The 57,671-nt window shown below is 55.6% G+C and carries 53 protein-coding genes, 1 pseudogene and 1 other annotated feature (2 of these 55 only partly in view); of the genes and pseudogenes, 40 read left to right on the plus strand and 14 right to left on the minus strand.

The annotated features are described in order from the left end of the window. The 3 genes in view from serB to nadR are tightly spaced (at most 35 nt apart) and all read left to right on the plus strand, a layout consistent with a single transcriptional unit that may run on beyond the window. A protein-coding gene (gene serB / locus BJP35_RS07865; RefSeq protein WP_020885272.1) for a phosphoserine phosphatase crosses the window boundary here: on the plus strand, positions 1-931 show its 3' portion. It extends 38 nt beyond the left edge of the window; only the last 931 of its 969 coding nucleotides appear in the window; its start codon lies off the left edge, out of view; its stop codon occupies positions 929-931. Between the two features lie 11 nt (positions 932-942). Continuing rightward, a complete protein-coding gene (radA, locus tag BJP35_RS07870; protein WP_014168542.1) occupies positions 943-2,328 on the plus strand; it encodes a DNA repair protein RadA in 1,386 nt (461 codons plus the stop codon). Positions 2,329-2,363: 35 nt separating this feature from the next. Next, complete coding sequence (nadR, locus tag BJP35_RS07875; RefSeq protein WP_014168543.1) at positions 2,364-3,596, plus strand: multifunctional transcriptional regulator/nicotinamide-nucleotide adenylyltransferase/ribosylnicotinamide kinase NadR; 1,233 nt, start codon at positions 2,364-2,366, stop codon at positions 3,594-3,596. Between the two features lie 58 nt (positions 3,597-3,654). On the opposite strand, the gene BJP35_RS07880 is transcribed toward nadR, so the two are convergent. Further along, positions 3,655-4,656 (minus strand): zinc-binding alcohol dehydrogenase family protein, encoded by a 1,002-nt coding sequence (locus BJP35_RS07880; RefSeq protein WP_020885270.1) that lies wholly within the window; start codon positions 4,654-4,656, stop codon positions 3,655-3,657. 108 nt (positions 4,657-4,764) lie between these two features. On the opposite strand from BJP35_RS07880, the gene BJP35_RS07885 reads away from it, so the two are divergent. Continuing rightward, entirely contained in the window at positions 4,765-5,664 is a 900-nt protein-coding gene (locus BJP35_RS07885) for a LysR family transcriptional regulator (RefSeq protein ID WP_025205491.1), read from the plus strand. A gap of 63 nt (positions 5,665-5,727) precedes the next feature. On the opposite strand, the gene ettA is transcribed toward BJP35_RS07885, so the two are convergent. Further along, on the minus strand, positions 5,728-7,395 hold the full coding sequence (gene ettA / locus BJP35_RS07890; RefSeq protein WP_014168546.1) for an energy-dependent translational throttle protein EttA: 1,668 nt from the start codon (positions 7,393-7,395) through the stop codon (positions 5,728-5,730). A gap of 227 nt (positions 7,396-7,622) precedes the next feature. Between ettA and sltY the strand changes: the two genes are divergently transcribed. Together sltY and trpR are read left to right on the plus strand one after the other, a co-directional pair. Then, on the plus strand, positions 7,623-9,560 hold the full coding sequence (gene sltY, locus BJP35_RS07900) for a murein transglycosylase (protein ID WP_047743367.1): 1,938 nt from the start codon (positions 7,623-7,625) through the stop codon (positions 9,558-9,560). A 54-nt stretch (positions 9,561-9,614) separates the two neighbouring features. Further along, a complete protein-coding gene (gene trpR / locus BJP35_RS07905; protein WP_020885267.1) occupies positions 9,615-9,944 on the plus strand; it encodes a trp operon repressor in 330 nt (109 codons plus the stop codon). Here the strand turns inward: trpR and yjjX are convergent. Further along, positions 9,935-10,450 carry an inosine/xanthosine triphosphatase gene (gene yjjX / locus BJP35_RS07910; RefSeq protein WP_014168549.1) on the minus strand — a complete coding sequence of 172 codons (516 nt, stop codon included), beginning with the start codon at positions 10,448-10,450 and terminating at the stop codon, positions 9,935-9,937. The genes trpR and yjjX overlap by 10 nt on opposite strands. 50 nt (positions 10,451-10,500) lie before the next feature. Between yjjX and gpmB the strand changes: the two genes are divergently transcribed. Continuing rightward, on the plus strand, positions 10,501-11,148 hold the full coding sequence (gene gpmB, locus BJP35_RS07915) for a 2,3-diphosphoglycerate-dependent phosphoglycerate mutase GpmB (protein ID WP_014168550.1): 648 nt from the start codon (positions 10,501-10,503) through the stop codon (positions 11,146-11,148). On the opposite strand, the gene robA is transcribed toward gpmB, so the two are convergent. Then, positions 11,145-12,014: an MDR efflux pump AcrAB transcriptional activator RobA gene (robA, locus tag BJP35_RS07920; protein ID WP_014168551.1), complete on the minus strand. Its 870-nt coding sequence runs from the start codon at positions 12,012-12,014 to the stop codon at positions 11,145-11,147. The two genes, gpmB and robA, sit on opposite strands and share 4 nt — an antisense overlap. Before the next feature lie 211 nt (positions 12,015-12,225). Here robA and creA point away from each other — a divergent pair, with 211 nt between their 5' ends. The 4 genes from creA to creD are packed head-to-tail and all read left to right on the plus strand — an operon-like array spanning position 12,226 to position 16,233. Next, entirely contained in the window at positions 12,226-12,696 is a 471-nt protein-coding gene (gene creA, locus BJP35_RS07925; protein WP_014168552.1) for a protein CreA, read from the plus strand. 14 nt (positions 12,697-12,710) lie between these two features. Continuing rightward, the gene (creB, locus tag BJP35_RS07930; protein WP_086463021.1) at positions 12,711-13,400 is read left to right on the plus strand and encodes a two-component system response regulator CreB; all 690 of its coding nucleotides are present in this window, start codon (positions 12,711-12,713) and stop codon (positions 13,398-13,400) included. Next, the gene (gene creC, locus BJP35_RS07935; RefSeq protein WP_047356957.1) at positions 13,400-14,824 is read left to right on the plus strand and encodes a two-component system sensor histidine kinase CreC; all 1,425 of its coding nucleotides are present in this window, start codon (positions 13,400-13,402) and stop codon (positions 14,822-14,824) included. Before creB ends, creC begins: the two co-directional genes overlap by 1 nt. A 56-nt stretch (positions 14,825-14,880) precedes the next feature. After that, a complete protein-coding gene (gene creD, locus BJP35_RS07940) occupies positions 14,881-16,233 on the plus strand; it encodes a cell envelope integrity protein CreD (protein ID WP_047743369.1) in 1,353 nt (450 codons plus the stop codon). Between the two features lie 43 nt (positions 16,234-16,276). On the opposite strand, the gene arcA is transcribed toward creD, so the two are convergent. Beyond that, a complete protein-coding gene (gene arcA, locus BJP35_RS07945) occupies positions 16,277-16,993 on the minus strand; it encodes a two-component system response regulator ArcA (protein ID WP_003856501.1) in 717 nt (238 codons plus the stop codon). A 95-nt stretch (positions 16,994-17,088) separates the two neighbouring features. On the opposite strand from arcA, the gene yjjY reads away from it, so the two are divergent. From yjjY to BJP35_RS07980, 7 genes are all read left to right on the plus strand, one after another. Further along, positions 17,089-17,229: a protein YjjY gene (gene yjjY / locus BJP35_RS07950; protein WP_001541509.1), complete on the plus strand. Its 141-nt coding sequence runs from the start codon at positions 17,089-17,091 to the stop codon at positions 17,227-17,229. Between the two features lie 399 nt (positions 17,230-17,628). After that, positions 17,629-18,315: a tRNA/rRNA methyltransferase gene (locus BJP35_RS07955; RefSeq protein WP_047356959.1), complete on the plus strand. Its 687-nt coding sequence runs from the start codon at positions 17,629-17,631 to the stop codon at positions 18,313-18,315. 211 nt (positions 18,316-18,526) lie between these two features. After that, a complete protein-coding gene (gene thrL, locus BJP35_RS07960) occupies positions 18,527-18,595 on the plus strand; it encodes a thr operon leader peptide (protein WP_015572623.1) in 69 nt (22 codons plus the stop codon). Next, positions 18,534-18,651 (plus strand) — a sequence feature (Thr leader region). Its footprint overlaps the gene before it by 62 nt. A gap of 24 nt (positions 18,652-18,675) precedes the next feature. Further along, a complete protein-coding gene (gene thrA / locus BJP35_RS07965; RefSeq protein ID WP_086463022.1) occupies positions 18,676-21,138 on the plus strand; it encodes a bifunctional aspartate kinase/homoserine dehydrogenase I in 2,463 nt (820 codons plus the stop codon). Position 21,139: 1 nt separating this feature from the next. Then, entirely contained in the window at positions 21,140-22,069 is a 930-nt protein-coding gene (gene thrB, locus BJP35_RS07970) for a homoserine kinase (RefSeq protein WP_086463023.1), read from the plus strand. 3 nt (positions 22,070-22,072) lie between these two features. Then, a complete protein-coding gene (gene thrC, locus BJP35_RS07975; protein WP_025205477.1) occupies positions 22,073-23,359 on the plus strand; it encodes a threonine synthase in 1,287 nt (428 codons plus the stop codon). A gap of 211 nt (positions 23,360-23,570) precedes the next feature. Further along, the gene (locus tag BJP35_RS07980; protein WP_020882537.1) at positions 23,571-23,870 is read left to right on the plus strand and encodes a DUF2502 domain-containing protein; all 300 of its coding nucleotides are present in this window, start codon (positions 23,571-23,573) and stop codon (positions 23,868-23,870) included. 31 nt (positions 23,871-23,901) lie between these two features. Here the strand turns inward: BJP35_RS07980 and yaaA are convergent, their stop codons facing one another. Both yaaA and BJP35_RS07990 read right to left on the minus strand, forming a co-directional pair. Next, the gene (yaaA, locus tag BJP35_RS07985) at positions 23,902-24,675 is read right to left on the minus strand and encodes a peroxide stress protein YaaA (protein WP_063156949.1); all 774 of its coding nucleotides are present in this window, start codon (positions 24,673-24,675) and stop codon (positions 23,902-23,904) included. Positions 24,676-24,741: 66 nt separating this feature from the next. Further along, the gene (locus tag BJP35_RS07990; RefSeq protein WP_032681687.1) at positions 24,742-26,172 is read right to left on the minus strand and encodes a sodium:alanine symporter family protein; all 1,431 of its coding nucleotides are present in this window, start codon (positions 26,170-26,172) and stop codon (positions 24,742-24,744) included. A 262-nt stretch (positions 26,173-26,434) separates the two neighbouring features. Between BJP35_RS07990 and tal the strand changes: the two genes are divergently transcribed. From tal to BJP35_RS08005, 3 genes are all read left to right on the plus strand, one after another. Continuing rightward, entirely contained in the window at positions 26,435-27,388 is a 954-nt protein-coding gene (gene tal / locus BJP35_RS07995; RefSeq protein ID WP_014168563.1) for a transaldolase, read from the plus strand. Positions 27,389-27,499: 111 nt separating this feature from the next. Further along, positions 27,500-28,087 (plus strand): molybdopterin adenylyltransferase, encoded by a 588-nt coding sequence (gene mog, locus BJP35_RS08000; protein ID WP_020882540.1) that lies wholly within the window; start codon positions 27,500-27,502, stop codon positions 28,085-28,087. A 122-nt stretch (positions 28,088-28,209) separates the two neighbouring features. After that, complete coding sequence (locus BJP35_RS08005; RefSeq protein ID WP_086463024.1) at positions 28,210-29,532, plus strand: MFS transporter; 1,323 nt, start codon at positions 28,210-28,212, stop codon at positions 29,530-29,532. Here the strand turns inward: BJP35_RS08005 and satP are convergent. Further along, positions 29,509-30,075 carry an acetate uptake transporter gene (gene satP, locus BJP35_RS08010; RefSeq protein ID WP_020882542.1) on the minus strand — a complete coding sequence of 189 codons (567 nt, stop codon included), beginning with the start codon at positions 30,073-30,075 and terminating at the stop codon, positions 29,509-29,511. The genes BJP35_RS08005 and satP overlap by 24 nt on opposite strands. Positions 30,076-30,372: 297 nt before the next feature. On the opposite strand from satP, the gene dnaK reads away from it, so the two are divergent. The 4 genes from dnaK to nhaR all read left to right on the plus strand — a co-directional run bounded on the left by dnaK (position 30,373) and on the right by nhaR (position 35,834). Beyond that, positions 30,373-32,286 carry a molecular chaperone DnaK gene (gene dnaK / locus BJP35_RS08015; protein WP_014168568.1) on the plus strand — a complete coding sequence of 638 codons (1,914 nt, stop codon included), beginning with the start codon at positions 30,373-30,375 and terminating at the stop codon, positions 32,284-32,286. An 87-nt stretch (positions 32,287-32,373) separates the two neighbouring features. Next, positions 32,374-33,519: a molecular chaperone DnaJ gene (dnaJ, locus tag BJP35_RS08020; protein WP_008502040.1), complete on the plus strand. Its 1,146-nt coding sequence runs from the start codon at positions 32,374-32,376 to the stop codon at positions 33,517-33,519. 182 nt (positions 33,520-33,701) lie between these two features. Then, positions 33,702-34,877: a Na+/H+ antiporter NhaA gene (gene nhaA / locus BJP35_RS08025; RefSeq protein WP_014168571.1), complete on the plus strand. Its 1,176-nt coding sequence runs from the start codon at positions 33,702-33,704 to the stop codon at positions 34,875-34,877. Positions 34,878-34,934: 57 nt separating this feature from the next. Next, positions 34,935-35,834, plus strand: a complete 900-nt coding sequence (gene nhaR / locus BJP35_RS08030; RefSeq protein WP_014168572.1) for a transcriptional activator NhaR — start codon at positions 34,935-34,937, stop codon at positions 35,832-35,834. Positions 35,835-35,893: 59 nt separating this feature from the next. Here the strand turns inward: nhaR and rpsT are convergent, their stop codons facing one another. Further along, a complete protein-coding gene (gene rpsT, locus BJP35_RS08035; protein WP_008502037.1) occupies positions 35,894-36,157 on the minus strand; it encodes a 30S ribosomal protein S20 in 264 nt (87 codons plus the stop codon). A 102-nt stretch (positions 36,158-36,259) separates the two neighbouring features. Here rpsT and BJP35_RS24585 point away from each other — a divergent pair. From BJP35_RS24585 to BJP35_RS08070, 8 genes and pseudogenes are all read left to right on the plus strand, one after another. Further along, positions 36,260-36,478 (plus strand): annotated as a pseudogene (locus tag BJP35_RS24585) (DUF2575 domain-containing protein). A 7-nt stretch (positions 36,479-36,485) separates the two neighbouring features. Then, positions 36,486-37,424: a bifunctional riboflavin kinase/FAD synthetase gene (gene ribF, locus BJP35_RS08040; RefSeq protein ID WP_014168574.1), complete on the plus strand. Its 939-nt coding sequence runs from the start codon at positions 36,486-36,488 to the stop codon at positions 37,422-37,424. A gap of 34 nt (positions 37,425-37,458) precedes the next feature. After that, complete coding sequence (gene ileS / locus BJP35_RS08045; RefSeq protein ID WP_063925664.1) at positions 37,459-40,275, plus strand: isoleucine--tRNA ligase; 2,817 nt, start codon at positions 37,459-37,461, stop codon at positions 40,273-40,275. Continuing rightward, positions 40,275-40,775 carry a signal peptidase II gene (gene lspA, locus BJP35_RS08050; RefSeq protein ID WP_020882545.1) on the plus strand — a complete coding sequence of 167 codons (501 nt, stop codon included), beginning with the start codon at positions 40,275-40,277 and terminating at the stop codon, positions 40,773-40,775. Before ileS ends, lspA begins: the two co-directional genes overlap by 1 nt. A 92-nt stretch (positions 40,776-40,867) precedes the next feature. After that, on the plus strand, positions 40,868-41,317 hold the full coding sequence (fkpB, locus tag BJP35_RS08055) for an FKBP-type peptidyl-prolyl cis-trans isomerase (protein WP_020882546.1): 450 nt from the start codon (positions 40,868-40,870) through the stop codon (positions 41,315-41,317). 1 nt (position 41,318) lies between these two features. After that, positions 41,319-42,269: a 4-hydroxy-3-methylbut-2-enyl diphosphate reductase gene (gene ispH, locus BJP35_RS08060; protein ID WP_020882547.1), complete on the plus strand. Its 951-nt coding sequence runs from the start codon at positions 41,319-41,321 to the stop codon at positions 42,267-42,269. Positions 42,270-42,427: 158 nt separating this feature from the next. Then, on the plus strand, positions 42,428-42,982 hold the full coding sequence (locus BJP35_RS08065; RefSeq protein WP_063925663.1) for a glucose-6-phosphate isomerase family protein: 555 nt from the start codon (positions 42,428-42,430) through the stop codon (positions 42,980-42,982). After that, positions 42,975-43,745 carry a glucose-6-phosphate isomerase family protein gene (locus tag BJP35_RS08070; RefSeq protein WP_063925662.1) on the plus strand — a complete coding sequence of 257 codons (771 nt, stop codon included), beginning with the start codon at positions 42,975-42,977 and terminating at the stop codon, positions 43,743-43,745. The genes BJP35_RS08065 and BJP35_RS08070 overlap by 8 nt, the downstream gene beginning before the upstream one ends. A gap of 26 nt (positions 43,746-43,771) precedes the next feature. On the opposite strand, the gene BJP35_RS08075 is transcribed toward BJP35_RS08070, so the two are convergent. Genes BJP35_RS08075 through BJP35_RS08095 form a run of 5 tightly spaced genes read right to left on the minus strand, consistent with a single transcriptional unit; the run spans position 43,772 to position 48,075 of the window. After that, positions 43,772-44,590: a PTS system mannose/fructose/sorbose family transporter subunit IID gene (locus tag BJP35_RS08075; protein WP_086463025.1), complete on the minus strand. Its 819-nt coding sequence runs from the start codon at positions 44,588-44,590 to the stop codon at positions 43,772-43,774. Beyond that, positions 44,590-45,387, minus strand: coding sequence for a PTS sugar transporter subunit IIC (locus tag BJP35_RS08080; RefSeq protein WP_086463026.1), 798 nt, complete (start codon positions 45,385-45,387; stop codon positions 44,590-44,592). The genes BJP35_RS08075 and BJP35_RS08080 overlap by 1 nt, the downstream gene beginning before the upstream one ends. Before the next feature lie 10 nt (positions 45,388-45,397). After that, positions 45,398-45,892 (minus strand): PTS sugar transporter subunit IIB, encoded by a 495-nt coding sequence (locus BJP35_RS08085; RefSeq protein ID WP_025205458.1) that lies wholly within the window; start codon positions 45,890-45,892, stop codon positions 45,398-45,400. A 9-nt stretch (positions 45,893-45,901) separates the two neighbouring features. Then, positions 45,902-46,330 (minus strand): PTS sugar transporter subunit IIA, encoded by a 429-nt coding sequence (locus BJP35_RS08090; protein ID WP_025205457.1) that lies wholly within the window; start codon positions 46,328-46,330, stop codon positions 45,902-45,904. A 2-nt stretch (positions 46,331-46,332) separates the two neighbouring features. Beyond that, on the minus strand, positions 46,333-48,075 hold the full coding sequence (locus BJP35_RS08095) for a class I mannose-6-phosphate isomerase (protein ID WP_063925660.1): 1,743 nt from the start codon (positions 48,073-48,075) through the stop codon (positions 46,333-46,335). A 188-nt stretch (positions 48,076-48,263) separates the two neighbouring features. Here BJP35_RS08095 and BJP35_RS08100 point away from each other — a divergent pair, with 188 nt between their 5' ends. The 7 genes from BJP35_RS08100 to kefC form a co-directional block, all read left to right on the plus strand. Next, positions 48,264-49,271: a LacI family DNA-binding transcriptional regulator gene (locus BJP35_RS08100; protein WP_020882554.1), complete on the plus strand. Its 1,008-nt coding sequence runs from the start codon at positions 48,264-48,266 to the stop codon at positions 49,269-49,271. Between the two features lie 133 nt (positions 49,272-49,404). Next, entirely contained in the window at positions 49,405-50,226 is an 822-nt protein-coding gene (gene dapB / locus BJP35_RS08105; protein WP_047955034.1) for a 4-hydroxy-tetrahydrodipicolinate reductase, read from the plus strand. Between the two features lie 454 nt (positions 50,227-50,680). Then, positions 50,681-51,829: a glutamine-hydrolyzing carbamoyl-phosphate synthase small subunit gene (carA, locus tag BJP35_RS08110; protein WP_020882556.1), complete on the plus strand. Its 1,149-nt coding sequence runs from the start codon at positions 50,681-50,683 to the stop codon at positions 51,827-51,829. A gap of 18 nt (positions 51,830-51,847) precedes the next feature. Next, positions 51,848-55,072: a carbamoyl-phosphate synthase large subunit gene (gene carB / locus BJP35_RS08115; RefSeq protein ID WP_014168589.1), complete on the plus strand. Its 3,225-nt coding sequence runs from the start codon at positions 51,848-51,850 to the stop codon at positions 55,070-55,072. Between the two features lie 138 nt (positions 55,073-55,210). Continuing rightward, entirely contained in the window at positions 55,211-55,444 is a 234-nt protein-coding gene (locus BJP35_RS08120) for a YgdI/YgdR family lipoprotein (RefSeq protein ID WP_010427047.1), read from the plus strand. Positions 55,445-55,549: 105 nt separating this feature from the next. Next, positions 55,550-56,080, plus strand: a complete 531-nt coding sequence (gene kefF / locus BJP35_RS08125; protein ID WP_020882557.1) for a glutathione-regulated potassium-efflux system oxidoreductase KefF — start codon at positions 55,550-55,552, stop codon at positions 56,078-56,080. Next, positions 56,073-57,671, plus strand: the 5' portion of a protein-coding gene (kefC, locus tag BJP35_RS08130; protein ID WP_025205450.1) for a glutathione-regulated potassium-efflux system protein KefC. Its footprint extends 267 nt past the window's final position; the window shows 1,599 of its 1,866 coding nt (coding positions 1-1,599); the start codon lies at positions 56,073-56,075; its stop codon lies beyond the right edge, outside the window. Before kefF ends, kefC begins: the two co-directional genes overlap by 8 nt.

Consider the following 57,671-nt stretch of genomic DNA (forward strand, 5'->3'; position numbering starts at 1 on the left):
CTCTTTATGGCCAGGATTGCCGCTCTCTTTAAGTGGTGATGAGGTGATGCCTCTGGATTACCACGCTGGCCGTAGCGGCTGGCTGCTGTACGGACGCGGCCTGGACAAACAACGCCTGACCCAATATCAAACCAAACTGGGTGCAGCGATGGTCATCGTGGCGGCCTGGTGCGTAGAGGATTATCAGGTCATCCGCCTGGCAGGTTCCCTGACGCAGCGCGCGACCCGCCTGGCGCATGATGCTGGCCTGGACGTGGCGCCTCTCGGCAAAATTCCACACCTGAAAACGCCGGGTCTGCTGGTGATGGACATGGATTCCACCGCCATCCAGATCGAGTGCATCGACGAGATCGCCAGGCTTGCCGGCAGCGGCGAGCTGGTGGCCGATGTGACCGAACGCGCGATGCGCGGCGAGCTGGATTTCACCGCCAGTCTGAGACAGCGCGTGGCGACCCTGAAAGGGGCGGACGCGAACATCCTGCGCCAGGTGCGTGATGAGCTGCCGTTAATGCCGGGGCTGACGCAGCTGGTGCTGAAGTTAGAAACGCTGGGCTGGAAAGTGGCTATCGCCTCGGGCGGGTTCACCTTCTTCGCCGACTACCTTCGCGACACGTTGCGCCTGACCACCGTGGTGGCGAATGAGCTGGAAATCATGGACGGCAAGCTGACCGGCCAGGTGATCGGCGATATCGTGGATGCCCAGTACAAAGCCAATACCCTGACCCGTCTGGCGGAAAAATATGAAATTCCTGTCGTCCAGACCGTTGCCATCGGTGATGGCGCGAACGACCTGCCGATGATCAAAGCGGCAGGCCTTGGCATTGCCTACCATGCCAAGCCTAAAGTGAATGAAAAGACGGAAGTCACCATCCGTCATGCTGACCTGATGGGGGTGTTCTGCATTCTCTCCGGCAGCGTGAATCAGAAATAACGAGGTAAACCGTGGCGAAAGCTCCAAAACGCGCATTTGTCTGTAATGAATGTGGTGCGGATTATCCGCGCTGGCAGGGGCAATGTAGCGCCTGTCATGCCTGGAACACCATCACCGAAGTGCGTGGTGTGGCGGCTTCGCCGAGCGTGGCCCGCAATGAACGCCTGAGCGGTTATGCCGGCAACGCCGGTGTCGCGAAAGTGCAAAAGCTCTCGGATATCAGCCTCGAAGAGCTGCCGCGTTTCTCGACCGGCTTCAAAGAGTTTGACCGTGTGCTCGGCGGGGGAGTGGTGCCGGGCAGTGCGATCCTGATCGGCGGTAACCCGGGAGCGGGTAAATCAACACTGCTGTTGCAAACGCTCTGCAAGCTCGCCGAACAGATGAAAACCCTGTACGTCACCGGTGAAGAGTCCCTGCAGCAGGTGGCGATGCGTGCGCACCGTCTTGGCCTGCCAACCGGCAACCTCAACATGCTTTCGGAAACCAGCATTGAGCAAATCTGCATGATTGCCGAAGAAGAGCAGCCGAAGCTGATGGTTATCGACTCCATTCAGGTGATGCACATGGCGGATATCCAGTCTTCACCGGGGAGCGTGGCGCAGGTGCGTGAAACCGCCGCCTATCTCACGCGCTTTGCCAAAACGCGCGGTGTGGCGATTGTGATGGTCGGCCACGTCACGAAAGATGGCTCGCTGGCAGGGCCGAAAGTGCTGGAGCACTGTATCGACTGCTCCGTCATGCTCGACGGCGATGCCGATTCCCGTTTCCGTACGTTGCGCAGCCACAAAAACCGTTTTGGTGCGGTGAACGAGTTGGGCGTGTTTGCCATGACCGAGCAGGGGCTGCGTGAAGTCAGCAACCCGTCTGCCATCTTCCTCAGCCGGGGCGATGAAGTGACCTCCGGTAGCTCGGTGATGGTGCTCTGGGAAGGGACGCGTCCGCTGCTCGTGGAAATTCAGGCGCTGGTGGATCACTCAATGATGGGTAACCCACGGCGTGTGGCCGTTGGCCTGGAACAAAACCGCCTGGCGATCCTGTTGGCCGTACTGCACCGCCACGGCGGCCTGCAGATGGCGGATCAGGACGTGTTCGTCAACGTGGTCGGCGGGGTCAAAGTCACTGAGACCAGTGCGGATCTGGCGCTGCTGCTGGCAATGGTCTCCAGCCTGCGTGACAGACCGCTGCCGCAGGACCTGGTGGTGTTTGGTGAAGTGGGTCTGGCCGGGGAGATACGCCCGGTGCCAAGCGGCCAGGAGCGCATCTCCGAGGCGGCGAAGCACGGCTTTCGCCGCGCCATTGTGCCCGCCGCCAACGTGCCGAAAAAAATCCCGGAAGGGATGCAGGTCTTTGGCGTGAAGAAACTCGCAGATGCGTTAAATGTCTTTGACGACTTATAATTACGTATTCGATTTTGCAGGAGGCACCGTAATTTATGTCATCATTTGACTACATCAAGACCGCAATCCGCCAGAAAGGCTGCACGCTGCAGCAGGTGGCGGATGCCAGCGGCATGACCAAAGGCTACCTGAGCCAACTGCTGAACGCCAAAATCAAAAGCCCCAGCGCACAAAAGCTGGAAGCGTTGCACCGCTTTCTGGGGCTTGAATTCCCGCGTATGCAAAAGAACGTCGGCGTGGTATTTGGCAAGTTTTACCCGCTGCATACCGGGCACATCTATCTGATCCAGCGTGCCTGTAGCCAGGTGGACGAGCTGCATATCATCATGGGTTACGATGAAACCCGCGACCGTCAGCTGTTCGAGGACAGCGCCATGTCGCAGCAGCCAACCGTGCCGGATCGCCTGCGCTGGCTGCTGCAGACCTTTAAGTACCAGAAAAACATTCGTATTCATGCTTTTAATGAAGAGGGCATGGAGCCGTATCCGCACGGCTGGGATGTGTGGAGCAATGGCGTCAAAGCGTTCATGGACGAAAAGGGGATCACCCCGAACTGGATCTACACCTCTGAAGAGTCCGATGCGCCGCAGTTCCGCGAGCATCTGGGCATTGAAACCGTGCTGATCGATCCAAAGCGTACCTTTATGAACATCAGCGGGGCGCTGATCCGCGAAAACCCGTTCCGCTACTGGGATTACATCCCAACCGAGGTAAAACCGTTCTTTGTGCGCACCGTTGCGATTCTGGGCGGCGAGTCGAGCGGGAAATCGACGCTGGTCAACAAGCTGGCCAACATCTTTAACACCACCAGTGCGTGGGAGTACGGGCGTGATTACGTCTTCTCTCATCTGGGTGGTGACGAGATGGCGTTGCAGTACTCCGACTACGATAAAATCGCGCTGGGTCATGCGCAGTACATTGATTTCGCGGTGAAATACGCCAATAAAGTGGCCTTCATTGATACCGATTTCGTCACCACCCAGGCGTTTTGCAAAAAATACGAGGGACGCGAGCATCCGTTTGTGCAGGCGCTGATAGACGAATACCGCTTTGACCTGGTGATTTTGCTCGAAAACAACACCCCGTGGGTTGCCGACGGGATCCGCAGCCTCGGCAGTTCCGTCGACAGAAAAGAGTTCCAGAGCATGCTCATCGACATGCTGCACGAAAATAACGTGGAGTTTGTGCATGTGGAGGAGTCAGATTACGACAGCCGTTTCCTGCGCTGCGTAGAGCTGGTGAAAGAGATGATGGGGGAGCAGGGGTAATTCCCTCATCCTAACCCTCTCCTGAGGGAGAGGGCCGGTGTGAGGGGGAACACCCCCCTCAATACTCAACCACCACTTTGCCACGCATATGCCCGTCCAGCACTTTACGGTGCGCTTCGGTGATGCTTTCGACGCTCAGCCCGTGCAGCGTTTCGCTCAGTGAGCTTTCCACCACGCCGTTATCCACCAGCTTCGCAACCTCGTTTAAGATCTCGCCCTGACGCGCCATGTCGGCGGTCTGGTACATGCTGCGGGTGTACATAAACTCCCAGTGCAGCGCGGCGGATTTGGATTTCAGCTTATCCTGGTTCAGCGGATGTGCGTTCTCAACGATGGAGCAGATATGCCCCTGCGGTGCGATCAGTTCACTGACGGCATCCCAGTGGCCGTCGGTATCATTGAGAATGAAAATGTAATCCACAAACGTCAGGCCCTGTTTAGCCAGTTCACCTTTCAGGTCACGGTAATTCACCACGTGATCGGCACCGCGATCGCGACACCACTGAGCAGAATCTTCCCGCGAGGCGGTCGCGACGATCTTCACATTGCTGCGATGTTTCGCAAACGGGATCGCCAGCGATCCTACGCCGCCCGCGCCGCCAATAATGAGCAGCGTTTTGTCCGGGCCGGCATCCTGGATATTCAGCCGTTCAAACAATCCTTCCCAGGCGGTGAGGGCGGTTAACGGCAAGGCGGCCGCGGCAGCCCAGCCGAGGCTTACCGGCTTATGCCCGACAATGCGCGCATCGATCAGCTGATGGGTGGTATTGCTGCCCGGGCGGGTAATATCGCCCGCGTACCACACTTCATCCCCCGGTTTAAAACCGCTAACGCCTGCACCCACGGCTTTCACAATGCCGCTGGCGTCCCAGCCGAGAACGCGTGGTTCTGTCAGGCCGCTTCTGACGATGCCCGCGTGAACTTTGGTATCGACCGGGTTGATGGAAACGGCTTTTACCTCAACCAGCAGATCGTGCTCGCCGGGCTGCGGCATCGGTTGGGTAATTTCAATGAAATCAGCAGGACTGTCTGGATTAACGGCAATGGCTTTAACTGACATGGTGAGCTCCTTTATGGAAAGCGTGTTGTTGAGACTAGTCTATTAAGTGCTCAGCCGCGTGATAAGATGGACAATTGAGAACGAAGTGTTCGTACAGGATGAACAATCATGTTTAAACAACTTCAGGACATGGCGCTGTTTGCGCTGGTGGCAGAGTTGGGCAGCTTTACCGCGGCGGCACAGAAAGCTGAGCTGCCGAAATCCAGCGTCAGCCAGCGAATCAGTCAGCTTGAGCAGCAGGTGGGGATCCGCTTGCTCAATCGTACTACGCGCAGGCTGAACCTGACGTTCGCCGGCGAGCACTATCTGGTTCACTGCCGCGAGATGCTGGCGGCAAGTGAACGGGCGGAGTACGCCATTCAGCGGCTGCGTGAAAACCCCAGTGGTCGACTGCGCATCACCTGCCCAGCCGGGATCGGCGCGACGCTGCTGGCGCATTTGAATGCGGAGTTCCAGCTCCGCTATCCGGACGTTTCGCTTGACGTGTCCATTTCTGACGACGTGCTCGACCTGGTCGAGTCAGGTTTTGACGTGGCGCTGCGTACCGGTAAGCCGCAGGACTCCTCCCTGATTGGCCGTATGATCGGTCATTGCCCGCGTTATATGCTGGCCTCACCGACTTACCTGGCGCGCCGGGAGCCGCTGACGCATCCCCGGCAGCTGGTGGATCACCGCTGTATTACCCACAAGGCGTGGTCTGAGTGGCTGCTGCAAAGCGAAAGTGAGGATTACCGTTATCTGCCGGATAACGCCCATCTGACGGATAATCTGGTGTATGCGCGCGAATGTGCCATCGCCGGCGCCGGGATCACGCTGCTTCCCGCTTTTTTGCTTGAGGATAAGGTTGAAAAGGGCGCGCTGGTGAAGGTGCTGCCGGAGTGGAACGTCGAGGGGAACGATCTGTGGCTGGCTTACCCGAGCCGCAAGCTGAACTCGCCGGCGCTGATGCGTTATATCGACTTTGCGATGCAGTGTGATGAGGTGAAGCGGTTTTACGTGGGTGGGTGAACGGTGCGTCACTCACAGGGTGTAGGAACAAAAAAAACGGCAACTGACGTTGCCGTTTTACATTTATTTCGCGATACGTTTGTACTTAATACGTTTCGGCTCCAGCGCATCCGCGCCCAGCGTACGTTTCTTGTACTCTTCGTATTCGGTGAAGTTACCTTCGAAGAACTCCACTTTCCCCTCGTCCTGGTAGTCCAGGATGTGGGTTGCGATACGGTCAAGGAACCAACGGTCGTGCGAGATAACCATTGCACAGCCCGGGAACTCCAGCAAGGCGTTTTCCAGTGCGCGCAGGGTTTCAATGTCCAGGTCGTTGGTCGGTTCATCGAGCAGCAGCACGTTACCGCCAACCTGCAGCAGTTTGGCCAGGTGCAGACGACCACGTTCACCACCGGAGAGCTCGCCCACGCGTTTACCCTGGTCGGTGCCTTTGAAGTTAAAGCGGCCAACGTAAGCGCGGCTTGGCATTTCGGTGTTACCGATACGCATGATATCCAGGCCGCCGGAGACTTCTTCCCACACGGTTTTGCTGTTATCCATGGCGTCACGGAACTGGTCAACGGAAGCCAGTTTCACGGTTTCACCCAGAGTGATTGAACCACTGTCTGGCTGTTCCTGACCGGACATCATGCGGAACAGGGTGGATTTACCCGCGCCGTTCGGACCGATGATCCCCACGATGGCTCCTTTCGGTACGGAGAAGGTCAGGTCATCAATCAGCAGGCGATCGCCATAAGACTTACGCAGATTGGTGACTTCAACCACTTTATCCCCCAGACGTGCGCCAGGCGGAATAAACAGTTCGTTGGTCTCGTTACGTTTCTGGTATTCGGTATTGTTCAGCTCTTCAAAGCGTGCCAGACGGGCTTTGCCCTTAGACTGACGGCCTTTAGCGCCCTGACGAACCCACTCCAGCTCTTTCTCGATAGACTTACGACGCGCGGCTTCCTGAGAGGCTTCCTGCGCCAGACGCTGGTCTTTCTGCTCCAGCCAGGAGGAGTAGTTGCCTTCCCATGGAATGCCTTCACCACGGTCAAGCTCCAGGATCCAGCCTGCAACGTTGTCGAGGAAGTAACGGTCGTGGGTGATCGCCACAACGGTGCCTTCGAAATCGTGCAGGAAACGCTCCAGCCATGCCACGGATTCCGCATCCAGGTGGTTGGTCGGTTCGTCGAGCAGCAGCATGTCTGGCTTTTCCAGCAGCAGACGGCACAGCGCCACGCGGCGGCGTTCACCCCCGGAGAGGTTCGCGATTTTCGCATCCCAGTCTGGCAGACGCAGGGCGTCAGCGGCGCGCTCGAGCTGCACGTTCAGGTTGTGGCCGTCATGCGCCTGGATAATCTCTTCAAACTTGCCTTGCTGAGCGGCCAGTTTATCGAAGTCCGCATCCGGTTCAGCGTATTTGGCATACACTTCATCCAGACCTTTCAGTGCGTTAACGACGTCAGAAACCGCCTCTTCAACGGATTCACGAACGGTGTGTTCCGGGTTGAGCTGAGGCTCCTGCGGCAGGTAGCCAATTTTGATGCCAGGCTGCGGACGGGCTTCACCTTCGATGTCTGTATCGATGCCGGCCATGATGCGCAGCAGGGTGGACTTACCGGCACCGTTGAGACCCAGAACACCGATTTTTGCGCCCGGGAAGAAGCTCAGCGAGATATTTTTAAGAATATGACGTTTCGGCGGGACAACTTTGCCGACACGATGCATGGTATAAACGAATTGAGCCACGTTGGACTTCGCCTCTTTTATCGTGATGAGAAAGAATATCAGCCTCGAAGTGTAGCCTTTTTCCCGTCCTAATCCCAGCCAGGAACGTCGGGAGTGTTAAAACGCGCAAGAAAGGTAAAAAAGTGTCCGCGACGTGGCGCGTTGCAGGATGCCTGGTTAGCATAAGTTAATTAGACTTTGACGTGGCAAGACGCTGCAATTGACGAAAAAACAATGAGGAAGAGCTTGTGGGAAAAGCCAAACAGGTGGTCTGGCGTCTGCTGGCTGCCAGCGTATGCGTGATGGCGGCAAGCCAGGCGGTGCATGCCGATTCACTGGATGAACAACGTAATCGCTACGTCCAGATTAAACAGGCGTGGGACAATAAGCAGATGGATACCGTGCAGGCGCTGATGCCGACCTTAAAAGCGTATCCTCTCTATCCGTATCTGGAGTATCGGCAGATCACTGACGATCTCATGAATCAACCCACGGTCACCGTGAATAACTTTATTCAGGCGAACCCGACGCTGCCGCCCGCGCGGACGCTGCAGTCTCGTTTTGTGAACGAACTGGCACGTCGTGAAGACTGGCGTGGGCTGCTGGCGTTTAGCCCGGAAAAACCGAACACCACCGAAGCCCAGTGTAACTATTACTATGCGAAGTGGGTTACCGGACAGCAGGAAGAGGCCTGGGCGGGCGCGAAAGATCTGTGGTTGACCGGAAAAAGCCAGCCAAATGCCTGTGATTCCCTCTTTGGCGCATGGCGTGCGTCAGGTAAGCAGGATCCGCTGGCGTACCTTGAACGTATTCGCCTGGCGATGAAAGCCGGAAACACGCGGCTGGTTACCACGCTTGCGGGACAAATGCCGTCTGATTATCAGACGATCTCAACCGCCGTCATCGCCCTGGCGAACGATCCGAACAGCGTACTGACCTTTGCCCGCAACACCGGCGCGACCGACTTTACCCGCCAGATGGCTGCGGTGGCTTTTGCCAGCGTGGCACGTGACGACGTGGAAAATGCGCGGCTGATGATCCCGCAGCTGGTGCAGGCGCAGCAGCTCAATGAAGATCAAACTCAGGAGCTGCGCGACATTGTGGCGTGGCGACTGATGAGCACCGATGTAACCGACGAGCAGGCGCGCTGGCGAGACGATGCGATTATGCGTTCGAACTCCACGTCGCTGGTGGAGCGCCGCGTGCGTATGGCGCTGGGGACGGGCGATCGCCGGGGGCTGAATACCTGGCTTGCGCGTCTGCCAATGGACGCCAAAGAGAAAGACGAATGGCGTTACTGGCAGGCGGATCTGCTGATGGAGCGCGGGCGTGACGATGAAGCCAAAGAGATCCTCCATGCGCTGATGCAGCAGCGTGGGTTCTATCCGATGGCGGCCGCGCAGCGACTGGGTGAGGAGTACACGTTCCGCATTGATAAAGCACCTGCTAACGCCAACCCGGCGTTGACTCAGGGGCCAGAAATGGCGCGCGTTCGCGAGCTGATGTACTGGAACATGGACAATACCGCCCGTAGCGAATGGGCGAATCTGGTGACCAGCCGTACGACCGATGAGAAGGCACAGCTTGCCCGCTATGCCTTTGATAACCACTGGTGGGATCTGAGCGTGCAGGCAACGATCGCCGGCAAGCTGTGGGATCATCTCGAAGAGCGTTTCCCGCTGGCCTATAAAGATCTGTTTGAGCGCTACACCAGCGGTAAAGACATTCCGCAAAGCTACGCCATGGCCATTGCCCGTCAGGAGAGTGCGTGGAACCCGAAAGTCCGTTCCCCGGTCGGGGCCAGCGGCCTGATGCAGGTGATGCCGGGAACCGCGACGCACACGGTGAAGATGTTTAACATCCCGGGATACAGCAGCCCGTCACAGCTGCTGGATCCGGAGACCAACATCAATATCGGTACCAGCTACCTGCAGTATGTTTATCAGCAGTTCGGCAATAACCGCATCTTCTCCTCAGCGGCGTATAACGCAGGCCCGGGCCGCGTGCGCACCTGGCTTGGCAACAGCGCCGGGCGCATTGACGCCGTCGCGTTTGTGGAAAGTATTCCGTTCTCGGAAACCCGCGGCTATGTGAAGAACGTATTGGCTTATGACGCCTACTATCGCTATTTCATGGGACAAAAAGATACCCTGATGAGCGATGCTGAGTGGCAGAGACGTTACTGATGGGGCGGGTTGTGTTATGCTGTACTCGTTAATGAGTACAACAGGCGGCATAACATGACCCAGCATTCCCCGTATTCCTCGGCAATGGCCGAACAACGTCATCAGGAGTGGCTTCGTTTTGTGGAGTTGCTCCGCCAGTCTTACGACCAGGATCTGCATTTGCCTTTATTGCAGCTGATGCTGACGCCGGATGAGCGTGAAGCCCTGGGCACACGCGTGCGGATCATCGAAGAGCTGTTGCGCGGCGAGATGAGCCAGCGTGAGCTCAAAAATGAACTGGGCGCGGGTATCGCGACGATCACCCGCGGATCGAACAGCCTGAAATCCGCGCCGGTGGAACTGCGTCAGTGGCTGGAGTCTGTGCTGCTGGGCGCTCAGCGATAAATCGCGTTATGGAACGGGCTCAGGGCCAGAATCACCGCCTGGTGGTAAACGCCTGAACGCGTTAGTGCGCCAGCGGTAAAGACGCCAATCGCGCCTTCTTTGCGGCCAATTTCATCGATGCCGGTGTACTGAGACATCACCGGCCCGAGCGCTTCACCCGCAGATACTTTTTCCAGAATGATTTTTGGCAGCGGCAGGGTTGCTGAACGCGCTTCTCCACGCTGTTCACGGTTCTCGATGACCACCCAGCTGAACGTCGCGCCTTCGTCGATACCCGCTTCAATTGCCACCCAGAAGTCAGCATCCGGTGCGGCAGCCCTGGCGTTTGCCACGCGATTTCGTGCGCCAGCGCGCGTTTCCTCGCTGCCAAACGGCTGTTCAGGCACGCCGCTCTCGACGCCGATGGCATCAATATGGCAGGATCCTTCGCCGAAAATCTCTTCGAATGCCCTTAGAATTGCCTGAATTTTGGCAGGATTGGTGGTAGCAGAGACAACATGGTGCATAATTAAGCTCGATTCAAAAAAAACTCATCGCAGTATAACGGAAAAAAAGCATGTTACAGGTATACCTTGTTCGCCACGGTGAGACGCAGTGGAACGCCGAGCGACGTATTCAAGGCCAGTCAGACAGTCCTCTTACTGAAAAGGGTGTGCAGCAGGCGTGGCAGGTGGCAGAACGCGCCAGAACGCTGGGCATTACGCATGTTATCACCAGCGACTTAGGTCGCACACAGCAGACGGCGCGCATCATTGCCGATGCCTGTGGTTGTGATGTCATGATCGAGCCGCGTCTGCGCGAGCTGGATATGGGCGTGCTGGAAAAACGGCATATCGATACGCTGACGGAAACGGAAGAGGGCTGGCGTCGCACGCTGGTCAACGGCACCGAAGATGGTCGTATTCCGGAAGGCGAATCCATGCAGGAGCTGAGCGTGCGTATGCATGCCGCGCTGGCGGAATGCCTGAAGCTTCCGGCCGGGAGCCGTCCGCTGCTGGTGAGTCACGGTATTGCGCTGGGCTGCCTGGTGAGCACGATTCTGGGGTTACCTGCGTATGCAGAGCGCCGTTTGCGTCTGCGCAACTGCTCTATTTCCCGTATCGACTATCAGGAAAGCGCGTGGCTGGCGTCAGGTTGGGTCGTAGAGATGGCAGGGGACATTTCGCATCTTGATGCCCCTGCGCTTGACGAACTTCAGCGTTAACGACGTATCGGAATTAAGAATTCCATACGCAGATTGATGGGGCCTTCTTCCGGTTTAGCATCGCTTGCCGGATAGTAGCGCTCAATATCCTGACCTTTACGGCGATTCAGGTTCAGCATTGGCATGCAGGTTCCGTAAACGGTCAGGATAAATTCCTGTACACCCGTTCCCAGCCCTTCATAAGCGAACATCACGTATTCGCCGCCTTCCAGCACCACGGGCTTTGAACCCTGAATATAGCCATTCGCCAGTTCTGGCGTTAACGCGGTGGTGTAGAACACCTCCTGCTCGTCGTCTTTTTCCTGGCTTGGGTGCGTTTCGTTGAGACCATACAGGATGGGCGGGATCGCCGGCGCATGGCTCAGGAAGTCGCGCCAGAACTGAACGCGCATCTGATGACGGAATTCGGAAATCTGCTCCAGCGAACAGGAGTAGCTTTGCGTCGTACCAATCAGGTGCGTTTCTGGCAGGGTGATAAATTCATATTTCGGCATTGCAAACTCGCCCAGACGCAGCGGCGGACGCATGCCAAACGAGCTCCAGTCAGGCGAGCGGCGATAGAGCGCTGGCGTTAACGAGAACTGTTTTTTAAAGGCGCGGGTAAAGGTTTGCTGCGAGTCGAAACGATATTGCAGTGCAATATCCAGAATCGGCCGCGCGGTCAGGCGTAATGCCACCGCTGATTTTGACAGACGACGTGCGCGGATATAGGCCCCGATAGCATGACCGGTGACATCCTTGAACATCCTTTGCAGATGCCACTTGGAATAGCCTGCTTTAGCCGCCACATTATCCAGTGACAAAGGCTGGTCGAGGTGACCTTCCAGCCAGGTGAGCAGGTCGCGAATAATTCCAGCCTGATCCATATACTATCCTCATCCTTAAAACAGCAGGTGCCTGATAACAGGTTAGCGGATAATAGCATTTTTTGATGTTTTAGCATTCAGTGTTTTTTTTGCTCATTAATGCCTTTTGTTCCTCGTTTTGGGTGAATATATTCTAATCCTGTGATCTTGCTACATTTTTGTCTACAGTGTTGAATAATCGCTCAGCGTAATTCTTAAAAATGGTAACAATATGAAATACAAGACTTTGATCTTCACTGCCCTGATGTTGACGGTGGGGCACGCCGCGCAGGCGGAACAGATTGGTTCTGTCGATACCGTTTTCAAAGTGTTCGGCCCGGACCACAAGATTGTGGTGGAGGCGTTTGACGATCCGGACGTGAAAAACGTCACCTGCTACGTTAGTCGGGCGAAAACCGGGGGCATTAAAGGCGGGCTTGGGCTGGCGGAAGATACCTCCGATGCGGCAATCTCCTGCCAGCAGGTCGGTCCTGTGGAGCTGAGTGACAAAATCAAAAACGGCAAAGCGCAGGGCGACGTTGTGTTCCAGAAACGGACCTCGCTGGTGTTTAAAAAGCTGCAGGTGGTGCGTTTTTATGACGCCAAACGCAACACGCTCGCCTATCTGGCCTATTCCGACAAAGTGGTTGAAGGCTCACCGAAAAACGCCATCAGCGCCGTGCCGATCATGCCATGGCACTAATTCAGGGATGAATCATGCAGCAACCTCTGGTCTGGCTGGTTGAGGACGAAATCAGTATCGCCGACACGCTACTCTACATGCTTCAGCAGGAGGGGTTTGCGGTGAAGGCTTTCGGGCGTGGGTTACCGGTACTGGAAGAGGCGCGGCGGCAGGTTCCCGCGCTGGCGATTCTGGATGTCGGGTTGCCTGACATCAGCGGCTTTGAACTCTGCCGTCAGCTTCTGGCGCAGCATCCGTCACTGCCGATCCTGTTCCTGACGGCGCGAAGTGACGAGGTGGATAAGCTGCTCGGGCTGGAGATGGGCGCGGATGATTATGTCGCTAAACCCTTCTCCCCGCGTGAAGTCTGTGCCCGGGTGAGGACTATTCTACGGGGGTTAAAAAAACCCCCCGCCCCTGCCGAGATCGTTCGTATCGGGCAGTTTGAACTGAACGAACCCGCCGCCAGAATCAGCTGGTATGGGGAGCCTTTACCGCTCACGCGCTACGAGTTCCTGCTGCTCAAAACATTGCTGCAGGCACCGGGCAGGGTCTTTTCTCGCCAGCAGCTTATGGACAAAGTGTGGGGCGAAGACGGCGATAGCTTCGATCGTACCGTGGATACGCATATCAAAACCTTGCGCGCCAAGCTGCGCGCGGTCAATGACGGGCTTTCGCCCATCAGTACCCATCGCGGGATGGGTTACAGTCTGGGGCTTTATTAATGCGTATTGGCATGCGTCTGCTGCTGGGCTATTTCCTGATTGTCGCTATCGCCGCGTGGTTTGTGCTGTCTATCTTCGTGCAGGAGGTCAAGCCCGGCGTGCGCAGAGCCACCGAAGGCACGCTGATTGACACCGCGACCCTGCTGGCGGAAGTGGGGCGAGACGACCTGCTCGCAGGCAATCCGCAGCAGGGCCAGCTGGCTCAGGCCTTTTCACGGCTCCATCAGCGGCCGTTTCGCGCCAACATTGGTGGCATTCATAAAGTCCGCAACGAGTACCACGTCTACATGACCGACGCCACGGGCAAGGTGGTGTTTGATTCGGCGGGCCTGGCGGTAGGAAAAGACTACTCCCGCTGGAATGACGTCTGGCTGACGCTTCGCGGGGAATATGGCGCGCGCAGTACCCAGAGCAACCCTGACGATCCGGAAAGTACGGTGATGTATGTTGCCGCACCGGTGATGGACAGGGGCAACATTATCGGCGTGCTGTCGGTCGGAAAACCTAACAGCGCCATGGCGCCGGTTATTCACCGTAGTGAGCGGCGGATCCTGTGGGCGGGTGGGGCACTGCTCGGCATTGCCCTGCTGATTGGTCTGCTGGTGGCGGGATGGATCAATCGTTCCATTGGCAGATTGTCGCGCTACGCCGATGCGGTGACCACGGACACGCCTCTCCCGCTGCCTAACCCCGGCAGCAGTGAGCTACGAAAGCTGGCGCAGGCGCTGGAAAATATGCGCATTCGCCTCGAGGGTAAGAATTACATCGAGCATTATGTGCATGCGCTTACTCACGAACTCAAAAGCCCGCTGGCGGCAATCCGCGGCGCGGCAGAGATCCTTAATGAGCAGCCGCCGCCGGCGGTGGCCGCGCGGTTTATCGATAATATTCTGGTGCAAAACGCGCGTATGCAGTCGCTGGTGGAAAAACTGCTCTCTCAGGCGCGTCTTGAAAACCGGGTAGAGATAGAGCCGGTGAGCGTGAGTATCAGCACGCTGTTTTCACGGCTTGCGGATTCACGCTCCGCCGTTATCACGGCGAAAAATATCATCCTGACCTGCCAGCCCACTTCGCTGCAGGTGCAGGGCGACCCCGAGCTGCTTGAACAGGCGCTGGGCAATTTGCTGGATAATGCCATCGATTTTACCCCGCAGGGCGGGACGCTTCAGTTGGCTGCCGAGGAGACGCCAACCGAGATCCGGCTTACCGTAAGCGACAGCGGAAGCGGGGTACCGGACTATGCCATGGCGCGTATTTTTGAACGTTTTTACTCGCTCCCCCGCGAGAACGGGTTGAAAAGCAGCGGGCTGGGTCTGGCATTCGTGCAGGAGGTGGCGCGTCTGCATCAGGGGGACATTGCTCTGCATAACCAGCCAGAAGGCGGCGTGAAAGCCACGCTGACACTTCACCGTCACTTCACATAACTTCAAACTGGCCCCACATAGCCCCGGTACGCTCTCCACATCACAAAGGAGACGTAATGATGAAATCCCCCCTGTTCTGGAAAGTAAGCACCCTGCTGGGGTGCATTCTGCTGTTGTTAGTCCCGCTCTTTATGGTCAGTAACCTGATTTCGGAGCGTGAGAGCTACCGTAACGATGTTGAACACTCGCTTCGCCAAAGCACCAGCGGACCGCAAAAGCTGGTAGGACCGCTGATTGCCATTCCTGTCACCGAGGTTTTTTACAAACTTGAGGATGAGAAAAAGGTCGAATACAAAAAAAGCTACCTGCACTTTATCCTGCCGGAATCACTGCTCGTTGAGGGAAATCAGCGCGTGGAGTCCAGAAGCATCGGTATTTATGACGGGCAAATCTGGAACACCGATCTCAAAATAAAAGCGCAGTTTTCGACGGAGAAAATGGCGCAGCTGAAGGGCGAAACCATGACGCTGGGGCAGCCATTCCTGGTGATTGGCGTGGGTGATGCCCGGGGCATTGGTACGGTGAAGGTCGCAAAAATCAACGGTGAGGCGCTCAGCGTAGAACCGGGAACCGGCGTGTATGGCACACTTGCCGGTATTCATATTCCGCTGAGTGATAAAGCCCTTGAGCCGAAAACGCTCGCCCTTGATATGTCGTTTAACCTGGCGGGGACGGGCAGTTTTGCGGTGGTGCCTGTCGGGCGTAACAGCGAAATGACGCTGAGCAGTAACTGGCCGCACCCGGGATTTATGGGATACTATCTGCCTGTTAAACATCAGATTAGCGAGTCTGGTTTCCAGGCAAACTGGCAGAGCAGCTGGTTTGCTAACAACATGCAAAGCTGGTTCGCCGAGGGCGAGTCACCGGAGTGGAGTTCTATCCCGGCCTTTAGCGTGACGGTTGCCACGCCAGCGGATCAGTACCAGCTGACAGACCGCGCGATCAAGTACGCTATTCTACTGATTGCCCTGACGTTTATGGCCTTCTTCGTGTTCGAAACTCTCACCGGATTGCGTCTGCACCCAATGCAGTATCTGCTGGTGGGGTTGTCGCTGGTCCTCTTCTATCTCGTCTTACTTGCCCTGTCTGAGCATGTCGGGTTTACGCCGGCCTGGATTATTGCAAGCCTTGTCGGCGCGATAATGAATGGTATGTACCTGCAGGCGGTACTGAAAAGCTGGAGGCGAAGCGGGGTGTTTGTTCTGGCGCTGCTGGGGCTGGATGTCGTGATGTGGTTCCTGCTGCGTTCTGAGGACAGCGCGTTGCTGCTGGGAGCTGCCGTACTGGCGATGGCACTGTTTGCGGTCATGTACCTGACGCGTCACCTTGACTGGTATTCACTCTCTCAGCCGAAGCGTCCCGTCCCCCCCGTTGAACCTGATGCGGATACGATGCGAGTCTGGAAATAAAAAACGGCGCGAAAGCGCCGTTTTTTTTACTTCAGTTGCCGGATTACTCCTGCAGGTCGCCGCAGAAACGATAACCTTCACCGTGAATAGTGGCGATAATTTCCGGCGTATCAGGCGTAGATTCGAAATGTTTACGGATACGACGGATGGTCACGTCTACGGTACGGTCGTGCGGCTTCAGCTCACGGCCGGTCATTTTCTTCAGCAGTTCTGCACGGGACTGAATTTTGCCCGGATTTTCACAGAAGTGCAGCATCGCGCGGAATTCACTGCGCGGCAGTTTATACTGCTCACCGTTCGGGCTAATCAGTGAACGGCTATTGATATCAAGTTCCCAGCCGTTGAACTTGTAGCTGTCTACGCTACGACGCTCTTCGCTGACCGTGCCCAGGTTCATGGTGCGGGACAGCAGGTTGCGTGCACGAATGGTTAACTCGCGTGGATTAAACGGTTTAGTGATGTAGTCATCCGCACCGATTTCCAGGCCAAGGATTTTATCAACTTCGTTATCACGGCCTGTCAGGAACATTAACGCGACGTTCGCCTGTTCACGCAGTTCGCGCGCCAGAAGAAGGCCGTTTTTGCCCGGCAGGTTGATATCCATGATCACCAGGTTGATATCATTTTCAGAAAGGATCTGATGCATCTCTGCGCCATCGGTCGCTTCAAAGACATCGTAGCCTTCTGCTTCGAAAATGCTCTTTAACGTGTTGCGTGTTACCAACTCGTCTTCAACGATAAGAATGTGCGGGGTCTGCATGTTTGCTACCTAAATTGCCAACTAAATCGAAACAGGAAGTACAAAAGTCCCTGACCTGCCTGATGCATGTCGCAAATTAACATGACCGGCCTAACGTGACTAAAGTACGTAATTGCGTTCTTGATGCACTTTCCATCAACGTCAACAACATCATTAGCTTGGTCGTGGGTACTTTCCCTTTGGACCCGACAGTGTCAAAAACGGCTGTCATCCTAACCATTTTAACAGCAACATAACAGGCTAAGTGACACCAGACACCCAATAAAACTACGCTTCGTTGACATATATCAAGTTCAATTGTAGCACGTTAACAGTTTGATGAAATCATCGTAGCCGAATGCTAGCCTTTGTCACAATTTTTCAATAAACCAACTAGTTGCGTACCTTGATTTATAAACGATACGAATCCAATCAGAAAAGAGTATTCATGAGGTCATTACCATTATAAAACATAAGGATAATAGCCTTCTGTTAACATTCTAACTGATTGTTCAGCCACAAAATAGTTTAGCGTTTTTAATTTGTTCTGAAACGCTATTTCGGTGATTTGTGTTGCATTTTTGTAAATTCGCGCCGCGTAATATGTTGAAGTGCATCACATTTTTACCCGCTAACTGATTAAAAAGAGAGCATAAATGCATCTGTCGATTGTACTGGTCGCCCCAGCCAGAGCCGAAAATATAGGCGCTGCGGCGCGTGCCATGAAGACCATGGGGTTTACCGATCTTCGCATCGTGGACAGCCAGGCGCACCTCGAGCCCGCGGCCCGTTGGGTGGCGCACGGTTCAGGGGATATTCTCGATAATATAACCACTTACGACACGCTCGCCGCTGCGCTGCACGACATTTCTTTTACCGTGGCGACCACGGCACGCAGCCGGGCAAAGTTCCACTATTACGCCACGCCGGCGGAACTGGTGCCGATGTTAACGGAGAAAAGCCAGTGGCTGACGAAGGCCGCGCTGGTCTTTGGGCGGGAAGATTCCGGTCTGACGAACGAGGAGCTGGCGTTGGCGGACGTCCTGACCGGTGCGCCGATGGTGGCGGATTATCCGTCGCTGAATTTAGGCCAGGCGGTAATGGTGTATTGCTATCAATTAGCCTCCCTAATACAAATTCCTCAACTCCAGGCTGAAGGGGCAGATGAAAACCAGCTGGCCGCGCTGCGCGCTCGCGTTGACCATCTGTTATTACAACTCGGTGTAGCGGAAGATCAAAAAATGGCGGACTGGTTGCATCAGCGACTTGGGCGTCTTGAGCAGCGAGACACGGCAATGTTGCACCGTTTGCTGCATGATATTGAAAAAAAATTGGCCGAGTAAAATGCTGTCATAAGTTTTTACTATGGCGTATCCGTCTGTCTGGGTGGGGTGCGTCTGGGGGAATCGGATGAAAATAAATCTGCAAGCAGCGGGACGTGAGAGCGTCCCGAATTGTGATCAAATTAAAAATTCATTGACTTAAGGTGCCCAATCCTTTAACCCTAAAAGAATACAGCACAGACAGATAATAATGACAGAGTACACAACATCCATGAAACGCATCAGCATCACCACCATTACAACAACCATCATCATTACCACAGGAAATGATGCGGGCTGACGCGTACAGGAAAAACAGAAAAAAGCCCGCACCCAAACAGTGCGGGCTTTTTTTTCGGCTAAAGGAAACGAGGTAGAACCATGCGAGTGTTGAAGTTCGGCGGTACATCAGTGGCAAATGCAGAACGTTTTCTGCGTGTTGCCGATATCCTGGAGAGCAACGCCAGGCAGGGGCAGGTCGCGACCGTGCTCTCTGCCCCGGCAAAAATCACCAACCACCTGGTGGCGATGATTGAAAAGACCATCGGTGGCCAGGATGCACTCCCGAACTTGAGCGACGCCGAGCGTATCTTCGCTGAGCTGCTGCAGGGACTGGCGGAGGCGCAGCCGGGTTTCCCGCTCGCACAGCTGAAATCCTTTGTTGAGCAAGAGTTCGCCCAAATCAAACACGTGCTGCACGGTATCAGCCTTTTAGGTCAGTGCCCGGACAGCATCAACGCGGCGTTAATCTGCCGTGGTGAAAAATTGTCGATTGCCATCATGGCGGGCCTGCTGGAAGCGCGTGGCCACAATGTGTCGGTTATCGATCCCGTTGAAAAACTGCTGGCAGTGGGCCACTACCTCGAATCTACCGTTGATATAGCCGAATCAACCCGTCGTATTGCCGCGAGCAAAATTCCGTCTGACCATATGATCCTGATGGCGGGTTTCACCGCCGGAAACGAGAAGGGTGAACTTGTCGTACTGGGCCGTAACGGCTCCGACTACTCTGCTGCCGTGCTGGCAGCCTGTTTACGCGCCGACTGTTGTGAGATCTGGACTGACGTCGACGGTGTATACACCTGCGATCCGCGCCAGGTGCCGGACGCCAGGCTGCTGAAGTCGATGTCATACCAGGAAGCGATGGAGCTTTCCTACTTCGGCGCTAAAGTTCTTCACCCTCGCACCATCTCTCCCATTGCCCAGTTCCAGATCCCTTGCCTGATTAAAAACACCGGTAACCCGCAAGCGCCGGGCACGCTGATTGGCGCCAGTACCGATGAAGACGGCCTGCCGGTGAAAGGCATTTCTAACCTGAACAATATGGCCATGTTCAGCGTTTCCGGCCCGGGAATGAAAGGCATGATCGGTATGGCGGCCCGCGTTTTCGCGGCCATGTCCCGCAACGGTATCTCGGTTGTGCTGATCACTCAGTCCTCTTCTGAATACAGCATCAGCTTCTGCGTACCGCAGGGGGATTGTCTGCGCGCCCGTCGTGCGCTGGAAGAAGAGTTTTACCTTGAGCTGAAAGAAGAGCTGCTGGAGCCGCTTTCTATCCAGGAACGCCTGGCGGTTATCTCGGTGGTGGGCGACGGTATGCGTACGCTGCGCGGTATCTCGGCCAAATTCTTTGCCGCGCTGGCCAGGGCCAACATCAACATTGTGGCCATTGCCCAGGGGTCATCTGAGCGTTCAATCTCGGTGGTCGTTGACAACGACGATGCGACAACCGGCGTTCGCGTGGTTCATCAGATGCTGTTCAACACCGATCAGGTGATCGAGCTGTTCCTGATTGGCGTGGGCGGTGTGGGTGGCGCGCTGCTGGAGCAGGTGAAGCGTCAGCAGGAGTGGTTGAAGAAAAAGCACATTGATCTGCGCGTGTGCGGTATCGCGAACTCAAAAGCGCTGCTGACCAACGTTCATGGCCTGAACCTGGAAAACTGGCAGGCTGAGCTGAATGATGCCAAAGAGCCCTTTAATCTGGGCCGGTTAATCCGTCTGGTGAAAGAGTATCACCTGCTTAACCCGGTCATTGTCGATTGTACCTCGAACCAGGCGGTGGCCGATCAGTACGCCGATTTCCTGCGCGAAGGTTTCCACGTGGTGACGCCAAACAAAAAGGCCAACACCTCGTCGATGGATTACTATCACCAGCTGCGTCTGGCGGCGAGCAAGTCACGGCGTAAGTTCCTCTACGACACCAACGTGGGCGCGGGCCTGCCGGTGATCGAGAACCTGCAAAACCTGCTGAACGCGGGGGATGAACTGCAGCGTTTCTCCGGCATTCTTTCCGGCTCGCTGTCGTTTATCTTCGGCAAGCTGGATGAGGGCATGAGCCTGTCGGAAGCGACCCGTGCCGCGCGTGAACTGGGGTACACCGAGCCGGATCCGCGAGACGATCTCTCCGGTATGGATGTGGCGCGTAAGTTGCTCATACTGGTGCGTGAAACGGGCCGTGAGCTGGAGCTTTCCGATATCGTGATTGAGCCTGTTCTGCCTGCCGGGTTTGACGACAGCGGTGACGTGAACACCTTTATGGCCAATTTAGCGCAGCTAGACGACGCCTTTGCCGCACGCGTTGCGAAAGCCCGTGATGAAGGTAAGGTATTGCGCTATGTTGGCAATATTGAAGACGATGGTATGTGCCGCGTGAAGATTGCTGAAGTGGATGGCAACGACCCGCTGTTCAAAGTAAAAAACGGCGAAAACGCCCTCGCGTTTTACAGCCACTATTATCAGCCACTGCCGCTGGTGCTTCGCGGCTATGGCGCAGGGAATGATGTTACCGCGGCGGGTGTATTTGCCGATTTGCTGCGTACCCTGTCATGGAAGTTAGGAGTTTAACATGGTGAAAGTTTATGCCCCGGCTTCCAGCGCCAATATGAGCGTCGGATTTGATGTGCTGGGTGCGGCGGTGACGCCGGTGGATGGTTCGCTGCTGGGCGATACGGTAACGGTTGAAGCGGCAGAGAGCTTTAGCCTGAATAACGTGGGCCGCTTCGCCAGCAAACTGCCGACAGACCCGCGCGAGAATATCGTTTATCAGTGCTGGGAGCGGTTCTGTCAGGAGATTGGCAAAAATGTGCCGGTCGCCATGACGCTGGAAAAAAGTATGCCGATTGGCTCTGGCCTGGGTTCCAGCGCTTGCTCCGTGGTCGCCGGACTGGTGGCCATGAATGAGCACTGCGGCAAGCCACTGAATAATAACCGTCTGCTCGGGTTAATGGGCGAGCTGGAAGGGCGCATCTCCGGCAGCATTCATTATGACAACGTCGCCCCCTGCTTCCTCGGCGGTATGCAGCTGATGATTGAAGAAAATGGCATCATCAGCCAGCAGGTGCCAGGGTTTGATGAGTGGCTGTGGGTGCTGGCCTATCCCGGCATTAAGGTATCCACCGCTGAAGCGCGTGCGATCCTGCCTGCGCAGTATCGTCGTCAGGACTGTATCGCTCACGGACGTCATCTGGCCGGCTTTATTCACGCCTGCTACACCCGTCAGCCGCAGCTGGCAGCAAAATTAATGAAAGACGTTATCGCCGAGCCGTACCGCACTAAGCTGTTGCCTGGCTTTAACGAGGCGCGACAGGCGTCAATGGATACCGGCGCCCTGGCGTGCGGTATCTCCGGCTCCGGCCCGACGCTGTTCGCCCTGTGCGATAAGCCAGACACGGCGAAGCGCGTGGCGGACTGGCTCTCTAAACACTACCTGCAAAATCAGGAAGGCTTTGTTCATATTTGCCGTCTGGACACGGCTGGCGCACGAGTACTGGGATAACGAATGAAACTCTACAACCTTAAAGATCATAACGAGCAGGTCAGCTTCGCGCAGGCAGTGACTCAGGGACTGGGCAAAAATCAGGGGCTGTTCTTCCCCCATGACCTGCCGGAATTTCAGCTGACCGACATTGATGAACTGCTGAAGCAGGACTTTGTCACCCGCAGCACTAAAATTCTTTCTGCCTTTATCGGCGATGAAATCCCGCAGGAGCTGCTGGAAGAGCGCGTGCGTGCAGCGTTCGCTTTCCCGGCACCGGTTAAGCAGGTTGAGCCGGATGTCGGCTGCCTTGAGCTGTTCCATGGTCCAACCCTGGCGTTTAAAGACTTCGGTGGCCGCTTTATGGCACAGATGCTGACCCACATCAGCGGCGACAAACCGGTAACGATTCTGACGGCGACCTCCGGCGATACCGGTGCGGCCGTTGCCCATGCGTTCTATGGTCTGAAGAACGTTCGCGTGGTGATCCTCTACCCGAAAGGCAAAATCAGTCCGCTGCAGGAAAAACTGTTCTGTACGCTCGGGGGCAACATTGAAACCGTGGCGATTGACGGCGATTTCGATGCCTGTCAGGCGCTGGTTAAGCAGGCCTTCGATGATGAAGAGCTGAAAGTGGCGCTGGGTCTGAACTCGGCGAACTCCATTAACATCAGCCGTCTGCTGGCGCAGATCTGCTACTACTTCGAAGCGGTTGCACAGTTGCCACAGGAGGCGCGCAATCAGCTGGTCGTTTCTGTACCAAGCGGCAACTTTGGTGACCTGACGGCGGGCCTGCTGGCGAAATCGCTCGGTCTGCCGGTAAAACGCTTTATCGCCGCCACCAACGCCAACGACACCGTGCCGCGCTTCCTGAAAGACGGTAAATGGGCGCCGAACGCCACGCAGGCGACGCTTTCGAATGCGATGGACGTAAGCCAGCCGAACAACTGGCCGCGTGTGGAAGAGCTGTTCCGCCGTAAGGTCTGGCGTCTGGGCGATCTGGGTTACGCCGCGGTGACGGATGAGACCACCAAAGCCACCATGCGTGAGCTGAAAGCGGTGGGGTACACCTCTGAACCGCATGCGGCGATCGCTTACCGTGCGCTGCGCGATCAGCTGAATCCGGGGGAGTATGGCCTGTTCCTGGGAACGGCTCATCCGGCGAAGTTCAAAGAGAGCGTGGAAGTTATTCTGGGTGAAACGCTGCCGCTGCCAAAAGAGCTGGCCGAGCGTGCGGACCTGCCGCTGCTTTCGCATGAACTGCCCGCGGATTTCGCCGCGCTGCGTAAGTTGATGATGACGCGCGGATAACGGTTCTGTCCTCCTATGCAGGCCGGGTAAGGTGAAACTTACCCGGCTTTTTTTATGGAGAAATTAAGGAGAAAAATAGCAGTAAAAAAGCAGAAATTCCCAATAAATGCGGTCACTTAGCGATTAGGATTGCAGAGAATAACATCCCCCGTCCTCCTCACGTATTCTCCTTACATCGGCCCACATCGGGTAAATGAATAAGGAGTCACCTATGTCTAAACTGAAACCTGCTCTGCTGGTGCTTTCAATGATGCTGGTCGCTCCGATGGCGGTTCAGGCCTCTGAAATCACCCTCGTCCCTGCGGTAAAACTGCAGATTGGCGATCAGGATAATCGTGGTCACTACTGGGATGGTGGCCGCTGGCGCGACCATGACTGGTGGAAGGCTCACTATGACTGGCGCGATAATCACTGGCGCCCACATGACGAGCATCACGATCGTCATCATGATGACCACCATCACGATCGTCACGACGACCCGCGTCCTGGCCCGGACTGGAAACACCATTAATGCAAAACCCCGCCATCTGGCGGGGTTTGTTTTACTGCTCGTGGCGCTTAAACACCAGTTCGCCTTTTCCTGACGCTTCTTCATCGAAGAAGTAGCCTTCGCTGTTGAAGCCGGTCAGTTGCTCCGGCTTCGTCAGGCGGTTCTGAATGATGTAGCGGCTCATCAGCCCACGCGCTTTTTTGGCGTAGAAGCTGATGACCTTGAACTTGCCGTTTTTCTCATCGAGGAAAACGGGCTTGATAATTTCCGCATCCAGCTTTTTGGGCTTCACCGATTTGTAGTATTCATCGGAGGCCAGATTGATCACCACATTATCGCCCTGAGCATGCAGCGCAGCGTTCAGTTTGTCGGTGATGATATCACCCCAGAAATGGTACAGATCTTTGCCTTTAGGGTTTTCCAGGCGGATACCCATCTCCAGACGATATGGCTGCATCAGGTCCAACGGGCGCAGCACGCCGTACAGACCTGACAACATGCGCAGATGCTGCTGGGCGAAGTCGAAATCGGCTTCGCTAAAATCTTCCGCCTGCAGGCCGGTATACACATCACCTTTAAACGCCAGAAGCGCCTGGCGGGCGTTGTTCGGCGTGAAGTCCGGGTGCCACTCGTGGAAACGGGTCGCGTTAAGATCCGCCAGTTTGTCGCTGATGCTCATCAGCGAGGCAATTTGTGGCGCAGAGAGCTTACGCGCGACGTGAATCAGCTGTTGCGAATAGTCCAGCAGTTCAGGCTGGGTATAGCGCTCGGTGGCGAGCGGGCTCTGGTAATCGAGCGTTTTAGCAGGTGAAATCAGAATCAGCATATCCAGTCCTTGCAGGAAATTTAGAGCGACTTTAGCAAAAAATCGCCCTCAATTGATCGATAGCTGTTATTGCCGTGGCAAATCATCCCAGGTGCCAGGCGCAATTTGCGCCTGGATGTCGGGATAACGCGAGGCATCAAAGACCGGCGGTACGCCCAGTTTGCGCTGACGAAGATAGTCCCGTGCGATAAGCGTAACCACGGGTGAGAGCAGCAGGATCGCCGTCAGGTTAGTGATGGCCATGAGCGCCATAAAGACATCCGCCAGTTGCCAGACCAGTGGCATGCTGAGCAGCGAACCTGCTAACACCATCAGTATCACCCCGAGGCGCAGCAGCGTGATCATACGGCGGGAGTCCACTTTCAGGAAAATAAGGTTATTTTCGGCGTAGAGGTAATTCACAACAATCGAGCTGAAGGCGAATAACAGCAGGATGAGCGAGACAAACCCGGCTCCCCAGCCGCCCGTCAGATTCACCAGTGCCTGCTGAAGCAGTTGTATGCCGGCTGTTTCCGATGAGTGAGGTACCGGGCCAGCCAGCAGCAGGATCATGGCGCTGGCGGAACAGATAATAATGGTGTCCGTAAAAACGCCAATCATCTGAACAATGCCTTGTGCCGCCGGGTGGGGCGGCCAGGACGCGGCGGCGGCGGCGGCATTGGGGGTTGACCCCATACCGGCTTCATTGGAGAACATTCCGCGCTGAAAGCCCGACATCAGCGCCTGGCTGAAGGTATAGCCCAGTGCGCCCGATGCCGCCTCGCGCCAGCCAAATGCGCTTTTGAAGATGGTTGCAATCACTTCCGGCACCTGCTCGATATGCCGTGCGGCGACGAACAGGCTGGCGGCAACCCACAGCAGCGCCATGACAGGCACCAGCCACTGCATCAGGCGGGCGACACCTTTTAGGCCGGTCGAAATGGTCAGCAGGATACAGAGGGCTAAAACAAGTCCGGTGATCCACTCCGGACACGCAAAGGCATAGCGCAAGGCATGGGCGACAGAATTCGCCTGAACGGTATTGAAAATCAGACCGTAGGCGAGCAGTAAAAACAGCGAAAACAGCACGCCCATCCAGCGCATTCCTAAGCCACGCGCCATGTACCAGGCCGGGCCGCCGCGAAACTGTCCGTTTTTATCTTTTTCTTTGTAGAGTTGGGCGAGGGCGCTTTCGGCAAAGGAGGTGGCCATCCCGATAAGCGCCGTGACCCACATCCAGAAAACGGCGCCCGGGCCACCAGCGCTGATGGCCAGTGCCACCCCCGCCATATTACCGCTGCCGAGGCGTGCGGCAATGCTGGTGCAGAGGGCCTGGAAAGAGGTTAATCCGCCCGGCTGGGGCGTGACGCTGTTTTTCAGACTTCTGCCAAATTTGCGAATATAACGAAACTGGATAAACCCGCTGCGTAGCGTAAACCAAATACCTGCACCCAGCAGCAGGTATATCATTATCGAACCCCAAAGGACTTCATTAATAAAGAAAAGGAAATCAGGCATTAACGTCCCTCTTGTTGATGCCAAAATGAATATGTAAGCGCTACCACTGATTGGACATGCTGTTACTTAGCAGCCTGTTAATATTCTGAGTTTATCATACTCTGTCTAAGCGCACTGTCTGCGGTTGCGCTACCCCTCCGTCGTGTTATCATCAGGGCAGACCGGTTACATCCCCCTAACAAGTAAACCTGTCATTTTTCCGCTGCAGGCATGCTGTCGGTAGCGTGAATTATCCAGGGCACGTTAAAAGAGAAACACTATCATGACGGATAAATTGACCTCCCTTCGTCAGTTCACCACTGTCGTAGCTGACACCGGAGATATCGCGGCAATGAAGCTGTACCAGCCGCAGGATGCCACCACCAACCCTTCTCTGATCCTTAACGCCGCACAGATCCCTGAGTATCGCAAACTGATTGACGACGCAGTGACCTGGGCGAAAGCACAGAGCAACGACCGTGCGCAGCAGGTTGTTGATGCCACTGATAAACTGGCCGTGAACATTGGTCTGGAAATTCTGAAACTGGTTCCTGGCCGCATCTCTACCGAAGTTGACGCACGTCTCTCCTACGACACCGAAGCGTCTATCGCCAAAGCAAAACGTCTGATCAAAATGTACAACGATGCCGGCATCAGCAATGACCGCATCCTGATCAAACTGGCGTCAACCTGGCAGGGTATTCGTGCAGCTGAACAGCTGGAAAAAGACGGTATCAACTGTAACCTGACGCTGCTGTTCTCCTTCGCACAGGCGCGTGCATGTGCGGAAGCCGGCGTATACCTGATTTCTCCATTCGTTGGCCGTATTCTGGACTGGTACAAAGCCAACACGGATAAGAAAGAGTACGCGGCATCTGAAGATCCAGGCGTCGTTTCCGTGACCGAAATCTACGAATACTACAAACAGCACGGTTATGAGACTGTGGTGATGGGCGCAAGCTTCCGTAACGTAGGTGAAATCATCGAACTGGCTGGCTGTGACCGCCTGACCATCGCCCCGGCACTGCTGAAAGAGCTGGCTGAAAGCGAAGGTGCTATCGAGCGTAAACTGTCCTACACCGGTGAAGTGAAAGCGCGTCCGGAGCGCATCACTGAATCTGAGTTCCTGTGGCAGCATAACCAGGATCCAATGGCTGTAGATAAACTGGCGGACGGTATCCGTAAGTTTGCTATCGACCAGGAAAAACTGGAAAAAATGATCGGCGACCTGCTGTAATCATTCTGCGTGACCGGGTCCCCGGTCACGCTACTTCTTTCGTACTCTGTCTGAATTTCCCCTCTGCGTGTATCATTCCCTTTAATCAGTACTTTTTTGAATGGAATGGATATGAATACCTTACGCATCGGCTTAGTGTCGATTTCTGACCGCGCCTCCAGCGGTGTTTATCAGGATAAAGGCATCCCCGCGCTGGAAGAATGGCTGGGCAGTGCGTTGACAACCCCCTTTGAGATCCAGACCCGCCTGATCCCTGACGAGCAGCCAATTATCGAACAGACACTCTGTGAGCTGGTGGATGAGATGAGCTGCCACCTGGTATTGACCACGGGAGGCACCGGACCTGCGCGCCGGGACGTCACTCCGGATGCCACGCTGGCGGTTGCCGATCGTGAGATGCCTGGCTTCGGTGAGCAGATGCGCCAGATCAGTCTACACTTTGTCCCGACGGCGATCCTCTCCCGTCAGGTCGGGGTGATCCGCAAGCAGGCATTGATTCTGAATTTGCCGGGCCAGCCGAAGTCCATCAAAGAGACGCTTGAAGGACTGAAAGCGGAAGATGGCAGCGTGATCGTGCACGGGATTTTTGCAAGTGTACCGTATTGTATACAGTTACTTGACGGTCCGTATGTAGAAACCGATGAGAAAGTGGTAGCAGCTTTTCGTCCGAAAAACGCCCGTCGCGAGACAATCTCCTGAAATTAATCAATATGTGACATTAGCTGAAGCGACGGTGGCGTGGTAAGGGTTTTACGGTATAGTAATTTTTTCTTTACGTTTGCTGTAAAAATAAATCCACAACACAAGCCAAATGGTTCGCTATGTCACATAACACCCGACCTCTGAATCGACAGGACTATAAAACCCTCACGCTCGCGGCCTTAGGCGGTGCGCTGGAGTTTTACGACTTTATCATCTTCGTCTTCTTCGCCGCCGTGGTGGGGGAGCTTTTCTTCCCGGCAGATATCCCGGAGTGGTTGCGCCAGGTGCAAACCTTCGGCATTTTTGCCGCCGGGTATCTGGCGCGACCGCTGGGTGGCATTGTGATGGCCCACTTTGGTGACCTGGTCGGGCGTAAGAAGATGTTCACGCTCAGCATTTTACTGATGGCCGTGCCGACGCTGGCCATTGGCCTGCTGCCCACTTACGCCTCATTGGGCATTGTTGCTCCGCTGCTGCTGTTGCTGATGCGCATTCTTCAGGGGGCGGCAATTGGCGGCGAAGTGCCGGGGGCCTGGGTGTTCGTGGCGGAGCATGTGCCGGCGCACCGCATCGGCATCGCCTGTGGGACCTTAACGGCGGGGGTGACTGTCGGTATCCTCCTCGGTTCAGTGGTGGCCACTATCGTGAATACCAGCATGACGCAACAAGCGGTTCACGACTGGGGATGGCGCGTACCGTTCCTGCTCGGCGGGGCGTTTGGCCTGGTGGCGATGTATCTTCGCCGCTGGCTGCAGGAGACACCCATTTTCCTTGAGATGCAGCAGCGCAAGGCGCTGGCGCAGGAGTTGCCGGTAAAAGCCGTGGTGGTGCGCCACCGAAGCGCGGTTGTGGTGTCGATGCTGCTCACCTGGCTGCTGTCGGCGGGCATCGTGGTCGTTATCTTGATGTCTCCGGTATGGCTGCAAAAGCAGTACGGTTTTGCGCCGGCGGTAACGTTGCAGGCAAACAGTATCGCCACCATTATGCTCTGCTTTGGCTGTCTGGCCGCGGGGCTGGCCGTCGACCGTATCGGTGCCGGCCTGACTTTCATCATCGGCAGTCTGCTGCTGGCTGCGTCGAGCTGGGCGTTTTACCACCTGGCAGGCAGCCATCCTGAACAGCTTTTCCTGCTCTACGGTACGGTCGGGCTGTGCGTGGGGGTTGTCGGTGCTGTGCCGTATGTGATGGTGCGAGCTTTTCCGCCAGAGGTCCGCTTCACCGGGATCTCTTTCTCCTATAACGTCTCTTACGCCATCTTTGGCGGGCTGACGCCGATTGCGGTCACGGTGTTGATGGGAGTATCCCCGATGGCACCTGCCTGGTATGTGCTCGCGTTGTCGGTGATGGGGCTGGTGTTAGGCATTTGGCTTCGGCAGAAACAGGGATGTCGTGCCCGCGAGGCGGACACGACAGATGGATCAGTGTTTTTCACCAATCGGTAGGATGGTGCGGTCAAACTGCTCGTTCAGCACTTCACCCATTGCCAGGTAGATAGCGCTTGCGCCGCACACCAGACCAATCCAGCCGGCAATATGCACGATGCTTTCGTTATCCACGAGGTGGCCGATCGCCAGCAGGGCGAACAGCACGGTCAGGCTCAGGAAAACAAACTGCAGTGCGCGGTTGCCTTTCAGGGTGCCGAAGAACATAAACAGCGTGAAGACGCCCCACAGACCGAGGTAAACGCCCAGGAAATGTGCGTTTGCCGCGTCTGCCAGGCCCATTTTAGGCATCAGCAGGATCGCGACCAGGGTCAGCCAGAAAGAACCATAAGAGGTGAATGCGGTTAAGCCGAAGGTGTTGCCTTTCTTATATTCCAGCAGGCCCGCGAAGATTTGCGCGATACCGCCGTAAAAAATGCCCATCGCCAGGATAATGCCATCCATCGGGAACATCCCGATGTTGTGCAGGTTCAGCAGGATAGTGGTCATGCCAAAACCCATCAGGCCCAGCGGAGCCGGATTAGCCAACTTAGTGTTGCCCATAAGTCCTCAAAAAAATCATCATTAATATGGTGAAATGGTTAAACCCGCGTCAGTTCTCCCTGACGGGGCGCGGCATCATAATGGGCGCAATCAATGCCGTCTATGATCTCATCAGGGTGAAATTAAAAATTTTTTTTACCGTTCCCCCTTGATGGACGCTGGCGCGACCCCATCTTGTAGTCAACCGCAGTGTGTGGACCTGAAAAAAATCAATTGTGGGCAGTTGAAAAAGCACGTTCTGCCCTTATTACAGGTACACAACCACATGTTGACTGAATTTTAAGTGGAGACGTTTAGATGGGTAAAATTATTGGTATCGACCTGGGTACTACCAACTCTTGTGTAGCGATTATGGATGGCACTACCGCACGCGTGCTGGAGAACGCCGAGGGCGATCGCACCACGCCTTCTATCATTGCTTATACCCAGGATGGTGAAACTCTGGTTGGTCAGCCGGCTAAACGTCAGGCAGTGACAAACCCGCAAAATACCCTGTTTGCGATTAAACGCCTGATTGGCCGCCGCTTCCAGGACGAAGAAGTTCAGCGTGACGTTTCTATCATGCCTTACAAAATCATCGCAGCAGATAACGGCGATGCATGGCTTGATGTGAAAGGCACCAAAACGGCACCACCGCAGATCTCTGCTGAAGTGCTGAAAAAAATGAAGAAAACCGCAGAAGATTACCTGGGTGAACCGGTAACTGAAGCTGTTATCACCGTTCCTGCTTACTTCAACGATGCTCAGCGTCAGGCAACGAAAGATGCTGGCCGTATCGCAGGTCTGGAAGTAAAACGTATCATCAACGAACCAACCGCAGCGGCACTGGCTTACGGTCTGGATAAAGAAGTTGGCAACCGTACTATCGCGGTTTACGACCTGGGTGGTGGTACTTTCGATATCTCTATTATCGAAATCGACGAAGTTGATGGCGAAAAAACCTTCGAAGTTCTGGCAACCAACGGTGATACCCACCTGGGTGGTGAAGACTTCGATACCCGTCTGATCAACTACCTCGTTGACGAGTTCAAGAAAGATCAGGGCATTGACCTGCGTAACGACCCGCTGGCAATGCAGCGCCTGAAAGAAGCCGCTGAGAAAGCGAAGATCGAACTGTCTTCCGCTCAGCAGACCGACGTGAACCTGCCGTATATCACTGCAGACGCGACCGGTCCTAAACACATGAACATTAAAGTGACCCGTGCGAAACTGGAAAGCCTGGTAGAAGACCTGGTGAACCGTTCCATCGAGCCACTGAAAGTCGCTCTGCAGGATGCTGGTCTGTCCGTGTCTGATATCAACGACGTTATCCTCGTTGGTGGCCAGACCCGTATGCCAATGGTTCAGAAGAAAGTGGCTGAATTCTTTGGTAAAGAGCCACGTAAAGACGTTAACCCGGACGAAGCAGTGGCTATCGGTGCTGCCGTTCAGGGTGGTGTGTTGACAGGTGATGTGAAAGACGTTCTGCTGCTGGACGTTACCCCGCTGTCTCTGGGTATCGAAACCATGGGCGGTGTGATGACGGCGCTTATCACCAAAAACACCACTATCCCTACTAAGCACAGCCAGGTGTTCTCTACTGCTGAAGACAACCAGTCTGCAGTAACCATCCATGTGCTGCAGGGTGAGCGTAAGCGTGCGGCGGATAACAAGTCACTGGGTCAGTTCAACCTGGATGGCATCAACCCGGCGCCACGCGGTATGCCGCAGATCGAAGTAACCTTCGATATCGATGCTGATGGTATCCTGCACGTTTCCGCGAAAGACAAAAACAGCGGTAAAGAGCAGAAGATCACCATTAAGGCCTCTTCCGGTCTGAACGAAGAAGAGATCCAGAAAATGGTTCGTGAAGCAGAAGCGAACGCGGAATCTGACCGTAAGTTCGAAGAGCTGGTTCAGACCCGCAACCAGGGCGACCATCTGCTGCACAGCACCCGTAAGCAGGTTGAAGAAGCCGGCGATAAACTGCCAGCTGAAGACAAAACGGCTATCGAAGCTGCACTGAGCGCGCTGGAAACGTCTCTGAAAGGAGAAGACAAAGCGGATATCGAAGCGAAGATGCAGGAGCTGGCACAGGCTTCTCAGAAGCTGATGGAAATCGCTCAGCAGCAGCACGCCCAACAGCAGGCTGGCGCTGATGCTTCTCAGAACAACGCGAAAGACGACGACGTTGTCGACGCTGAGTTCGAAGAAGTGAAAGACAAAAAATAATCGCCCTGATGCAGGGTAATTAATCGGCACGGGCGTAGGAGAACTCTCCACGCCCGTGCTCGCATGTTAAGGGGCTTAAAAAAACCAATGGCAAAGCAAGACTATTACGAGATTTTAGGCGTTCCGAAAACTGCGGAAGAGCGTGAAATCAAAAAGGCGTATAAGCGCCTGGCCATGAAATTCCACCCGGACCGCAACCAGGGTGACAAAGAGGCTGAAGCCAAATTTAAAGAGATCAAAGAAGCCTACGAAGTCCTGACCGATGCACAGAAACGTGCGGCCTATGACCAGTACGGTCACGCAGCCTTCGAACAAGGCGGCATGGGCGGCGGTGGTTTCGGTGGCGGCGGCTTTGGCGGCGGCGCTGACTTCAGCGATATCTTTGGCGATGTTTTCGGCGACATTTTTGGCGGCGGTCGTGGCCGTCAGCGCGCGGCGCGCGGCGCCGACCTGCGCTACAACATGGATCTGACGCTGGAAGAGGCCGTACGCGGCGTCACCAAAGAGATCCGTATTCCGACGCTGGAAGAGTGTGACGTTTGCCACGGCAGCGGCGCGAAAGCAGGCACCCAGCCGCAAACCTGTCCAACCTGTCACGGTTCCGGTCAGGTACAGATGCGTCAGGGCTTCTTCGCCGTGCAGCAGGCGTGTCCGCACTGTCATGGTCGCGGTACGCTGATTAAAGACCCCTGCACAAAATGCCACGGTCATGGTCGCGTTGAGAAAACCAAGACGCTGTCCGTTAAAATCCCGGCAGGCGTGGACACGGGCGACCGTATCCGTCTGGCAGGTGAAGGTGAGGCCGGCGAGCACGGTGCACCAGCAGGCGATCTGTACGTTCAGGTTCAGGTCAAGCAGCACGCCATCTTCGAGCGTGAAGGCAACAACCTGTACTGTGAAGTGCCCATCAACTTCGCCATGGCGGCACTCGGTGGCGAAATTGAAGTGCCAACGCTTGATGGTCGCGTCAATCTGAAGATTCCAGGCGAAACCCAGACCGGCAAGCTGTTCCGCATGCGTGGTAAAGGTGTTAAATCCGTTCGCGGTGGTGCGCAGGGCGACCTGCTGTGCCGCGTGGTGGTTGAAACCCCGGTTGGCCTGAACGACAAGCAGAAACAGCTGCTGAAAGAGCTGCAGGAAAGTTTTGGCGGCCCGACGGGTGAGAAAAACAGCCCGCGCTCCAAAAGCTTCTTCGATGGCGTCAAAAAATTCTTCGACGATTTGACCCGCTGATCCGTTAGCTGGTGTTCATCTCAAAAAGCCCGGAAGCGATTTCGGGCTTTTTCTTTTTGTAGCTGTCCTCATGGCTATCATTCGGTAAAACTGAATATATACTCAACATTAATCTGCTTTTGCCGAGCTGTTTGGCCTGGTATTATGGTTTTACCGAAGTATTGCTGTAAGAGAGAGCCTACGTGAAATTAATACACCGTTTTTTTAGCAGTGAAGCATCAGGTGGCATCATCCTGATTATTGCCGCTGCGGCCGCGATGGCGCTGGCCAATATGGGTTTCACACGCGACTTTTACCACGCGTTTCTGGAAACTCCCGTCGAGCTGAAAGTCGGGGCGCTGGAAATTAACAAGAACATGCTGCTGTGGATCAACGATGCACTGATGGCCGTGTTTTTCCTGCTGGTAGGGCTGGAGGTTAAGCGTGAGCTGGTCCTGGGTTCGCTTGCCAGCCGTCAGCGTGCCGCGTTCCCGGTGATTGCCGCATTCGGGGGGATGGTCATTCCGGCGTTGCTCTTCCTGGCGTTCACCTGGCAGGATCCGGTATCGCGTCACGGCTGGGCCATTCCGGCGGCAACGGATATCGCGTTTGCCCTGGGTGTGCTGGCCTTGCTGGGAAGCCGCGTGCCGGTGGCACTGAAAATCTTCCTGATGGCGCTGGCGATCATTGATGACCTGGGCGCGATTGTCATTATTGCGCTGTTCTACACCAGCGACCTGTCGATCCTGTCGTTGAGCGTTGCCGCAGGAGCGATTGCGGTACTGGCGCTGTTGAACATTTGCAACGTGCGCCGCATCGGGATCTACGTGCTGGTGGGGATGGTGCTGTGGACCGCGGTACTGAAATCAGGCGTGCACGCTACGCTCGCCGGGGTCATCGTCGGCTTCTTCGTTCCGCTTAAGCCGCAGGAGGGGAAATCGCCTGCTAAACAGCTGGAGCATGTACTGCACCCGTGGGTCGCCTTTATGATCCTGCCGCTGTTTGCTTTCGCTAATGCAGGCGTTTCGCTGGAAGGGGTAACCCTTGAGGGACTGACCTCAATGTTGCCGCTGGGCATTATTGCCGGACTGTTTATTGGTAAACCGCTGGGCATTAGCCTGTTCTGCTGGCTGGCGCTGAAGCTGAAGCTGGCGTCACTGCCGCACGGTACCACGTTTAAGCAGATCATGGCGGTGGGCGTGCTGTGCGGCATTGGGTTTACCATGTCGATCTTTATCTCAACGCTGGCTTTTGGTGCCCATGCGCCTGAGCTTATCGTCTGGGCGAAGCTGGGTATCCTTATCGGATCGTTACTGGCCGCAGTCACTGGCTATACCTTATTGAAGGTCAAACTGTCCGGACCGGTCGTTCAGGCATAACAGGAAACCGGGAGAAGAACACCTTCTCCCGCTACACGATCAGGGAGCGAAGACACGATGTCTCATTTGAATTACAACCACCTTTACTACTTCTGGCACGTCTATAAGCAGGGCTCGGTCGTGGGGGCGGCAGAGGCGCTCTACCTGACGCCGCAGACCATCACCGGGCAAATCAAGGCACTGGAAGAGCGGCTGCAGGGCAAGCTCTTTAAGCGCAAGGGCCGTGGGATTGAGCCAAGTGAGCTGGGCGAACTGGTTTTCCGCTACGCGGATAAGATGTTTACCTTAAGTCAGGAGATGCTGGATATCGTTAACTACCGCAAAGAGTCAAACCTGCTCTTTGACGTCGGCGTGGCGGATGCGTTGTCAAAACGGCTGGTCAGCGGCGTGCTGGATGCGGCGGTGGTCGAAGATGAGCAAATCCATCTGCGCTGTTTTGAGTCCACGCACGAGATGCTGCTGGAGCAGCTGAGCCAGCATAAGCTGGATATGATTATCTCGGACTGCCCGATCGACTCTACGCAGCAGGAAGGGCTGTTCTCTGTGAAGATTGGCGAATGCGGGGTCAGCTTCTGGTGCATTAACCCGCCGCCGGAAAAACCGTTTCCTGCCTGTCTGGAGGAGCGTCGTTTGCTGGTGCCAGGCCGGCGCTCCATGCTTGGGCGCAAACTGCTGAACTGGTTTAACTCTCAGGGACTGAAGGTGGAGATCCTCGGCGAGTTTGACGATGCGGCGCTAATGAAAGCCTTTGGTGAGGCGCATAACGCCATCTTCGTTGCACCGACGCTGTACGTGCACGATCTCTATTCAGATAACAAGATTACGGAGATTGGCCGGGTCGATAACGTGATGGAGGAGTATCACGCGATATTTGCAGAAAGGATGATTCAACACCCAGCGGTACAGCGCATCTGTAACCGCGACTACTCGGCGCTGTTTACGCCACCGGCAATCTGAAGATATAAAAAAACCCGCGTTAAGCGGGTTCTTTTAAAACAAGCAACAACAAGTGGCGATTAAGCCAGTTTGTTGATCTGCGCGGTCAGGTTTGCTTTATGACGCGCTGCTTTGTTTTTGTGGATCAGACCTTTAGCAGCCTGACGATCCACGATTGGTTGCATTTCATTAAATGCGTTCTGCGCAGCAGCTTTGTCGCCAGCTTCGATAGCTGCGTATACTTTCTTGATGAAAGTACGCATCATAGAGCGACGGCTTGCATTGTGCTTACGAGCCTTTTCAGACTGGATAGCACGTTTCTTAGCTGATTTGATATTAGCCAAGGTCCAACTCCCAAATATGATCTATGTGGACAATTCAAAGGCCGAGGAATATGCCCTCTATACCTTCTTTTGTCAATGGATTTGTGCAAATAAGCGCCGTTGATTGGCGACGCTACGTTACGTAGTGATGGCGCAGGATTCTACCAGCTTGTCGCTCGTGAATACAGCTTTTCGGCACAAAAAACGCAGTTCACGGGCAGATTTTTTTGCTGTGAAAGGTCAGCCTGATGAAATCATTACGGCTTTCTGTTTTGCGCGAACAATCGCCGGTTAACCTTAACCGCTGTACAAGGTATACTTTGGCGATTTTCACTGTTTTGAGCCAGACATGAAGCTGATACGCGGCATACATAATCTCAGCAGAGCACCGCACGGGTGCGTGCTGACCATTGGTAATTTCGACGGCGTGCATCGTGGTCATCAGGCGCTGCTGCAGGGATTGCGTAAAGAAGGGGAGGCGCGTGGCCTGCCCGTTGTAGTGATGATTTTTGAGCCGCAGCCGCTGGAGCTGTTTGCCGGCGATAAATCACCGGCTCGCCTCACTCGCCTGCGCGAGAAGTTGCGCTACCTGGCAGAGTCCGGGGTGGACTACGTATTGTGCGTGCGTTTCGATCGCCGCTTTGCCGCGCTCACAGCACAAAATTTCGTCAGTGACCTGCTGGTCAGGCGCCTTGGCGTGCAGTTTCTGGCCGTGGGGGATGATTTCCGCTTTGGCGCTGGTCGTCAGGGCGATTTCTTGCTATTACAGAAGGCTGGCCTCGAGTACGGCTTTGATGTCACCAGCGCAATGACCTTTTGCGAAGGTGGCGTCCGGGTTAGCAGCACTGCGGTGCGTCAGGCGCTGGCCAACGATGAACTGGATACGGCGGAAACGCTGCTGGGACATCCGTTTAGCATTTCAGGCCGTGTGGTCCATGGCGATGCGCTGGGCCGCACCATAGGTTTCCCGACGGCGAATATACCGCTACGTCGTCAGGTCTCCCCGGTTAAAGGGGTATATGCGGTGGAAGTGGCTGGTCTGGGCGATAAACCGTATTTCGGTGTCGCCAATATTGGCACACGTCCTACAGTCGCCGGTGTCCGTCAACAATTAGAAGTGCACCTGCTGGACGTTGTAATGGACCTTTATGGTCGCCATATAGATGTGATACTGCGTAAAAAAATACGCAATGAGCAGCGATTTGCTTCGCTGGATGAACTAAAGGCGCAAATCGCGCGAGATGAATTAACGGCCCGCGAGTTTTTTGGGCGAGTAAACCCGGCTTAAATGCCTACGTGAAAAATACGGAACCGAGAATCTGATGAGTGACTATAAATCAACCCTGAATTTGCCGGAAACAGGGTTCCCGATGCGCGGCGATCTCGCCAAGCGCGAACCGGGAATGCTGGCGCGTTGGACCGATGATGACCTGTACGGCATCATCCGTGCAGCCAAAAAAGGCAAAAAAACCTTCATTCTGCATGATGGCCCTCCATATGCGAATGGCAGCATTCATATTGGTCACTCTGTAAACAAGATTCTGAAAGACATTATCGTGAAGTCCAAAGGCCTCGCGGGATATGACTCGCCTTACGTTCCGGGCTGGGACTGCCATGGTCTGCCAATTGAACTGAAAGTTGAGCAAGAGTTTGGTAAGCCGGGTGAGAAGTTCACCGCGGCAGAATTCCGCGCAAAATGTCGCGAATACGCGGCCACGCAGGTTGACGGTCAGCGTCAGGACTTTATCCGCCTGGGCGTGCTGGGTGACTGGTCACGTCCGTACCTGACCATGGACTTCAAAACCGAAGCCAACATCATCCGTGCGCTGGGTAAAATCATCGGTAACGGCCATCTGCACAAAGGCGCGAAGCCGGTGCACTGGTGCGTGGACTGCCGTTCTGCGCTGGCAGAAGCGGAAGTGGAGTATTACGACAAAACCTCTCCGTCTATCGACGTGGCCTTCCACGCGGTCGATCAGGAGGCGGTGAAAGCCAAATTTGGCGTGACCTCTGTCAACGGCCCCATCTCGCTGGTTATCTGGACCACCACCCCGTGGACGCTGCCAGCAAACCGCGCGATCTCCCTGTCCGGTGAGTTCGAGTACGCGCTGGTGCAGGTTGACGGTCAGGCGCTGATCCTGGCGAAAGATCTGGTCGAAAGCGTGCTGAAACGCGCGAACATCGCCGACTACACCGTGCTGGGCACCGTGAAAGGTGACGCGCTGGAGCTGATGCGCTTCAAACACCCGTTCCTGGACTTCGATGTGCCGGCGATTCTGGGCGATCACGTGACGCTGGATGCGGGTACCGGTGCGGTACATACCGCCGGTGGCCACGGTCCTGACGACTACAGCATCAGCCTGAAATACGGTCTTGAAATCGCTAACCCGGTGGGTCCTGACGGTTCTTACCTGCCAGGCACCTACCCGGCGCTGGACGGTATCAACGTCTTCAAAGCGAACGACATCATCGTTGACATGCTGCGCACCAGCGGCGCGCTGCTGCACGTTGAGAAAATGCAGCACAGCTATCCGTGCTGCTGGCGTCACAAATCTCCGATCATCTTCCGTGCGACCCCACAGTGGTTCATCAGCATGGATCAGAAAGGCCTGCGCGAGCAGTCCCTGAAAGAGATCAAAGGCGTGCAGTGGATCCCGGACTGGGGTCAGGCGCGTATCGAATCCATGGTCGCTAACCGTCCTGACTGGTGTATCTCCCGTCAGCGTACCTGGGGCGTGCCAATGTCTCTGTTCGTGCACAAAGAGACACAGGAACTGCACCCGAACACCCTGGCGCTGATGGAAGAAGTCGCGAAGCGTGTTGAAGTTGACGGCATTCAGGCATGGTGGGATCTCGATTCCCGCGACATCCTGGGCGCTGATGCAGACAACTACGAGAAAGTGCCTGATACCCTGGACGTGTGGTTTGACTCCGGTTCAACGCACGCGTCTGTTGTTGACGTGCGTCCGGAATTTGCCGGCCACGCGGCAGATATGTATCTGGAAGGTTCTGACCAACACCGCGGCTGGTTCATGTCATCGCTGATGATTTCCACCGCCATGAAAGGTAAAGCACCGTATCGCCAGGTGCTGACCCACGGTTTCACCGTGGATGGTCAGGGCCGTAAGATGTCTAAATCGATCGGTAACACCGTCTCTCCGCAGGACGTGATGAACAAACTGGGCGCGGACATTCTGCGTCTGTGGGTTGCTTCTACCGACTATACCGGCGAAATGGCGGTGTCGGACGAGATCCTGAAACGTGCTGCCGACAGCTATCGTCGTATCCGTAATACCGCGCGCTTCCTGCTGGCGAACCTGAACGGGTTCGATCCGGTAAAGGATATGGTGAAACCGGAAGAGATGGTGGTGCTGGATCGCTGGGCAGTAGGCTGCGCGAAGGCGGCACAGGAAGATATCCTGAAGGCTTACGAATCTTACGATTTCCACGAAGTGGTGCAGCGCCTGATGCGCTTCTGCTCCATCGAGATGGGCTCGTTCTACCTCGACATCATCAAAGACCGCCAGTACACCGCGAAAGCGGACAGCGTGGCGCGTCGTAGCTGCCAGACTGCGCTGTTCCACATCGCAGAAGCGCTGGTTCGCTGGATGGCACCGATCATGTCCTTCACCGCAGATGAAATCTGGGGTTACCTGCCAGGCGACCGTGAGAAGTATGTTTTCACCGGCGAGTGGTATGAAGGTCTGTTCGATCTCTCCAGCACCGAAGCGATGAACGATGCCTTCTGGGACGATCTGCTGAAAGTGCGTGGCGAAGTGAACAAGGTTATCGAGCAGGCGCGTGCTGACAAGAAAGTCGGCGGCTCGCTGGAAGCGGCAGTTACCCTGTACGCCGAGCCAGAGCTGGCGGCGAAACTGACGGCGCTGGGCGATGAATTACGATTTGTCCTGTTGACCTCCGGTGCGAAAGTTGCGGATTATGCCCAGGCGTTTGCTGATGCACAGCAGAGCGAACTGCTCAAAGGACTGAAAGTCGCATTGAGCAAAGCCGAAGGTGATAAATGCCCGCGTTGCTGGCATTACACCACTGATGTCGGCCAGGTGGCGGAACACGCAGATATCTGCGGACGCTGTGTCAGCAACGTCGCCGGTGACGGCGAGAAACGTAAGTTTGCCTGATGAGTAAAACTCTCTGTTCAACAGGACTGCGCTGGCTGTGGCTGGTGGTGGTAGTGCTGATTATCGATCTGGGTAGCAAGTTCCTGATCCTCCAGAATTTTGCTCTGGGGGAGACGGTGTCGCTGTTCCCGTCGCTTAACCTGCATTACGCACGTAACTACGGTGCGGCGTTTAGTTTCCTTGCTGACAGCGGTGGCTGGCAGCGCTGGTTCTTTGCAGGTATCGCTATCGGTATCTGTGTGGTGCTATCGCTGCTGATGTACCGTTCGAAGGCAACACAAAAGCTAAATAACATCGCCTATGCGCTGATTATCGGTGGCGCGCTGGGCAACCTGTTTGATCGCCTGTGGCACGGCTTTGTGGTCGATATGATCGACTTCTATGTCGGCGACTGGCACTTCGCGACTTTTAACCTCGCCGACAGCGCAATTTGCATCGGCGCGGCGTTAATCGTGCTGGAAGGCTTCTTGCCGAACGCGGCCGCGAAGAAACAGGCTTAAATGTAAATGCCGGGTGGCGCATGCGCCCCCGGCCTACAGAATGTCTGGCCTCCCGTCTCTCACCGGTGGGTCAAAACAAGCGAGCAATTTGCATGTCTAAATCCGTACAGAGCAACAGCGCGGTTCTCGTTCATTTCACGCTGAAACTGGATGATGGCTCCACGGCTGAATCCACCCGCAATAACGGCAAACCCGCCCTGTTTCGTCTCGGCGACACCTCCCTGTCTGAAGGTCTTGAGCAACAGCTGCTTGGCCTGAAAGAAGGCGAGAAAAAGGCATTTTCGCTGGAGCCAGATGCCGCGTTTGGCGTGCCAAGCCCGGACCTTGTTCAGTACTTCTCGCGCCGCGAGTTTATGGATGCAGGTGAGCCGGAAATCGGGGCGATCATGCTCTTTACCGCTATGGATGGCAGCGAAATGCCTGGCGTGATCCGCGAAATCAATGGTGACTCCATCACCGTTGACTTCAACCATCCGCTTGCCGGGCGCACCGTCCATTTTGATATTGAAGTGCTGGAGATCGATCCGGTACTGGAGGCCTGAAATGCAGATCCTGTTGGCTAACCCGCGCGGCTTTTGCGCCGGTGTAGACCGCGCTATCAGCATTGTTGAAAACGCGCTCGAGATTTACGGCGCGCCGATTTATGTGCGTCACGAAGTGGTGCATAACCGTTATGTCGTCGACAGCCTGCGCGAGCGTGGCGCGATTTTCATTGAGCAGATCAGCGAAGTGCCTGACGGCGCAATCCTGATTTTCTCCGCGCACGGGGTTTCTCAGGCGGTGCGTAACGAAGCGAAAAGCCGCGATCTGACCGTTTTCGACGCCACCTGCCCATTAGTGACCAAAGTGCACATGGAAGTGGCGCGCGCCAGCCGTCGTGGTGAAGAGTCGATCCTGATTGGCCATGCCGGCCACCCGGAAGTCGAAGGTACCATGGGCCAGTACAGCAACCCGGAAGGGGGGATGTACCTGGTGGAGTCGCCGGAAGATGTGTTTACGCTGAACGTCAAAAATGAAACGCGTCTCTCGTTTATGACCCAGACGACGCTCTCCGTTGACGATACGTCGGACGTGATTGACGCCCTGCGCCAGCGCTTCCCGAAAATCGTCGGCCCGCGTAAGGACGACATTTGCTACGCCACCACCAATCGTCAGGAAGCGGTGCGTGCTCTTGCTGAACAGGCGGACGTGGTGCTGGTTGTCGGTTCGAAAAATTCCTCTAACTCCAACCGTCTGGCTGAACTTGCGCAGCGAATGGGGAAAGCGGCCTATCTGATTGATGATTCCAGCGATATCCAGGAAGCGTGGGTGAAAAACGTGGCCTGTGTCGGGGTAACCGCAGGCGCCTCGGCTCCGGATATCCTGGTGCAGAACGTGATTTCCCGTCTGCAGGAACTGGGCGGCGGCGAAGCGGTCCCGCTGGAAGGACGCGAAGAGAATATTGTTTTCGAGGTCCCGAAAGAGCTGCGTATCGACGCACGCGAAGTCGAGTAAGTTTCCTCGCGCATGACCCGAATGCCGGCCACGTCAGTGGCCGGCATTTTTATTGCTGATTAACTGTGATTCACCTGACACATTGCGTCTTTGATGCGCAGGTTAATCGTTTAAATTGTTATGCTGGGCGGGTTGTTCTCCTCGGGCCGGAGAAGACGATGACTTCAGATATTATCCTGCCGCCTCTGGTGGCCTGGGCCAGTGGTACACTTGCCCGCGGCGCACTTATTCTTAAATCCACACGCCTTGCCGATCTCAATGGTTTGTTTGCCGATCGAGACGCCTGGGCACAATGCGATCCGCATCAGACGGTGTATGACGTCGAAATGCTGGAATCGCCTGCACAGGAAGGGGCGTTGTTTGTCGGCGTTACCCATTTACATGCAGGTAAAATTGGCCGGGAATTTTTTATGACCCGCGGCCATTTTCATCAACGTCGTGAACAGGGCGAAGTCTATTTTGGCCTGCGGGGACGTGGCCTGCTTTTACTCCAGACGACATCCGGCGAAACCCGTCTGGAGTGCGTGATGCCGGGATCCGTCCATATTATTGCGCCTTTTACCGCCCACCGTTTAATCAATACCGGTGAGACCACGCTCTCTTCACTCGCGGTCTGGCCCGCCGTCGCCGGACACGACTATGCCGCGTTACCCCACGGTTTTGCCGTGCGGGTATTGGCCACTGACGGTGGCTGGGAGGTTCAGAATGAATAACTTTGGGCTGGACATGACCATCACCCGGCACCCGCTGGGGTTCAGCTACGGTGAGGACGTCACTGGCCCGATGCCAGAGATCCGTACGCTTGATGAGATCCGCGCGTCGTTACGGGATCCTGACTGCTCAGGGCCGGAAGACGTTTATGCTATCGCGATGGATGTCGCCCGTCTGGCAGACCGGCAGGAGCTGAAAAAACGCATGCTGCTGTTTGGGGTCGTGACCTACGCGACGGGAACGCTGGGTGAAGAGCCGATCCGCAGCCAGGGGCATGTTCACCGTAAAAGCAGTCACAGCGGCTGGTCTCCGCCCGAGCTGTATGAAATCTGGCAGGGGCGCGCCATTATCTATATGCAGGAGTATGTTGCGGACGATCCCGGGCGCTGTTTCGCCGTACTGGCCGGGCCGGGCGAAAAGGTGCTGGTTCCGCCTGGCTGGGGGCATGCCACTATCTCTGCCTCGCCGGATGAACCACTGACCTTCGGTGCGTGGTGCGACAGGGAATATGGTTTTGAATATGATGCTGTGCGGGCGCGTAAAGGACTGGCCTGGTATCCGCTGCTGCAGGGGAGCCATATCATCTGGCAGCACAACACGCATTATCTGCCGGGGCGGCTACAGATGATCACACCGCGTCGCTACAGCGAATTCGGCCTGACGGATGAGCCTGTCTATACGCAGTTTATTGCCGATCCTGCTCGCTTTCAGTTTATCTCTCGCCCGGATAAAGTGGCTGAACTGTGGCATAACTTCCACCCATAAAAAACCGGGGCATTGCCCCGGCTGTCTTATCCGGCAAACAGACCTGATGCGACGCCCAGCGCCGCCAGCGCAAGCAACACAATCATGGCCCTGACCGGGGAGACGCCACGTTTTGCCATCAGATACCAGGTGCCCAGAACCACCAGAAGCGGTAATAGCTGCGGAAAGATACCGTCAAGCATCTGCTGAACATGGATGTTAACCCCGTCACGGGTGATAAATTCCAGCTCGGTGCCCAGCTTAACGTAGCTTGCCGCCACGCCGCCCATCACAAATACACCCAGCAGAGACAAAGCTTCGCGCAGTCGCGTTGACTTGCTGCTCACCAGCATCTCGACCGATCCTGAGCCCATCTGGTAGCCTTTCAGAAACAGAAACCAGGATCCCGGGATAATGATGGCCAGCCAGGCGACGGTGTAGAACAACGGGCCAAGAACATTTCCTCCGGCGGCAAGTGCCATACCGATGCTCAGCAAAATGGGGATCAGCATGCCGGGGATCATTGAGTCACCAATCCCCGCGATTGGTCCCATCAGCCCCACCTTCAGGGTATTGATCGTTTCGCCATCAATGGGCTCGCCGTTGGCTTTTTTCTCTTCCAGCCCAAGCGCCATACCGTTTACGATGGCACCGATCTGCGGCTCCGTGTTGTAAAACGAGGCGTGGCGGCGCAGCATCTCGGTGCGCTGGGCGGCATCCGGGTAGAGTTTTTTGGCGACCGGTAACATGCTCAGACAGAAGCCGAACGATTCCAGACGCTCGAAGCTCATCGAAGAGAGGTTATGCATCATCCACGCTCGCCAGCAGCGGCGCAGATCTTTTCGGGTCAGTTTACGGTCTTCCATCAGAATTCATCCTCATCGTCGGCGGGCCTACCCGGCGTGACAGCCTGCGGCGCTTCCGGCTTGTAGTTGTAATGAATTAACGCCAGCAGGGCGCCCACAATCACCAGCGCCACCATGTTGAGCTTCAGGAACACAATGCATATGAAGCCCACCAGGAAGTAGATCAGCATGCTGTAGCTTTTGATGATCTGCTTAAGCAGGATGGCGATCCCAACGGCCGGTAAGATGCCCCCCAGCACGTTCATGGTCGAAAGCACGATGCCGGGCAGACTGTCCATAAACTCGCTGATGTACTGCGCGCCAAAATAGACGGCGATAAACGTCGGCACAAAGCGCAGAACAAAGTTCATCACCTGCGGCCAGACCGCGCTGTTAAGATAAATTCCGCGCTCATCCCCGCGCTCAAGCGCCACGTCGGCGCGGTGGTTCCAGAACGAGTTCAATACCATCATGGCGTTAAACAGTATCGTTCCGGCAATGCCAATGGTCGCCGCCAGCGCCACGGCCACCTCTGGCCCTTTGCCCGACAGAATCCCCAGCGCGATAGCAGGATAAGCGACAAAATTGAGGTCGGCAGGCATTGAACCGCCGGGGGTGACCATCGCGATATAAACGGCCTGCACCGCCACACCAATCATGATCCCGGTTTTAACGTCGCCCAGAATCAGGCCCACCAGCATCCCCGAAACCAGCGGGCGGGAGATGAGATACCAGCCGCCCGTCAGGCCAAACAGCCAGGGACTACTGAGTGCACCGAGATAGCAAAGCAGACCGATGAGAGAAGCTTCGAAAATCATCATGCGCTCCTTATTTCAGTTTTTGCCGGGCGTCCTGCCAGCTGTAAAAACTGGCATCGGGCACCAGACGAAACTCGATGGCATGTCCCTGTTCAGTCAGCCAGTCAAAGGCTGCTGCCTCCTCTGGCGTTACGGACTGATTAGGGCCAATGGTGGTGGTGTTGGCGCGGGCACTCATTGGCCCGACGTTAATTTTGCCATTGCCGTTCTTCAGGCTTATGCCTGCCTGTTCAAGGCGTTGCAGGGTGACAGGCGATTTGCCAATCACGAAGTAGCGCTTATCGCTGGCAATCACTTTCGGCAGCTTTTCGATGGCGGTCAGGGTATCGAACAGCCACACTCTGGTATCTGACACCGCGCCTTTCATTACCGACGAGAGCAGCGGATCGGCCGCGACGGCATCGTCAATTGCCACGATGCCATCACAGGGCAGCTCTTTGGCCCAGCGCGTGACGAGCTGCCCGTGGATCACCCGGTCGTCAATACGTACAAACGAAATGCTCATATAAGCTCCTTAGAAATCGTCGTTCTGGGCGGATTCCACCCGTTTTGCCTGAACCAGGGTGGGCTGCGTTAATTCGATGAGCTGCGCGGCGGCGGCATGGACATCCCGGGCCATCAGAATGTCGTCGGTGAGCAAGAGCATGGGGAAGTTGACTCCCGCCACCACGGCGACCGGTGGATGCGTCTGGGGATTAAACGCGTATTCGCAGGCCACATTCCACGGTGTTCCGCTCTGCATATCGCACAGGACGACGATGCCGTCTGCGCCCGCACCTGCGCGGTGGTATGCCGCAGCGAAATCACGGCGAAACCCCGCTATGCCAGCCTGTGCATTCAGACATACCGCCTGTCGATGAGGAAGATCGCCATACACCATTTTTCCGCTTTCCAGCAGGGCGGTGGCCAGCGGGCCGTGTGTCGCCACAATAATGTGAATCATGGTTAACCTCTTACCCAGGCTTTAATGGTGGCAATGGATTTACCGCAGCTCGGCCCTGACGGAGAAATACGGTATTCGCCTGCGTCAGCGGGGACGATAAACGTTTCTGCGTAGTGCACGACGAACGGGGCGAATGCGCCGCCGGGGCTGTCTACCGTCGCCTCTTCACCTTCAACAAGATTAAGGACATTCACGCCTCCGTGGGGGGAGTGCGTCACCGGTTCAATGAACCAGTGGCGACGCGTTTCGATGAATTCACGCTCGTGAAGCCCGGTCCGCTCTTCGCGCCAGCCGGTGCCTTCGCCGAGGGGTTCACACTGATTCACAAGATGCTGTTCTATCCACTGCGTATCGCGTTGCCAGTCGATCACCTTTTCGCCATGTGCCAGATGAACCGGGCGGGGCTGCCCATCCATTCCCAGTCGTCCCCAGTCCCAGAGCTTGAAGGTGAAAATGTAAGGCGTGGCGCTGATCTCAAGTACCACGGTTCCTGCTCCAGAACAGTGAACCGTACCGGCGGGGATCAAAAAATGATCGTGTTTGTTCGCCGCAAGATGATTGACGAAGCGGGCGTCGTCGAACGGCTTTTCACCGCGGCTGGCCCGTCTGAGGTCGTCCATCATCTCTTCGGGCCGGGTACCCGTTCGGGTCCCCAGATACACCTGAGCCCCTGGCTCTGCCTCAAGGATGTAATAACTCTCATCCTGGGTGTAATGCATACCAAAATGCTGCTGTATGTACTCCGTGGTCGGATGCACCTGAAAACTCAGGTTCTGCCCGCCGAGGGTATCTAGCAGATCAAAGCGGATGGGAAATTCCGCACCAAAACGGGCATGCACTTTTTCACCCAGCAGCGCCCGGGGATGCAGCAGCACCAAATCCTGAGAGGGGATCTCGATCCGCACCGCGCCGTAACGAAGCAACAGGCTGTTTTCCTCGGGCACGCAGTCAAAACACCATGCGTAGTTAGGCGCAGAGGGATCGAGATCGAATTTCTGTTTCATCCATTGTCCGCCCCAGACGCCGGGGTCGAAAAAGGGCACTACACGAAAAGGACGTTGGGTGGTGTGTTGCAACCCGGCGCGCAGCGCATCGCCGCCGACCATCGCCGGATTATCCGCCTGGGTGGTATCCAGGAGATAATCAGTACGCCGTAGCAGCGGGGTTTTGTGACGATCGAATACGCGCCACTCGATGAAAAAGGCGCGTTTATAGCGACGCAGAATATCCTCGTGTTGGTTAGCCGCGCCCCAGTTAGCCAGTTCACCGCTGCGCATGCGCTGCTGGATCTCCCAGCGCGGTAAATCGGCGTAGACCAGAATATCGCCTGCAGTAACCAGCGCGGCACCCGGCCCGTAAATAACGATTATCCCTTCGCGGCACCGTTCGACCTGCGCCTGCAACGCCTCGCGTTTCACCGGGTCGATGAATTCCTCGAGCTGGTGACAGGAGAGCACGCCGAAGACGCGGTCGTCAGTGAGATGTCGGGCCAGCAACCCGCTTAAAGCATGTTCGTCGAGACGAATCTGTTCGGCATTGAGCGTCAGCGTGGCTCCCAATGCTGGCAGCAGTTTTGTCTCCAGTTCCTCCAGCCTGACGCCGGGGTAGCAGTCAATGACCAGCACGATTCGTGTATATTGACCCGCTCTGTGGGTAAGCTCGCGCACAATCGCGTCCCAGCCCTGCCAGGCACAATCGTCATACCCCTCTACTGCGACTTCCGGGAATTTATCGTAAGTTGCCATCTTTTCTCTCCGTCTTCGTTGCTTAAGGTTATTCGATTAACCTTGTTTGGGAAGGGTGATTAACGCGATTAACCCGCCAGTTCTGGCGATAAGTGGCGAAAAGGCGGCCATTATGTGAAGAGGCTCACGCGCAAAAGTGCAAAATTGAGGTTATTCGATTAATCTGATGTGAACGACAAGGAGCGATCATGACGGGTATCACGCTGGCTGATGTGGCAAAACGCGCCGGGGTTTCAACCGCCACCGTATCAATGGTGCTGTGTAATAAAGGGCGGATCTCGCAACGGACCCGGGAGCGCGTACTTCAGGCGCTGGATGAATCGGGCTATGTTTACAATCAGACGGCAGCCAACCTGCGAAACCGCAGCAGTAATCAGGTGGGGCTCCTGTTGCATGACATCACGAACCCTTTTTATGGCGAAATGACGGCAGGTCTAAGCCATGAGATGGAACGCCACGACCTTCTGCTGTTTCTGGCAAACAGCGAAGAGTCGTCCGAGCGACAGCAAAAGTTTGTGGATTCGCTGATGCGTAACAACGTCTGTGGCATGGTGCTGTGTGCCGCGCGAGAAACCCCGCAGGCCTTTTTCGATGGTCTTAAGCGACGCAATATTCCGGCAATTATGGTCGTGCGACCGCTAAACGATCCGGACTTTGATTTTGTGGGAACCGATAACTTCCTTGGCACGCAAATGGCGACAGAGCATCTTCTGAGGATGGGGCATCGTCAGATTGCCTTTATCGGCGGTAGCCTGAATTCGGGGTCTCGCGCTCAGCGTATCGGCGGATTTACCAGTAAATTACTGGAGTATGGTGTGACGCCGAATCCCGAATGGATCGTCACCTCACAGGCAAGCCAGAGTGATGGCGCGCGCGTGGCGGAAGCGTTGTTGATGAACCATCCGCAGATTACCGCGGCAGTGTGTTACCAGGACATTGTTGCCCTTGGCGTTATGCAGTGTTTACGCAAAATGGGACGCGAGCCGGGACGTCATTTTGCCCTGGTGGGCTTTGACGATATTACCGAGGCCGGGCTGGTACAGCCTGCACTGACTACCGTCTCCGTTGCCGCGAAGGAGATAGGGCGTAAGGCCGGCGAGCTGCTTTTCAGCCGGATACAGGGGAACCGGGAGCCGGCGAAACGCATTATTTTACCGCCCGCGCTGGTGGTCCGCGAATCGTGCGGTTTTCGCTGAAGATTATGCCTTTTGCTGATATTTCTTCCTGTTTATCATTAAATTCTAATTATCGTCGTTTTCAGTTGGCAGCATCTGCAAAGGCTGGTTAATCTGAAAACGGTTTACATCATTTTAACGTAAGAGAATAACTATGCATGATGCACAGATCCGTGTCGCCATTGCGGGCGCGGGTGGACGTATGGGTCGCCAGCTGATTCAGGCGGCACTACAGATGGATGGCGTGGCACTGGGCGCGGCGCTGGAGCGTGACGGCTCATCGTTGCTTGGCGCTGACGCGGGTGAGCTGGCGGGCGCGGGTAAGACAGGCGTTACCGTGCAGAGCAGCCTGGAGGCGGTAAAAGATGACTTTGATGTGTTCATCGATTTTACCCGTCCGGAAGGCACGCTCACGCATCTGGCATTTTGCCGTCAGCACGGTAAAGGAATGGTGATCGGCACCACCGGTTTTGATGATGCCGGGAAGCAGGCCATTCAGGATGCCTCACACGAGATTGCGATTGTCTTCGCCGCAAACTTTAGCGTGGGGGTGAACGTCATGCTGAAGCTGCTGGAGAAGGCAGCGAAGGTCATGGGCAGTTATACCGACATTGAGATTGTTGAAGCGCACCATCGTTATAAAGTCGACGCGCCATCCGGTACGGCGCTGGCGATGGGGGAAGCGATTGCTCATGCACTGGATAAAGATTTGAAAGACTGCGCGGTCTACACCCGTGAAGGGCACACCGGTGAACGTGTTCCCGGCACGATTGGTTTTGCTACCGTCCGCGCGGGCGATATCGTCGGCGAACATACGGCGATGTTCGCCGATATTGGGGAACGCGTCGAGATTACGCATAAGGCATCCAGCCGGATGACGTTTGCAAATGGCGCTGTACGCTCCGCCTTGTGGTTAAAAGGCAAGGGAAATGGTCTTTTTGATATGCGAGATGTGCTTGATCTCAATAATTTGTAACCGTTATTACCCATCGTGATGTGGTTATTGCAGTCGTAATGCTTTGATTGCATAGGGCAATATTTTATTGCCCTTTTATTTTATGTGTTTCATAGTAATTTTATTAATTTGCACACTAAAATTCATCTCTTCCACGTGTTTTGTGTTATCTGAATGTAAATTTTGACCGTCTGGTCCACTTTTTGATGCCACGAAGCGGTCTTTCCCATTAAACTTGCCGCGCAAGCGTTTCCCGCAGTGATTTACCTGATCTTTTTGCCGCTTAAGCTCTCCTGGCTCTCTCAGGCTCGCAAAAGAATATGACAAATCTCCGTTTTAAGTTGACTTTTAGCCACCAAATCCCCAGAATGCCGCCGTTTGCCAAAAATCCGCTGGCAACACATTTGCATTGATTCATGACGCGGTTATGAATTAATATGCAAATAAAGTGAGTGAATATTCTCTGGAGGGTGTTTTGATTAAGTCAGCGCTATTGGTTCTGGAAGACGGAACCCAGTTTATCGGTCGGGCCATAGGGGCAACGGGTTCGGCGGTTGGGGAAGTCGTTTTCAATACTTCAATGACCGGTTATCAAGAAATCCTCACTGATCCTTCCTATTCTCGCCAAATCGTTACTCTTACTTATCCTCATATCGGCAATGTCGGCACCAATGCTGCTGACGAAGAATCCTCTCAGGTACATGCGCAAGGCCTGGTCATTCGCGACCTGCCGCTGATTGCCAGCAACTACCGCAATACCGAGGACCTCTCTTCCTACCTGAAGCGCCATAACATCGTGGCGATTGCTGATATCGATACCCGTAAGCTGACGCGTCTGCTGCGCGAGAAGGGTGCACAAAACGGTTGTATCATCGCAGGAGATAACCTCGATGCAGCCCTGGCGCTGGAAAAAGCGAAAGCTTTCCCGGGTCTGAACGGCATGGACCTGGCGAAAGAAGTGACCACAGCAGAAGCCTACAGCTGGACGCAGGGAAGCTGGACGCTGGCGGGAGACCTGCCGGAAGCGAAAAAAGAGAGCGACCTGCCATTCCACGTAGTGGCGTACGATTTTGGTGCCAAGCGCAACATCCTGCGTATGCTGGTCGACCGCGGCTGCCGCCTGACGGTCGTCCCGGCGAAAACCTCTGCTGAAGAGGTACTGAAGATGAATCCGGACGGTATCTTCCTGTCCAACGGTCCTGGCGACCCGGCACCGTGCGATTACGCTATCGACGCCATCAAATCCTTCCTGGAAACCGATATCCCGGTATTCGGCATCTGTCTGGGTCATCAGCTGCTGGCGCTGGCGAGCGGTGCTAACACCGTGAAGATGAAGTTCGGTCACCACGGTGGGAACCACCCGGTGAAAGATATCGATAACAACACGGTAATGATTACGGCACAGAACCACGGCTTCGCAGTGGATGAGGCGTCAATGCCGGCTAACCTGCGCGTGACCCACAAGTCTCTGTTCGATGGCACCCTGCAGGGGATTCATCGTACCGATAAACCAGCGTTCAGCTTCCAGGGTCACCCTGAAGCCAGCCCGGGCCCGCACGATGCCGCGCCGCTGTTCGATCACTTCATCGAACTTATTGAGCAATACCGTAAGACCGCTAAATAATCAGGAGCCGAGAAGACCATGCCAAAACGTACAGACATAAAAAGCATCCTGATCCTTGGCGCTGGCCCGATTGTGATCGGCCAGGCCTGCGAATTCGACTACTCCGGTGCCCAGGCGTGTAAAGCCCTGCGCGAAGAGGGTTACCGCGTTATCCTGGTGAACTCTAACCCGGCCACCATCATGACCGACCCGGAAATGGCAGATGCAACCTACATCGAGCCGATTCACTGGGAAGTGGTACGCAAAATCATCGAAAAAGAGCGTCCGGACGCGGTTCTGCCTACCATGGGCGGCCAGACGGCGCTGAACTGCGCGCTGGAGCTGGAGCGTCAGGGCGTGCTGGAAGAGTTCGGCGTGACCATGATTGGTGCGACAGCCGACGCCATTGATAAAGCTGAAGACCGTCGTCGCTTCGACGTGGCGATGAAGAAAATCGGCCTCGACACCGCGCGTTCCGGTATCGCACATACCATGGAAGAAGCGCTGGCTGTTGCGGCTGACGTTGGTTATCCGTGCATCATCCGTCCATCCTTCACCATGGGTGGCACCGGCGGCGGTATCGCCTACAACCGCGAAGAGTTCGAAGAGATTTGTGAACGCGGTCTGGATCTCTCCCCCACCAAAGAGCTGCTGATTGATGAATCGCTGATTGGCTGGAAAGAGTACGAGATGGAAGTGGTGCGTGATAAAAACGACAACTGCATCATCGTCTGCTCCATCGAAAACTTCGATGCGATGGGTATCCACACCGGCGACTCCATCACCGTAGCGCCAGCCCAGACGCTGACCGACAAAGAGTATCAAATCATGCGTAACGCCTCGATGGCGGTACTGCGTGAAATCGGCGTAGAAACGGGTGGCTCTAACGTTCAGTTTGCGGTGAACCCGAAAAACGGTCGCCTGATTGTTATCGAAATGAACCCGCGTGTTTCTCGCTCCTCCGCGCTGGCCTCGAAAGCCACCGGCTTCCCGATTGCGAAAGTGGCCGCGAAACTGGCGGTAGGATATACCCTCGATGAGCTGATGAACGACATCACCGGTGGCCGCACTCCAGCGTCCTTCGAGCCGTCCATCGACTACGTTGTGACCAAGATCCCTCGCTTTAACTTCGAGAAGTTCGCCGGCGCAAACGACCGTCTGACCACACAGATGAAATCTGTTGGCGAAGTGATGGCGATTGGGCGTACTCAGCAGGAATCCCTGCAGAAAGCGCTGCGCGGCCTGGAAGTGGGGGCCACGGGTTTTGACCCGAAAGTGAGCCTGGAAGACCCTGAAGCGCTGACCAAAATTCGCCGCGAGCTGAAAGACGCAGGCGCAGAGCGTATCTGGTACATCGCCGATGCGTTCCGTGCGGGCCTCTCTGTTGATGGCGTGTTCAACCTGACCAACATCGACCGCTGGTTCCTGGTGCAGATTGAAGAGCTGGTACGTCTGGAAGAAAGAGTCGCGGACCTGGGCATTAATGGCCTGGACGCTGACTTCCTGCGCGTACTGAAGCGTAAAGGCTTCGCCGATGCGCGTCTGGCCAAACTGGCGGGCGTACGTGAAGCGGAAATCCGCAAGCTGCGTGACCAGTATGACCTGCACCCGGTCTACAAACGCGTGGATACCTGTGCAGCGGAGTTCGCGACCGACACCGCTTACATGTACTCCACGTATGAAGATGAGTGTGAAGCGAATCCGTCCGTCGACCGCGACAAGATTATGGTGCTGGGCGGCGGTCCTAACCGTATCGGCCAGGGCATCGAGTTTGACTACTGCTGCGTTCATGCCTCCCTGGCACTGCGCGAAGACGGTTACGAGACCATCATGGTCAACTGTAACCCGGAAACCGTGTCGACCGACTACGATACCTCCGACCGCCTCTACTTTGAGCCGGTAACGCTGGAAGATGTGCTGGAAATCGTGCGTATCGAGAAGCCTAAAGGCGTAATCGTGCAATACGGTGGCCAGACCCCACTGAAACTGGCGCGCGCGCTGGAAGCCGCTGGTGTGCCGGTAATCGGTACCAGCCCGGATGCAATCGACCGTGCAGAAGACCGTGAACGTTTCCAGCAGGCGGTTGACCGTCTGAAGCTGAAACAGCCGGCCAATGCCACCGTCACCGCTATCGAGATGGCTGTTGAGAAGGCGAAAGAGATTGGCTACCCGCTGGTGGTACGTCCTTCGTACGTGCTGGGCGGCCGCGCGATGGAAATCGTCTACGACGAAGCTGATCTGCGTCGTTACTTCCAGACGGCAGTGAGCGTGTCCAACGATGCGCCGGTTCTGCTCGACCGCTTCCTCGACGATGCCGTTGAAGTGGATGTGGATGCCATCTGTGACGGCGAAATGGTGCTGATTGGCGGTATCATGGAGCACATCGAACAGGCAGGCGTTCACTCCGGTGACTCCGCATGTTCCCTGCCAGCGTACACCCTGAGCCAGGAAATTCAGGACGTGATGCGCCAGCAGGTGCAGAAGCTGGCCTTCGAACTGCAGGTTCGCGGTCTGATGAACGTCCAGTTCGCTGTCAAAGACAACGAAGTCTACCTGATTGAAGTGAACCCGCGTGCAGCACGTACCGTACCGTTCGTCTCTAAAGCTACCGGTGTTCCGCTGGCGAAAGTGGCGGCGCGCGTGATGGCGGGCCAGACGCTGGCACAGCAGGGCGTGACGAAAGAAATTATCCCACCGTACTACTCGGTGAAAGAAGTGGTACTGCCGTTCAACAAATTCCCGGGCGTCGACCCGCTGTTAGGGCCAGAAATGCGTTCTACCGGGGAAGTGATGGGCGTGGGCCGCACCTTCGCAGAAGCGTTTGCGAAGGCGCAGTTAGGCAGTAACTCCACCATGAAAAAATCTGGCCGTGCGCTGCTCTCTGTTCGCGAAGGCGATAAAGAGCGCGTGGTTGACCTGGCGGCTAAGCTGCTGAAACAGGGCTTCGAGCTGGATGCAACCCACGGCACGGCCATTGTGCTGGGTGAAGCGGGCATTAATCCGCGTCTGGTGAACAAGGTGCATGAAGGTCGTCCGCACATTCAGGATCGCATCAAGAATGGCGAATACACCTACATCATTAACACCACCGCAGGTCGTCAGGCGATTGAAGACTCCAAGCTGATTCGCCGCAGCGCGCTGCAGTACAAAGTGCATTACGACACCACCCTGAACGGTGGTTTCGCCACCGCGATGGCACTGAACGCTGATGCCACCGAGAAGGTGATTTCCGTTCAGGAAATGCACGCTCAGATTAACAAGTAAGCCAACATACCCGGCAGTATTCGCTGCCGGGTATTATTCCCACCTTCAGAACCTTCTGGTTTTCCAACCGCATTCAGTCAGTTAGCCTAAAATGGTTAGGTCGATAACGAAATTCAACTGAGAGCAGGGGAAAACACCATGCAAAATAAACTACTGATTGCATCCGTTCTGGCTGCCACCGCCATGTTTACCGTTGCGGGCTGTTCATCTAATCAGGCAGTAAAAACCACGGATGGCCGTACGATAGTGACTGACGGTAAGCCGCAGGTCGATGATGACACCGGTCTGGTTTCCTATAAAAACGCCGAAACGGGTCAAACTGAACAGATCAACCGTGACCAGGTGAAATCCATGGGCGAACTGGATAACTAGTTCAGATTTCTGACGTTAGCCCGTCAATAATATTCACTATTAGCCTGTTGAATTACTGACTACACTCTTTTGGTAAAAGAAGGCAGTAAAACAACAGGCTAATTAATGATTCTGATAATTTACGCACATCCGTATCCGCATCACTCGCATGCAAATAAACGGATGCTTGAGCAGGTAAGGACGCTTGATAACGTAGAGATACGTTCCCTCTATCAACTTTATCCCGATTTTAATATCGATATCGCCGCCGAACAGGAGGCGCTCTCTCGTGCCGATTTAATTATCTGGCAGCATCCGATGCAATGGTACAGCACCCCTCCGCTCCTCAAACTGTGGATCGATAAAGTCTTTTCCCACGGCTGGGCGTATGGCCACAACGGTCACGCGCTTAAAGGTAAAAGCCTGATGTGGGCCGTGACCACCGGCGGGGGAGAAAGCCACTTCGATATTGGTGCTTTCCCGGGCTTTGAGGTGCTGTCACAGCCGCTGCAGGCGACGGCGCTCTATTGTGGGCTGAACTGGCTCCCTCCTTTTGCGATGCACTGTACGTTCGTTTGCGATGATGAGACGTTGCAGGCGCAGGCACGCCATTATAAACAACGGTTACTTGAGTGGCAGGAGGCGAACAATGGATAGCCATACGCTGATACAGGCGCTGATTTACCTCGGCGCGGCTGCGCTGATTGTACCCGTGGCGGTACGTCTGGGGCTGGGTTCGGTGCTGGGCTACCTGATTGCCGGCTGTGTCATTGGACCGTGGGGCTTCCGTCTGGTGACCGATGCCGAGGCGATTCTCCATTTCGCTGAGATCGGCGTCGTGCTGATGCTGTTTGTAATTGGCCTGGAGCTGGATCCCCGGCGGTTATGGAAACTGCGCGCTTCGGTATTTGGTGGGGGAGCGTTGCAGATGGTGGCCTGTGGTCTGCTGCTGGGTGGGTTCTGTATCCTGCTGGGCATGGACTGGAAAGTCGCGACTCTCATCGGCCTGACGCTGGCACTCTCCTCTACGGCCATTGCCATGCAGGCAATGAACGAGCGTAACCTGACGGTCTCTCAGATGGGGCGCAGCGCGTTTTCGGTGCTGCTGTTCCAGGATATTGCCGCCATCCCGCTGGTGGCGATGATCCCGCTGCTGGCCGCAAGCGGTGCTTCAACGACCATGGGGGCTTTTGCGCTTTCCGCGCTGAAAGTGGTTGGTGCCCTGGCGCTGGTTATTCTGCTTGGCCGCTACGTGACCCGTCCGTTGCTGCGCTTTGTCGCTCGCTCCGGCCTGCGTGAAGTTTTCAGTGCCGTTGCGCTGTTCCTGGTGTTTGGCTTTGGTCTGCTGCTCGAGGAAGCCGGCTTATCGATGGCTATGGGGGCGTTCCTGGCAGGGGTGCTGCTGGCCAGTTCTGAATATCGCCATGCGCTGGAAAGTGATATCGAGCCGTTTAAGGGATTATTGCTGGGGCTGTTTTTCATCGGCGTGGGGATGTCTATCGACTTTGGCACGCTGGTAACGCATCCGCTGCGGATCCTCATCCTGCTGGTCGGTTTCCTGGTCATTAAGATGGGCATGTTGTGGCTGATAGCGCGTCCATTAACGGTGCCTAACAAGCAGCGTCGTTGGTTTGCCGTACTGCTGGGGCAGGGGAGTGAGTTTGCATTCGTGGTCTTTGGCGCGGCGCAGATGGCCAACGTACTGGATGCTGAGTGGGCGAAAGCGCTGACGCTTGCCGTCGCACTGTCGATGGCCGCAACGCCTGTTCTGCTGGTGGTGCTGGCGCGTCTGGAAAAAACGGGGAGCGAGCAAGAACGCGAAGCCGACGAGATCGACGAGGAGCAGCCACGGGTGATCATCGCCGGGTTTGGTCGCTTCGGGCAGATCGTGGGCCGTTTGCTGTTGTCGAGCGGGGTCAAAATGGTGATCCTCGACCACGATCCCGACCATGTTGAGACCCTGCGGAAATTCGACATGAAAGTGTTTTACGGGGATGCAACGCGTGTCGATCTGCTGGAGTCCGCCGGGGCGGCGAAAGCCGAAGTGTTGATTAACGCGATCGACGATCCGGAGACCAGCATGCAGATGGTGGAGCTGGTCAAGGAGCACTTCCCCGAGCTGACCATTATCTCCCGCGCCCGCGATGTGGATCACTACATCCGGCTGCGTCAGGCAGGGGTGGAGGCGCCAGAGCGTGAAACGTTCGAAGGTGCGCTCAAGTCTGGCCGGATGGCGCTGGAAAATCTG

The organism is Enterobacter sp. J49 (assembly GCF_002148625.1).
GTDB classification, from domain to species: domain Bacteria; phylum Pseudomonadota; class Gammaproteobacteria; order Enterobacterales; family Enterobacteriaceae; genus Enterobacter; species Enterobacter ludwigii.

Bases quoted from the DNA above. Each gene is read 5' to 3' on its own strand.
- BJP35_RS08095 (WP_063925660.1), bottom strand. From the start codon at position 48,075: ATGGCAACTTACGATAAATTCCCGGAAGTCGCAGTAGAGGGGTATGAC.
- BJP35_RS08075 (WP_086463025.1), bottom strand. From the start codon at position 44,590: ATGGAAGACCGTAAACTGACCCGAAAAGATCTGCGCCGCTGCTGGCGA.
- BJP35_RS08090 (WP_025205457.1), bottom strand. From the start codon at position 46,330: ATGATTCACATTATTGTGGCGACACACGGCCCGCTGGCCACCGCCCTG.
- BJP35_RS07880 (WP_020885270.1), bottom strand. From the start codon at position 4,656: ATGTCAGTTAAAGCCATTGCCGTTAATCCAGACAGTCCTGCTGATTTC.
- creB (WP_086463021.1), top strand. From the start codon at position 12,711: ATGCAGCAACCTCTGGTCTGGCTGGTTGAGGACGAAATCAGTATCGCC.
- dnaK (WP_014168568.1), top strand. From the start codon at position 30,373: ATGGGTAAAATTATTGGTATCGACCTGGGTACTACCAACTCTTGTGTA.
- yaaA (WP_063156949.1), bottom strand. From the start codon at position 24,675: ATGCTGATTCTGATTTCACCTGCTAAAACGCTCGATTACCAGAGCCCG.
- nhaR (WP_014168572.1), top strand. From the start codon at position 34,935: ATGTCTCATTTGAATTACAACCACCTTTACTACTTCTGGCACGTCTAT.
- BJP35_RS08065 (WP_063925663.1), top strand. From the start codon at position 42,428: ATGACTTCAGATATTATCCTGCCGCCTCTGGTGGCCTGGGCCAGTGGT.
- lspA (WP_020882545.1), top strand. From the start codon at position 40,275: ATGAGTAAAACTCTCTGTTCAACAGGACTGCGCTGGCTGTGGCTGGTG.
- fkpB (WP_020882546.1), top strand. From the start codon at position 40,868: ATGTCTAAATCCGTACAGAGCAACAGCGCGGTTCTCGTTCATTTCACG.
- creA (WP_014168552.1), top strand. From the start codon at position 12,226: ATGAAATACAAGACTTTGATCTTCACTGCCCTGATGTTGACGGTGGGG.
- creD (WP_047743369.1), top strand. From the start codon at position 14,881: ATGATGAAATCCCCCCTGTTCTGGAAAGTAAGCACCCTGCTGGGGTGC.
- tal (WP_014168563.1), top strand. From the start codon at position 26,435: ATGACGGATAAATTGACCTCCCTTCGTCAGTTCACCACTGTCGTAGCT.
- BJP35_RS08005 (WP_086463024.1), top strand. From the start codon at position 28,210: ATGTCACATAACACCCGACCTCTGAATCGACAGGACTATAAAACCCTC.
- kefF (WP_020882557.1), top strand. From the start codon at position 55,550: ATGATTCTGATAATTTACGCACATCCGTATCCGCATCACTCGCATGCA.
- robA (WP_014168551.1), bottom strand. From the start codon at position 12,014: ATGGATCAGGCTGGAATTATTCGCGACCTGCTCACCTGGCTGGAAGGT.
- arcA (WP_003856501.1), bottom strand. From the start codon at position 16,993: ATGCAGACCCCGCACATTCTTATCGTTGAAGACGAGTTGGTAACACGC.
- BJP35_RS08100 (WP_020882554.1), top strand. From the start codon at position 48,264: ATGACGGGTATCACGCTGGCTGATGTGGCAAAACGCGCCGGGGTTTCA.
- gpmB (WP_014168550.1), top strand. From the start codon at position 10,501: ATGTTACAGGTATACCTTGTTCGCCACGGTGAGACGCAGTGGAACGCC.
- trpR (WP_020885267.1), top strand. From the start codon at position 9,615: ATGACCCAGCATTCCCCGTATTCCTCGGCAATGGCCGAACAACGTCAT.
- carB (WP_014168589.1), top strand. From the start codon at position 51,848: ATGCCAAAACGTACAGACATAAAAAGCATCCTGATCCTTGGCGCTGGC.
- BJP35_RS08080 (WP_086463026.1), bottom strand. From the start codon at position 45,387: ATGATTTTCGAAGCTTCTCTCATCGGTCTGCTTTGCTATCTCGGTGCA.
- thrB (WP_086463023.1), top strand. From the start codon at position 21,140: ATGGTGAAAGTTTATGCCCCGGCTTCCAGCGCCAATATGAGCGTCGGA.
- dnaJ (WP_008502040.1), top strand. From the start codon at position 32,374: ATGGCAAAGCAAGACTATTACGAGATTTTAGGCGTTCCGAAAACTGCG.
- dapB (WP_047955034.1), top strand. From the start codon at position 49,405: ATGCATGATGCACAGATCCGTGTCGCCATTGCGGGCGCGGGTGGACGT.
- creC (WP_047356957.1), top strand. From the start codon at position 13,400: ATGCGTATTGGCATGCGTCTGCTGCTGGGCTATTTCCTGATTGTCGCT.
- BJP35_RS08085 (WP_025205458.1), bottom strand. From the start codon at position 45,892: ATGAGCATTTCGTTTGTACGTATTGACGACCGGGTGATCCACGGGCAG.
- BJP35_RS08070 (WP_063925662.1), top strand. From the start codon at position 42,975: ATGAATAACTTTGGGCTGGACATGACCATCACCCGGCACCCGCTGGGG.
- BJP35_RS07885 (WP_025205491.1), top strand. From the start codon at position 4,765: ATGTTTAAACAACTTCAGGACATGGCGCTGTTTGCGCTGGTGGCAGAG.
- ileS (WP_063925664.1), top strand. From the start codon at position 37,459: ATGAGTGACTATAAATCAACCCTGAATTTGCCGGAAACAGGGTTCCCG.
- satP (WP_020882542.1), bottom strand. From the start codon at position 30,075: ATGGGCAACACTAAGTTGGCTAATCCGGCTCCGCTGGGCCTGATGGGT.
- BJP35_RS07990 (WP_032681687.1), bottom strand. From the start codon at position 26,172: ATGCCTGATTTCCTTTTCTTTATTAATGAAGTCCTTTGGGGTTCGATA.
- mog (WP_020882540.1), top strand. From the start codon at position 27,500: ATGAATACCTTACGCATCGGCTTAGTGTCGATTTCTGACCGCGCCTCC.
- BJP35_RS07955 (WP_047356959.1), top strand. From the start codon at position 17,629: ATGCATCTGTCGATTGTACTGGTCGCCCCAGCCAGAGCCGAAAATATA.
- BJP35_RS08120 (WP_010427047.1), top strand. From the start codon at position 55,211: ATGCAAAATAAACTACTGATTGCATCCGTTCTGGCTGCCACCGCCATG.
- yjjX (WP_014168549.1), bottom strand. From the start codon at position 10,450: ATGCACCATGTTGTCTCTGCTACCACCAATCCTGCCAAAATTCAGGCA.
- thrC (WP_025205477.1), top strand. From the start codon at position 22,073: ATGAAACTCTACAACCTTAAAGATCATAACGAGCAGGTCAGCTTCGCG.
- nadR (WP_014168543.1), top strand. From the start codon at position 2,364: ATGTCATCATTTGACTACATCAAGACCGCAATCCGCCAGAAAGGCTGC.
- BJP35_RS07980 (WP_020882537.1), top strand. From the start codon at position 23,571: ATGTCTAAACTGAAACCTGCTCTGCTGGTGCTTTCAATGATGCTGGTC.
- ribF (WP_014168574.1), top strand. From the start codon at position 36,486: ATGAAGCTGATACGCGGCATACATAATCTCAGCAGAGCACCGCACGGG.
- ispH (WP_020882547.1), top strand. From the start codon at position 41,319: ATGCAGATCCTGTTGGCTAACCCGCGCGGCTTTTGCGCCGGTGTAGAC.
- thrA (WP_086463022.1), top strand. From the start codon at position 18,676: ATGCGAGTGTTGAAGTTCGGCGGTACATCAGTGGCAAATGCAGAACGT.